At 65.7% G+C, this 56926-nt stretch carries 54 protein-coding genes, 2 tRNA genes, 1 other RNA gene and 2 pseudogenes (2 of these 59 only partly in view); 21 read left to right on the top strand and 38 right to left on the bottom strand.

Features of this window, described 5'->3' with window-relative positions:
* The 3 genes and pseudogenes from EGT50_RS16265 to EGT50_RS16255 all read right to left on the bottom strand — a co-directional run.
* Positions 1-138: pseudogene (locus EGT50_RS16265) on the bottom strand (HhH-GPD-type base excision DNA repair protein); its annotated part reaches 15 nt to the left of the window's first position; the annotation flags it as partial.
* A gap of 109 nt (positions 139-247) precedes the next feature.
* Positions 248-1876, bottom strand: a complete 1629-nt coding sequence (locus EGT50_RS16260) for an ABC transporter permease (protein ID WP_127955698.1) — start codon at positions 1874-1876, stop codon at positions 248-250.
* Complete coding sequence (locus EGT50_RS16255) at positions 1876-2808, bottom strand: ABC transporter ATP-binding protein (protein WP_127955697.1); 933 nt, start codon at positions 2806-2808, stop codon at positions 1876-1878. Before EGT50_RS16255 ends, EGT50_RS16260 begins: the two co-directional genes overlap by 1 nt.
* Before the next feature lie 471 nt (positions 2809-3279).
* On the opposite strand from EGT50_RS16255, the gene EGT50_RS16250 reads away from it, so the two are divergent.
* Positions 3280-3528 carry a type II toxin-antitoxin system Phd/YefM family antitoxin gene (locus tag EGT50_RS16250; RefSeq protein WP_127955696.1) on the top strand — a complete coding sequence of 83 codons (249 nt, stop codon included), beginning with the start codon at positions 3280-3282 and terminating at the stop codon, positions 3526-3528.
* A gap of 130 nt (positions 3529-3658) precedes the next feature.
* The gene (locus EGT50_RS17115; RefSeq protein ID WP_164873430.1) at positions 3659-3799 is read left to right on the top strand and encodes a type II toxin-antitoxin system Phd/YefM family antitoxin; all 141 of its coding nucleotides are present in this window, start codon (positions 3659-3661) and stop codon (positions 3797-3799) included.
* 1 nt (position 3800) lies between these two features.
* On the opposite strand, the gene EGT50_RS16245 is transcribed toward EGT50_RS17115, so the two are convergent.
* The 4 genes from EGT50_RS16245 to ffs form a co-directional block, all read right to left on the bottom strand.
* Complete coding sequence (locus tag EGT50_RS16245; protein WP_127955695.1) at positions 3801-4382, bottom strand: HhH-GPD-type base excision DNA repair protein; 582 nt, start codon at positions 4380-4382, stop codon at positions 3801-3803.
* 101 nt (positions 4383-4483) lie between these two features.
* A complete protein-coding gene (locus tag EGT50_RS16240; protein ID WP_127955694.1) occupies positions 4484-6760 on the bottom strand; it encodes an arylsulfatase in 2277 nt (758 codons plus the stop codon).
* Positions 6761-6972: 212 nt separating this feature from the next.
* A complete protein-coding gene (locus EGT50_RS16235; RefSeq protein WP_127955693.1) occupies positions 6973-8268 on the bottom strand; it encodes an aminotransferase class I/II-fold pyridoxal phosphate-dependent enzyme in 1296 nt (431 codons plus the stop codon).
* Between the two features lie 44 nt (positions 8269-8312).
* Positions 8313-8407: signal recognition particle sRNA small type (gene ffs / locus EGT50_RS16230), an RNA gene on the bottom strand.
* Between the two features lie 93 nt (positions 8408-8500).
* Here ffs and EGT50_RS16225 point away from each other — a divergent pair.
* Positions 8501-8588 (top strand) — tRNA-Ser (locus EGT50_RS16225).
* A 54-nt stretch (positions 8589-8642) separates the two neighbouring features.
* Here EGT50_RS16225 and EGT50_RS16220 read toward each other — a convergent pair.
* Positions 8643-9155, bottom strand: coding sequence for a COG4315 family predicted lipoprotein (locus EGT50_RS16220; RefSeq protein ID WP_127955692.1), 513 nt, complete (start codon positions 9153-9155; stop codon positions 8643-8645).
* 68 nt (positions 9156-9223) lie between these two features.
* Positions 9224-11017, bottom strand: a complete 1794-nt coding sequence (ctaD, locus tag EGT50_RS16215; protein ID WP_127955691.1) for an aa3-type cytochrome oxidase subunit I — start codon at positions 11015-11017, stop codon at positions 9224-9226.
* A gap of 206 nt (positions 11018-11223) precedes the next feature.
* Here ctaD and gluQRS point away from each other — a divergent pair, with 206 nt between their 5' ends.
* The 3 genes from gluQRS (at position 11224) to EGT50_RS16200 (ending at position 13942) form a co-directional block, all read left to right on the top strand.
* Entirely contained in the window at positions 11224-12138 is a 915-nt protein-coding gene (gene gluQRS, locus EGT50_RS16210; RefSeq protein ID WP_127955690.1) for a tRNA glutamyl-Q(34) synthetase GluQRS, read from the top strand.
* A 93-nt stretch (positions 12139-12231) separates the two neighbouring features.
* Complete coding sequence (locus EGT50_RS17110) at positions 12232-13074, top strand: DUF2189 domain-containing protein (RefSeq protein ID WP_164873440.1); 843 nt, start codon at positions 12232-12234, stop codon at positions 13072-13074.
* Positions 13075-13198: 124 nt separating this feature from the next.
* Complete coding sequence (locus EGT50_RS16200; RefSeq protein ID WP_127955689.1) at positions 13199-13942, top strand: queuosine precursor transporter; 744 nt, start codon at positions 13199-13201, stop codon at positions 13940-13942.
* On the opposite strand, the gene tgt is transcribed toward EGT50_RS16200, so the two are convergent.
* The 3 genes from tgt to EGT50_RS16185 all read right to left on the bottom strand — a co-directional run bounded on the left by tgt (position 13939) and on the right by EGT50_RS16185 (position 16610).
* Complete coding sequence (gene tgt, locus EGT50_RS16195) at positions 13939-15183, bottom strand: tRNA guanosine(34) transglycosylase Tgt (RefSeq protein ID WP_127955688.1); 1245 nt, start codon at positions 15181-15183, stop codon at positions 13939-13941. The two genes, EGT50_RS16200 and tgt, sit on opposite strands and share 4 nt — an antisense overlap.
* Before the next feature lie 45 nt (positions 15184-15228).
* Complete coding sequence (locus tag EGT50_RS16190; protein WP_127955687.1) at positions 15229-16083, bottom strand: class I SAM-dependent methyltransferase; 855 nt, start codon at positions 16081-16083, stop codon at positions 15229-15231.
* A 65-nt stretch (positions 16084-16148) separates the two neighbouring features.
* Positions 16149-16610: a PPOX class F420-dependent oxidoreductase gene (locus EGT50_RS16185; protein WP_127955686.1), complete on the bottom strand. Its 462-nt coding sequence runs from the start codon at positions 16608-16610 to the stop codon at positions 16149-16151.
* A 139-nt stretch (positions 16611-16749) separates the two neighbouring features.
* On the opposite strand from EGT50_RS16185, the gene EGT50_RS16180 reads away from it, so the two are divergent.
* The gene (locus EGT50_RS16180) at positions 16750-17670 is read left to right on the top strand and encodes an SMP-30/gluconolactonase/LRE family protein (protein WP_127955685.1); all 921 of its coding nucleotides are present in this window, start codon (positions 16750-16752) and stop codon (positions 17668-17670) included.
* A gap of 85 nt (positions 17671-17755) precedes the next feature.
* Here EGT50_RS16180 and EGT50_RS16175 read toward each other — a convergent pair whose 3' ends face one another.
* Positions 17756-18739 carry an AraC family transcriptional regulator gene (locus EGT50_RS16175; protein ID WP_164873439.1) on the bottom strand — a complete coding sequence of 328 codons (984 nt, stop codon included), beginning with the start codon at positions 18737-18739 and terminating at the stop codon, positions 17756-17758.
* 482 nt (positions 18740-19221) lie between these two features.
* Between EGT50_RS16175 and EGT50_RS16170 the strand changes: the two genes are divergently transcribed.
* On the top strand, positions 19222-20040 hold the full coding sequence (locus EGT50_RS16170) for an oxidoreductase (RefSeq protein ID WP_127955683.1): 819 nt from the start codon (positions 19222-19224) through the stop codon (positions 20038-20040).
* Positions 20041-20077: 37 nt separating this feature from the next.
* Here EGT50_RS16170 and EGT50_RS16165 read toward each other — a convergent pair whose 3' ends face one another.
* The 11 genes from EGT50_RS16165 to EGT50_RS16115 all read right to left on the bottom strand — a co-directional run bounded on the left by EGT50_RS16165 (position 20078) and on the right by EGT50_RS16115 (position 34023).
* Positions 20078-21241, bottom strand: coding sequence for an acyl-CoA dehydrogenase family protein (locus EGT50_RS16165; RefSeq protein WP_127955682.1), 1164 nt, complete (start codon positions 21239-21241; stop codon positions 20078-20080).
* Positions 21242-23086 (bottom strand): ABC transporter ATP-binding protein, encoded by a 1845-nt coding sequence (locus EGT50_RS16160; RefSeq protein ID WP_235870797.1) that lies wholly within the window; start codon positions 23084-23086, stop codon positions 21242-21244.
* A gap of 65 nt (positions 23087-23151) precedes the next feature.
* The gene (locus EGT50_RS16155; protein WP_127955680.1) at positions 23152-24885 is read right to left on the bottom strand and encodes an ABC transporter ATP-binding protein; all 1734 of its coding nucleotides are present in this window, start codon (positions 24883-24885) and stop codon (positions 23152-23154) included.
* 110 nt (positions 24886-24995) lie between these two features.
* The gene (locus tag EGT50_RS16150) at positions 24996-27323 is read right to left on the bottom strand and encodes an MMPL family transporter (RefSeq protein ID WP_127955679.1); all 2328 of its coding nucleotides are present in this window, start codon (positions 27321-27323) and stop codon (positions 24996-24998) included.
* Positions 27324-27351: 28 nt separating this feature from the next.
* Positions 27352-27951: a TetR/AcrR family transcriptional regulator gene (locus tag EGT50_RS16145; RefSeq protein WP_127955678.1), complete on the bottom strand. Its 600-nt coding sequence runs from the start codon at positions 27949-27951 to the stop codon at positions 27352-27354.
* A 109-nt stretch (positions 27952-28060) separates the two neighbouring features.
* Entirely contained in the window at positions 28061-28516 is a 456-nt protein-coding gene (locus EGT50_RS16140; RefSeq protein WP_127955677.1) for an RrF2 family transcriptional regulator, read from the bottom strand.
* 112 nt (positions 28517-28628) lie between these two features.
* The gene (locus tag EGT50_RS16135) at positions 28629-29579 is read right to left on the bottom strand and encodes a DMT family transporter (protein WP_127955676.1); all 951 of its coding nucleotides are present in this window, start codon (positions 29577-29579) and stop codon (positions 28629-28631) included.
* Positions 29576-30577, bottom strand: coding sequence for an N-acetylglucosamine kinase (locus EGT50_RS16130; protein WP_127955675.1), 1002 nt, complete (start codon positions 30575-30577; stop codon positions 29576-29578). Before EGT50_RS16130 ends, EGT50_RS16135 begins: the two co-directional genes overlap by 4 nt.
* Positions 30574-31626 carry an SIS domain-containing protein gene (locus tag EGT50_RS16125; protein ID WP_235870784.1) on the bottom strand — a complete coding sequence of 351 codons (1053 nt, stop codon included), beginning with the start codon at positions 31624-31626 and terminating at the stop codon, positions 30574-30576. Before EGT50_RS16125 ends, EGT50_RS16130 begins: the two co-directional genes overlap by 4 nt.
* 115 nt (positions 31627-31741) lie before the next feature.
* Entirely contained in the window at positions 31742-33073 is a 1332-nt protein-coding gene (locus EGT50_RS16120; RefSeq protein ID WP_127955673.1) for a D-tagatose-bisphosphate aldolase, class II, non-catalytic subunit, read from the bottom strand.
* Positions 33074-33144: 71 nt separating this feature from the next.
* Entirely contained in the window at positions 33145-34023 is an 879-nt protein-coding gene (locus EGT50_RS16115; RefSeq protein WP_127955672.1) for a class II fructose-bisphosphate aldolase, read from the bottom strand.
* A 229-nt stretch (positions 34024-34252) separates the two neighbouring features.
* Here EGT50_RS16115 and EGT50_RS16110 point away from each other — a divergent pair, with 229 nt between their 5' ends.
* Complete coding sequence (locus tag EGT50_RS16110) at positions 34253-35014, top strand: DeoR/GlpR family DNA-binding transcription regulator (protein ID WP_235870783.1); 762 nt, start codon at positions 34253-34255, stop codon at positions 35012-35014.
* Between the two features lie 59 nt (positions 35015-35073).
* Here EGT50_RS16110 and EGT50_RS16105 read toward each other — a convergent pair whose 3' ends face one another.
* From EGT50_RS16105 to EGT50_RS16085, 6 genes and pseudogenes are all read right to left on the bottom strand, one after another.
* Positions 35074-35757: a YceI family protein gene (locus EGT50_RS16105; RefSeq protein WP_127955671.1), complete on the bottom strand. Its 684-nt coding sequence runs from the start codon at positions 35755-35757 to the stop codon at positions 35074-35076.
* 136 nt (positions 35758-35893) lie between these two features.
* On the bottom strand, positions 35894-37225 hold the full coding sequence (locus tag EGT50_RS16100; protein WP_127955670.1) for an MFS transporter: 1332 nt from the start codon (positions 37223-37225) through the stop codon (positions 35894-35896).
* A complete protein-coding gene (locus EGT50_RS16095; protein WP_235870782.1) occupies positions 37222-37680 on the bottom strand; it encodes a MarR family winged helix-turn-helix transcriptional regulator in 459 nt (152 codons plus the stop codon). Before EGT50_RS16095 ends, EGT50_RS16100 begins: the two co-directional genes overlap by 4 nt.
* Positions 37681-37823: 143 nt before the next feature.
* Positions 37824-38666, bottom strand: a complete 843-nt coding sequence (locus EGT50_RS16090; RefSeq protein ID WP_235870781.1) for a hypothetical protein — start codon at positions 38664-38666, stop codon at positions 37824-37826.
* 11 nt (positions 38667-38677) lie between these two features.
* Entirely contained in the window at positions 38678-38824 is a 147-nt protein-coding gene (locus EGT50_RS17105) for a hypothetical protein (RefSeq protein WP_164873438.1), read from the bottom strand.
* 164 nt (positions 38825-38988) lie between these two features.
* Positions 38989-39528: pseudogene (locus EGT50_RS16085) on the bottom strand (LLM class flavin-dependent oxidoreductase); the annotation flags it as partial.
* On the opposite strand from EGT50_RS16085, the gene EGT50_RS16080 reads away from it, so the two are divergent.
* Entirely contained in the window at positions 39515-41035 is a 1521-nt protein-coding gene (locus EGT50_RS16080; RefSeq protein ID WP_127955667.1) for a flavin monoamine oxidase family protein, read from the top strand. The pseudogene EGT50_RS16085 and the gene EGT50_RS16080 sit on opposite strands and share 14 nt — an antisense overlap.
* Before the next feature lie 171 nt (positions 41036-41206).
* Here the strand turns inward: EGT50_RS16080 and EGT50_RS16075 are convergent, their stop codons facing one another.
* Positions 41207-42172 (bottom strand): TIGR03557 family F420-dependent LLM class oxidoreductase, encoded by a 966-nt coding sequence (locus tag EGT50_RS16075; protein WP_127955666.1) that lies wholly within the window; start codon positions 42170-42172, stop codon positions 41207-41209.
* 434 nt (positions 42173-42606) lie between these two features.
* Here EGT50_RS16075 and EGT50_RS16070 point away from each other — a divergent pair, with 434 nt between their 5' ends.
* Positions 42607-43056, top strand: coding sequence for a hypothetical protein (locus EGT50_RS16070; RefSeq protein ID WP_127955665.1), 450 nt, complete (start codon positions 42607-42609; stop codon positions 43054-43056).
* A 351-nt stretch (positions 43057-43407) separates the two neighbouring features.
* Here EGT50_RS16070 and EGT50_RS16065 read toward each other — a convergent pair whose 3' ends face one another.
* The 6 genes from EGT50_RS16065 to EGT50_RS16045 form a co-directional block, all read right to left on the bottom strand.
* Complete coding sequence (locus EGT50_RS16065; RefSeq protein ID WP_127955664.1) at positions 43408-43695, bottom strand: hypothetical protein; 288 nt, start codon at positions 43693-43695, stop codon at positions 43408-43410.
* Positions 43696-43760: 65 nt separating this feature from the next.
* Positions 43761-44003 carry a hypothetical protein gene (locus EGT50_RS16060; RefSeq protein WP_127955663.1) on the bottom strand — a complete coding sequence of 81 codons (243 nt, stop codon included), beginning with the start codon at positions 44001-44003 and terminating at the stop codon, positions 43761-43763.
* On the bottom strand, positions 43996-44151 hold the full coding sequence (locus EGT50_RS17100; protein ID WP_164873436.1) for a hypothetical protein: 156 nt from the start codon (positions 44149-44151) through the stop codon (positions 43996-43998). The genes EGT50_RS16060 and EGT50_RS17100 overlap by 8 nt, the downstream gene beginning before the upstream one ends.
* 268 nt (positions 44152-44419) lie before the next feature.
* Positions 44420-44510, bottom strand: a tRNA-Ser gene (locus tag EGT50_RS16055).
* A 73-nt stretch (positions 44511-44583) separates the two neighbouring features.
* Positions 44584-45042: a nucleoside deaminase gene (locus EGT50_RS16050; protein WP_127955662.1), complete on the bottom strand. Its 459-nt coding sequence runs from the start codon at positions 45040-45042 to the stop codon at positions 44584-44586.
* 32 nt (positions 45043-45074) lie between these two features.
* The gene (locus EGT50_RS16045) at positions 45075-45614 is read right to left on the bottom strand and encodes a tRNA adenosine deaminase-associated protein (protein WP_127955661.1); all 540 of its coding nucleotides are present in this window, start codon (positions 45612-45614) and stop codon (positions 45075-45077) included.
* Positions 45615-45663: 49 nt separating this feature from the next.
* Here EGT50_RS16045 and EGT50_RS16040 point away from each other — a divergent pair, with 49 nt between their 5' ends.
* Together EGT50_RS16040 and EGT50_RS16035 are read left to right on the top strand one after the other, a co-directional pair.
* The gene (locus tag EGT50_RS16040) at positions 45664-46629 is read left to right on the top strand and encodes a prephenate dehydrogenase (protein ID WP_127955660.1); all 966 of its coding nucleotides are present in this window, start codon (positions 45664-45666) and stop codon (positions 46627-46629) included.
* A complete protein-coding gene (locus EGT50_RS16035) occupies positions 46617-47963 on the top strand; it encodes an amidase (protein WP_127955659.1) in 1347 nt (448 codons plus the stop codon). Before EGT50_RS16040 ends, EGT50_RS16035 begins: the two co-directional genes overlap by 13 nt.
* A 73-nt stretch (positions 47964-48036) precedes the next feature.
* On the opposite strand, the gene EGT50_RS16030 is transcribed toward EGT50_RS16035, so the two are convergent.
* Positions 48037-48621: a putative glycolipid-binding domain-containing protein gene (locus tag EGT50_RS16030; protein WP_127955658.1), complete on the bottom strand. Its 585-nt coding sequence runs from the start codon at positions 48619-48621 to the stop codon at positions 48037-48039.
* A gap of 265 nt (positions 48622-48886) precedes the next feature.
* On the opposite strand from EGT50_RS16030, the gene EGT50_RS16025 reads away from it, so the two are divergent.
* The 8 genes from EGT50_RS16025 to EGT50_RS15990 all read left to right on the top strand — a co-directional run.
* On the top strand, positions 48887-51349 hold the full coding sequence (locus tag EGT50_RS16025; RefSeq protein ID WP_127955657.1) for an ATP-dependent Clp protease ATP-binding subunit: 2463 nt from the start codon (positions 48887-48889) through the stop codon (positions 51347-51349).
* Positions 51350-51476: 127 nt separating this feature from the next.
* Positions 51477-52640 carry a DNA cytosine methyltransferase gene (locus tag EGT50_RS16020; protein ID WP_127955656.1) on the top strand — a complete coding sequence of 388 codons (1164 nt, stop codon included), beginning with the start codon at positions 51477-51479 and terminating at the stop codon, positions 52638-52640.
* A 22-nt stretch (positions 52641-52662) separates the two neighbouring features.
* Positions 52663-53067, top strand: coding sequence for a very short patch repair endonuclease (locus tag EGT50_RS16015; RefSeq protein ID WP_127955655.1), 405 nt, complete (start codon positions 52663-52665; stop codon positions 53065-53067).
* A gap of 60 nt (positions 53068-53127) precedes the next feature.
* Positions 53128-53958, top strand: coding sequence for an NAD-dependent epimerase/dehydratase family protein (locus EGT50_RS16010; RefSeq protein ID WP_127955654.1), 831 nt, complete (start codon positions 53128-53130; stop codon positions 53956-53958).
* A 122-nt stretch (positions 53959-54080) separates the two neighbouring features.
* Positions 54081-54899, top strand: coding sequence for a class I SAM-dependent methyltransferase (locus EGT50_RS16005; RefSeq protein WP_164873435.1), 819 nt, complete (start codon positions 54081-54083; stop codon positions 54897-54899).
* Complete coding sequence (locus EGT50_RS16000; RefSeq protein ID WP_127955652.1) at positions 54899-55669, top strand: class I SAM-dependent methyltransferase; 771 nt, start codon at positions 54899-54901, stop codon at positions 55667-55669. Before EGT50_RS16005 ends, EGT50_RS16000 begins: the two co-directional genes overlap by 1 nt.
* Positions 55670-55674: 5 nt before the next feature.
* Complete coding sequence (locus EGT50_RS15995; RefSeq protein ID WP_206615854.1) at positions 55675-56622, top strand: mycobacterial-type methylenetetrahydrofolate reductase; 948 nt, start codon at positions 55675-55677, stop codon at positions 56620-56622.
* Positions 56619-56926, top strand: the 5' portion of a protein-coding gene (locus EGT50_RS15990; RefSeq protein ID WP_127955651.1) for a PaaI family thioesterase. It continues 127 nt past the right edge of the window; only the first 308 of its 435 coding nucleotides appear in the window; its start codon is at positions 56619-56621; its stop codon lies beyond the right edge, outside the window. The genes EGT50_RS15995 and EGT50_RS15990 overlap by 4 nt, the downstream gene beginning before the upstream one ends.

Raw genomic sequence — 56926 nt, 5'->3', positions numbered from 1 at the left:
TGCCTTCGCCGCTGCCTTGGCCGCCTGCTTGAACTCGCGAACTTCGAGGAGCGTCTGCCCGTCGACGACGTCGGCAATCGACCGGCGGGCGCCCTCGTCGCCGTACGCGCCGGACGCGTCGCGCCAGCCGGGCACCTGCATGCCGATCTCCTCGAATACAGCGACAGCCGGATGCCAGGGCGCGTCCGGGAAGAACCGATGCCGTTCCGGCGGAATACATCTCACCGGACAGTGGGTACCGAGACACCTAGATGGCCAGATCACGCCGCCTGAACAACGCGACTCCCCCCGCCGTCAGTACCACCGCGACCGCCACCATCCACATCAGCGGCGTGCCCGTCACGTCAGCTGCAGGAACGGGCGGGACATGACTGAACGGCGACAAGTTGCGAATGAAATCAGGCAATCCGAGCAGTGGACCGAGTAACCCGAACAGCAGGAACAACGCGAGTGCGGCCCAGGAAAGCCCTGAAGCCCACAAGGGGAGGCCGCCGAAAAGCAGAACGGCAACGGCGGCCACCACCAGGATTGCAGGCACGAAGACCAACGCCGCCGCGCTCAGATCGGCCACATTGCCCGCCACATCCGCTGTGACCAGACCATATGCGAGCCCCGTGGCGACACCGGTGAGTAGCTGCAAGGCAACCACACCGGTCACCACCACCGCTAAGTGGGCTGACAGCCAGCGGGGGCGCCCCACAGCTGTGGCCAGGACTGGCTCGAGCCGCCCCGCCGCCTCCTCTGCACGCATCCGCAGCAGTGCCTGAATCGAATAGGCGCCCACCGCAATCGCCATCGTGCCGAAGATGGTCGCGAAGTAGGCGTCCACCATGTCGGAGGTGCCTCCAAGTTTCCCCATCACCTCTGTCACCTGGTCGCCCTCACCGAGGAAGTCGTCGATTTGCTCGCCAACCCCGCCGTAGACGAGTGCGATGAATCCGATACCCACCGCCCACCAGAAAAGAACGCTTCGTTGGATCCGCCAGGCCGATCCGAGCGGTGTCGGCAGGGTTCGCGATGCGCGGGCGGGCCCTCGCCTGGTAGCGACCAATCCGGCGCCGAGATCTCGTCGTTCGGTCAAGAAGAACGCGAGCGCTACGGTTGCGAGGGTGAACAGCGCCGGCAGTACGAGTACCCACCAGTCATTGTCGTCGTAGGGGCGAATCTGCTCGGCCCAACCGATCGGCGACAGCCATGAGGCAAAGCCGCTGACCACCCGCGTGCCTCCAGCCTCGACGGTTCCGGACATGTCACCCACGGCGCGCAGCACGAAAGCCGCGGCAAGGGCGGCGCCTGCGAGCCCATTGGCCGCTCGCGCTCCCTCCGTTACCTGTGAGGTGACTGCCGCGATGCCCGCGAAAGAAATTCCCGCGCCGGCAATCGCAAGTCCGATCGCCAACGACCCACCCAGAGGCAGCCCCTGTGCCATCAGGACCACAACACTGGACACTGCCAGAATCGCGTTCGCCGCCACCGCAACCGTCAGGGCAGCGGTAAGAAACGCCTTCCGCCCTACGACCGCGGCCTCGACAAGCTCCGCCCTGCCTGTCTCCTCGTTCTGCCGGGTGTGGCGAACCACGAGCAAGATGCTCATCAGGGCGGCCCCCAGCGAGAGCGGCATGACGATCTGGCTCGCGACCACTGCACCCGCGGTGTATCCGGAGATGATTCCGTTGGTGGCCAGCGCAACAGGCGACTGCGCGGTCGCGATGGCGATGCTGAGGAGGTCAGCCTCTGTCGGGTAGAGCCCCAGGACGCTCGAGACCGAAATCGCCTCCAGCACGACAAGGGCGAACAGCCAAACCGGAAGTTGGATCCGGTCGCGCCGTAGCGCCAACCGCACGAGCCGACCGGTTCCGGCGAATTGTGTCCCCATCAGTGGACCTTCGATTCGGCTGGCCCATGGTTCTCGCCCTCGCGCGCGAGTTCGTCGCCGTAGTGTCGAAGGAACAGTTCCTCGAGGGTCGGTGGCGCCGAGGTGAGCGACCTGATCCCGAAGGTCAGCAGGTAGTGCAGCACACCGTCCAGTTCGCTGGTCTCCACCTCGCAGCGCACGTGCAGCCCGTCCACCCGCGCGTCGAATACACCTGTCACCGAATCCAGTCCAGTCACCGGCTTTTCGGTTTCTGCGGTAACTGACGTCCGGGTGAGGTGGCGAAGCTCGGCCAGCGTGCCCGACTCCACGGTCCGCCCTTCCCTGATGATGCTCACACGATCACACAATGCCTCGACCTCGGCGAGGATGTGGCTGGACAGCAAGACGGTTCTTCCCGCACCCGACACCTCGCCGATACAGTCCCGAAAAACCGAATCCATCAATGGATCCAACCCAGACGTCGGTTCGTCGAGGACATAGAGATCGGCGTTCGATGCGAATGCGGCCACGAGCGCAACCTTCTGCCGATTGCCCTTCGAGTAGGTGCGGGCCTTCTTCGTCGGATCGAGCTCGAACCGCTCGAGCAGGTCGCTTCGTCGAGACTCGTCGAGGCCGCCGCGCAAACCCGCCAGAAGGTCGATCGCCTCACCCCCCGTGAGGTTGGGCCAGAGGCTGACGTCTCCCGGCACGTAAGCGATTCTGCGGTGAAGCGAGACCGCGTCCTTCCAGGGATCACCCCCGAGCAACCGCGTACGCCCGGAATCAGCCCGCAACAGTCCCAGCAGCACCCTGATAGTCGTCGATTTACCGGAACCATTGGGTCCGAGAAATCCGTGCACCTCACCGGTACCCACTTGCAGGTCCAACCCGTCGAGAGCCCTTGTGGCCCCGAATGTCTTGACCAGCTTCTCCACCGAGATCGCAGCAGTCATGGATGGGACGGTACCCCGACAATGCGCTCGGACAGGCGGCTTCAGGTCCAGACGCCGCCTTGCGGACGCGGCTGCGCCGGCCAAGATGCTCCGAGACTCGCGTCTGCTGTACTGAAGTGGAACTGCACGGTGGTCTCCGAGACAGCTAACACATACGACCGCCTGGCTGATTCCAACGGGATCTGACCAACCATGCTGAGACCGCAGGAACTCTCGCGAACCAGAACGGACTATCAGACTGTTGTGTCGATCTCACACTCGATCGCTTCCATTGATGGAAAACCCGAGCAGCTGTCGCCGTCTGTTCCGACAGATGAACTGTCAGGAAGCCGACTTCGGCCACTTTCTGGCCGTCGCCGACAGCATCGCTGAGCTTCGACCCAGCCCATCGCCTCTGTCCGGGATGACGAGATCGCGGTGCTTTCGGGAAGTGTTAACCTATCCGGCTACCCATCGACAGGAGGGCCAACCATGGCAGTGACCGCAAACGTGGCAAAGCAGAAGCTGGAGAAGCTGATCCAGCAGGTCAACGACGACTGCCTACCCATCGAGATAGTCACCGACGAGGGCAGTGCAGTGTTGGTGCCCAAGGACCACTTCGATTCACTCGAAGAGACCGCGTACCTGTTCCGCAACCCGGTTATGGCTGAGAGGTTGATGCAGGCGTACGAACGGTTCAAGCGGGGCGAGTTCATCGAACGTGAGCTGATCGAGGAATGAGCGAGCACATGGACGAAACCGAGTACCTCCTGAGTTCACCGGCCAACGCCGACCGTCTGACGTCCGCACACGAGGCATCGCTTCGTGGTGAAGGCGTCGAACGACAGCTGATCGAGGAGTGACCGAGCTGATGGACGAAACCGCGTACCTCCTGCGTTCACCTGCTAACGAGGCATTCCTGGCGGAAAGCATCGCGGAACTCGAGCGCGGCGAAGTGGTGCACACGATCCCGGACCCGAACAGCGGCGGCTGGATTCGGCCCGAGAACTGACCTACTTCCCCTTGGCCGCCTTCGCCGCTGCCTTGGCGGCCTGCTTGAAGTCGCGCACCTCGAGGAGCGTCTGCCGGTCGACGACGTCGGCGATCGACCGGCGGGCGCCCTCGTCGCCGTAGGCGCCCGCAGCCTCACGCCACCCGGGCACCTGCACGCCGATCTGTTTTCCCAAGAGTGCCAGGAAGATCCGCGCCTTCTGGTCGCCGTATCCGGGCAGTGCCTTGAGGCGCTTCAGCACCTCCTTGCCGTCCGGCTCACCCGACGTCCAGATCGCGGCGGTGTCGCCGTCGTAGTGCTCGGCGATGTACGCACACAAGGACTGGATGCGCTGGCCCATCGACTTCGGGAACCGGTGCACAGCCGGAGGCTGCGCGCACACCGAGATGAAGTCGTCCGGGTTCATCTCCACGATGGTGTGTACGTCGAGGCCACCGAGACGGTCGTCGAGCTTCTTCGGTCCCGCGAAGGCCGTCTCCATCGGCACTTGCTGGTCTAGCAACATTCCGATCAGCAGGGCCAACGGGTCACTGGCCAGCAGTGCATCGGCCGCTGGATCACCCGTGAGGTTCAGATTCGGCATCCGGCCAGTCTAGGACCAGCAGTACGTCAGTGTCTCTCGGTCTAGTCGACAGGAGTCGAAGTCGCGCCGGAAGGAAGGTGATGCCGTCCAGGCCAGCTGTGTTACTGCCGCCGCATCTCTTCAGCCGCCTCGGCTGTGCGCAAGGCGGGGTCTTCGTCGTCGGCGAGCTGTATCTCGAGTTCGTGGAGCTTTCCGGCGAACGCGAACGGCGCTTGGTAGCGGGCCGAGACCGCCGACCCGTCGTCGTAGCCGATGCTCGAACCGGTGGACGAGATCATCCGCATGAACGCGGCCGTGTCGACCGAGCCCGCGGCCTGCCCGTTCACCTCGACGCTGATCGTGCCGGAGCGGCCGGTGCCGCGCGTCACCCGGGCGACCAGTGTGGCATCCCCTGCCGGGATGATGTTGTCCGACTCGACGATCGAATGCTCGCCGAACGCGTTGTAGTCCACCACAAGCCGGCCGGATTGGACGAACACCGAGATGCCTGAGTTCTCGTTGCCGGTGGCGAACAGGACGCCATCTTGTTCCGCGGTGCGGGTGACATAGGCGGTGACGTGAAAGCTGCGGCCACCGATGGCCGCGCTCGACCCCATTTGCAGTGGCGACATCGGTGGCCGGTACACGTAGCGTCTGTCGGCCGGGTGCGGCGAATTGTTGCGGAAGCGGACGCCGAACAGTTCGATGGTGCGGTCATCCAGTGGCAGCGCTCCGTTTCGTTCGGCCTCGCTCCACCAGAGCTTGATGAGCTCCTCGAGCCGCTCGGGCTGATCGCTTGCCAAGTCGTTGCACTCGGACCAGTCGGTCGCGAGGTGATAGAGCTCCCATCTCTCCGTGTCGAAGTCGTCGCCATGTATGTGTCGACAGACCGCTTTCCACTCACCGTCGACGATGGCGCGGCTGCCCATCTGCTCAAAGAACTGCACCGAGTTCGTCGCCGGGGCGGCAGGATCGTCGATGACACTTGCAAACGAATGCCCCGTCACCGGGAGCTGCTCGATTCCCTGATAGGTCTGCGGCGGTGTGACACCGACGAGTTCGTAGATCGTCGGCGCGATGTCGGATACGTACGAGAACTGGTCGCGTATCGACCCGCGTTGGTCGGCCGCGATCCTGCGGGGGTAGTGCACGATCAACGGCACGTGAACACCCCCCTCATGGGTGTTCTGCTTGTACCACTTGAATGGGGTGTTGCCGCACTGTGCCCAGCCCCACGGATAGTTGGTGTGGCTGTGTGGGCCCCCGATTTCGTCGATACGGCCGATCAGGTCGCTGGGCACGTCGACGGCACCGTCGAGAAGGCTGTTGAAGAATCGCATCTCGTGCAGGACCCCGAAAGGTCCCCCTTCCTGAGACGCGCCGTTGTCGGAGAGAACGAGCAGCAGCGTGTTGTCCAACTGGTCCAGGTCGCGCAGGCCCTCCACCAGGCGGCCGATCTGGTCGTCGGTGTGATCGAGGAAGGCGGCGAACGCTTCCTGCAGCCGGCAGGCAAGCTTGCGCTGGTCCTCGCCGAGCTCATCCCACGGGTCGACACCGGGATTTCTCGGGGCCAACTGCGTTCCAGGTCTAACCACGCCGGTCTCGAGCTGTCGCTCAAACCACTTCTCTCGAAACACATCCCAGCCTTCTTCGTACTTGCCTCGGTACTTGGACAAGTAGCTCGCCGGCGCCTGGTGGGGGGAGTGAGTGGCTCCGAAGGGCAGATACAGGAAGAACGGGCGGTCAGGACGGACGCCCTTGGAGTCCGTCACCATCCTGAGGGCCTGATCGACGAGATCTTCGGAGAGGTGGTAGCCGTCCTCAGGCCGCCCCGGCGGATCGATCGGATGGTTGTCACACACCAGCTGCGGGTGAAACTGGTCGGTCTCGCCGTCGAGGAACCCGTAGAAGCGGTCGAACCCGCGTGCCAGCGGCCAATGGTCGAACGGGCCCGCTGCCGAGCACTGCTCCGACGGGGTGAGATGCCATTTGCCGACGCAGAACGTCGCGTAACCCTCCTCTCGCAGCACTTCCGCGATCGTGGTGGCCGAGCTGGTGATGTGACCCAACTGGTGCGGGAATCCCGTCCGAAAGTTCGCCACGCTGCGCATGCCAACGGCGTGCTCGGAGCGGCCGGTCAACAACGCTGCGCGCGTCGGTGAACACACCGGTGCCACGTGAAAGTTGGTGAACCGCAGTCCATTTTCAGCCAATGTATCTATATTCGGGGTTTCGATGTCCGAGCCGTAGCACCCGAACTGAGCAAAGCCGGTGTCATCGAGCAACACCACCACGACATTGGGAGCCTCGGGGCTGGGGTGCGGCGGTTCGTCATACCACGGTTGGGACTCGGCAAGGGTCCGCCCGATGATTCCTTCGAAGCGAGGTGCACGCATCATTTCGTGATGCCCCATTTCTGAGTCGTGCGTCGTCGAACCGATCCCGCCGACTCGAGGTGCGCACAAGCGGGTGTTCTGACGAGGATATTTAGAGCGTAGAACTATCGGGGTGGGTGTCAACCGTGGCAGAAAGACTCGACACCAGGGATATAGACGACCGCCTGAGATGGCATGCCCGACGCCGTGCCATGAGTTCCGTTCAGGGCTTGGGGCTACTGGTTCTTGGTGAGCGCGTGCTCGGCCGCCGCCAGTAGCACACAGGTAGCGACACCATCCATCGCCTTGGCGAGCTCGTCCATGGACGGGAAGCTCGGGGCCAGGCGGATGTTCCTATCGGCGGGATCCTGCTTGTACGGGAAGGCCGAACCGGCTGCGGTGAGCGCGATGCCGGCTTCCTTCGCCAGCTGGATGACCCGCTTGGCGGTTCCGTCGACGACGTCGAGGCTGATGAAGTAGCCGCCCTTGGGGTCGGTCCACGACGCGACCTTCGACGCACCCAGCCGGTCTTCGAGGATCTTCCGGACGAGCGCGAACTTGGGGGCCAGGATCTCGCGGTGCTTGTCCATGTGCGCGCGGACCCCCGCAGCGTCCTTGAAGAAGCGCAGGTGGCGCAGCTGGTTGACCTTGTCCGGTCCGATCGTCTTCTTGCCTAGGTGCTGCAGGTACCAGGCCACGTTCTGCGCGGAGCCACCGAAGAAACTCACACCTGAGCCGGCGAAGGTGATCTTGGACGTCGACGCGAACACCAGCGGACGGTTCGGGTGACCGGCCTCCGCGGCCATGCCGAGCACATCGAGGACAGGAGCACACTGCGCAACCAGCGGATGGACCGCGTAGGCGTTGTCCCAGAAGAGGCGGAAGTCAGGGGCCGCAGCCGGCATCGACACCAGGGCGCGCGCTATGTCCTCCGTGTACACCGCCCCGGTCGGGTTCGAGTACGCCGGTACGCACCACATGCCCTTGATCTGCGGATCGGAGGAGACCAGTTCGATGACCTTCGACATGTCCGGGCCGTCGTCTCGCATCGGGATCGCGATCATCTCGACGCCGTAGGACTCGGTGATCGCGAAGTGGCGGTCGTAGCCCGGCGCCGGGCACAAGAACTTCACCACCGGCTCCTGCGACCACGGACGCGGCGAATCCGAAGTGCCGTGCAACAGCGAGAACGCGATCGTGTCGTGCATGATCTCGAGGCTCGCGTTGCCACCGGCGACCAGGTTCGCCGTCGGGATGCCCAGCAGCTCGCCGAAGATCGCGCGCAGTTCCGGCAGGCCGGCCAGGCCGCCGTAGTTTCGGCAGTCGGTGCCGTCAGCGTCGCGGAAATCGCCGTCGCCCGGCAGGGAGAGCAGATCCAACGACAGGTCCAACTGTTCCGGTGCCGGCTTGCCGCGGGTGAGATCGAGTTTCAGCTTCTCCGCCTTGAGCTGCTCGTACCTCGCTGTCTGACGCTCGAGCTCGGCGCGAAGCTCGTCGTGGCTCATCAACCCGATTTGGGTCTGGACAGGCATACGGGCGGCCTTTCACCGACGCGAGTTGGTCGGGGACGGGAGGAGATAGGGGACCCCGCGCACCCGGCAGAGCCCGTTGACCCTTGCTGCCTTCCGGCCCTGGGGGAGTTCACAGGATGCGCGCCGCGCGGGATCCACCTACGAGTGTAACTGGATGGACAGGAATGGCAGTGATGCGCCCCTCCTCACCCAATTTGGCTTTCGGCGCCCGGGTACCGGTATGCTCCCCCGTGGAGGATTCGCCTAGTGGCCTATGGCGCTCGCCTGGAACGCGGGTTGGGTTAACGCCCTCAGGGGTTCAAATCCCCTATCCTCCGCCACGGGAAGCCCCCGGTGACCATGTCATCGGGGGTTTTCCAGTTTCCGGCCTGGTCTCAGCCGCCGGGTTCGGTCATGATTTTCTCCCCTGCCGGGTTCAGCGCCCACCACAAGCCCTGGACGCCCTGACCCGCCACCGAGCCGGGCCCTGCGTCGCCGGAGAACAGATACACCGGCATTCCGTTCACGGTGACCTGATTGCCGCCCTGCGGCCCCGGGATCGTGGCGATCGTGCCCGCGACACCGGAGACCTCCGGTTGCGGGTTGTCACTCATCACGGGCGGCCATATTTCCTGGCAGGCGGCGTCGCACGCGCTGGCGTCGGTGCCGGGCGTGTCCATGTCAAACGCATAGACCGTCATGCCGTCGACATTGACCACCACCTCACCGAGGTCCGTCTGCGCCGTCGAGAGCGCGGGACCGGCGGCCGGAGCCGTGGCCGGCGCCGTGGTCGTCATCGTGGCCGTCATGGTGGCCGGCGCTTCCTCCGTAGTTTCGTTGTTGGTGCAACCGACCAATGCGGCGCCGGCTGCGAGCGCGGTGAACGAGATCGCGAGCATTCTTCCCATGTCCGGACTCCTGTTCCGATATCCGATTCGTCTATCCGATCTGTCCTGCAGCCGCCGTAGCGGCAAGGTCATGTGTCATCACCCTGCCTACCGTGGCGCTCATTCTCGGGCGGCGGCTTGCGGTCACTGTCCGCTTCGCGGTCACTACTCTCGATGACCGCGGTCAGCTGTCGTCCCGGACTGCCGGGGCCGACGTGCGCCTCCGCCCGCAGGCGTTCGACCATGTGCGGGTAGTGCAGCTCGAAAGCCGGTCGCTCCGAACGAATTCGGGGCAACTCTGTGAAGTTGTGGCGCGGCGGTGGGCAACTGGTGGCCCACTCGAGCGAGTTGCCGTAGCCCCACGGGTCGTCGACGGTCACGACCTGGCCGTAGCGGTAGCTCTTGAAGACATTCCACAGGAACGGCAGCGTCGAGGCGCCCAGGATGAACGAACCGATCGTGGAAATCTCATTGAGGGTGGTGAATCCGTCGGAGGGCAGGTAGTCGGCGTAGCGGCGCGGCATGCCCTCGGCCCCGAGCCAGTGCTGCACGAGGAACGTGGTGTGGAAGCCAAGGAACGTCAACCAGAAGTGCCACCTGCCCAGGCGCTCGTCCATCAACCGCCCGGTCATCTTCGGGAACCAGAAGTAGATGCCGGCGTAGGTCGCGAACACGATCGTGCCGAACAGGACGTAGTGGAAGTGCGCGACAACGAAATACGAGTCGGTGACGTGGAAGTCGATCGGCGGGCTCGCCAGCAGCACGCCAGACAGACCACCGAACAGGAAGGTGACGAGGAAGCCGACCGCGAACAGCATTGGGGTCTCGAACGTGAGTTGCCCTCTCCACATCGTGCCGATCCAGTTGAAGAACTTCACGCCAGTCGGGACCGCGATCAGGAACGTCATGAACGAGAAGAACGGCAGCAGGACCGCGCCGGTGGCGTACATGTGGTGCGCCCACACCGCGACGGAAAGGGCGGCGATCGCGATGGTCGCGTACACGAGCCCGGTGTAGCCGAAGACTGGCTTGCGTGAGAAGACCGGGAAGACCTCAGTGACGATGCCGAAGAACGGCAGCGCGATGATGTACACCTCGGGGTGGCCGAAGAACCAGAACAGGTGCTGCCACAGCATGACGCCACCCGTGCCGGGATCGTAGACGTTCGCACCCACCATCCGGTCGGCGAACAGACCCATCAAAGCCGCCGTGAGAATCGGGAAGGCCAGCAGGACCAGAATGCTGGTGACGAAGATGTTCCACGTGAAGATCGGCATCCGGAACATCGTCATGCCCGGGGCGCGCAGACAGATGACGGTGGTAATCATGTTGACCCCGCCCAGGATCGTTCCCAGGCCGCTGAGGGCGAGCCCCAGGATCCACAGGTTGGCGCCCAGGCCGGGCGAATGGACCGCGTCGGTCAACGGAGAATAGGCGGTCCACCCGAAGTCGGCCGCGCCGCCGGGCGTGATGAAACCGGCTGTCGCGATGATGGCACCGAACAGGTACGACCAGTAGCTGAACGCGTTCAGGCGGGGAAACGCGACGTCAGGGGCACCGATCTGCAGCGGCAGGATGTAGTTCGCGAAGCCGAACAAGATCGGTGTCGCGTACAGCAGGAGCATGATCGTGCCGTGCATAGTGAACAGCTGGTTGAACTGCTCGGTCGACAGGAACTGCAGGCCCGGCCGGGCGAGCTCCGCGCGCATCAGCAGCGCCAGCAGGCCACCGATCATGAAGAAGGCGAACGACGTTATGAGGTACATGATCCCGAGCATCTTCGGGTCGGTGGTCGTGATCACCCGATAGATGAACTCACCCTTGCGGGCCCATCGCGGCGGATAGGGCCGAACGGCAACGGGTTTGGATTCGACGGTCGCCACCGGGATCTCCTGACCGCACGCCCCATGGCCGGGACGCGCTCCCTCGAGGACGTCACCGGTCGCGATCTGCCGAAGGGCCGACGGGCAGGGCGACAACCGGCTCAGGCACAGCAATGTGCAGGCTACGCCTTCCCAGGGCCGTTGGCTACGGACTCGGATGAGACTGTCGGCTCCGAGTTCTGCGGTGGCCTCGATAGGCTGCGCCAATGGTGAACGCGGTGGACACATCGACACGCGCGGGACGATTCGCCCCCAGCCCCTCCGGCGATCTGCATCTAGGCAACCTCCGGACCGCCCTGCTCGCGTGGCTGTTCGCCCGTTCCACCGGACGCCGGTTCCTCGTTCGCGTCGAGGACCTGGACCGGGTCCGGCGCGGGGCCGAGGAACGCCAACTCGCGGACCTGGCCGCGCTCGGACTGGACTGGGACGGCGAGGTGGTCCGCCAGTCCACCCGTCTAGAGCTGTACGACACCGCGATCACACGGCTGCAGCACGCTGGGCTCACGTACGAATGTTTCTGCACGCGAAAGGAAATCCAACAGGCAGCGTCAGCGCCGCACGCACCGGAAGGTGCGTATCCGGGTACCTGCCGCAACCTGACCGACGCCGAACGTGCCGAACGCCGGGCGAGCGGACGTCCACCCGCCCTACGGCTTCGGGCGGGCACGGACAAGTTCACCGTCGAGGACGAACTGCACGGTCGCTACACCGGAATGGTCGACGATCTGGTCCTCCGCCGCGGCGACCAGATCCCCGCCTACAACCTGGCGGTGGTCGTCGACGACGCGGCCCAGGGCATCGACCAGGTGGTCCGCGGCGACGACCTGCTCTTGTCGGCACCACGCCAGGCGTACCTCGCGAGCTTGCTGGGGCTGCCCGCGCCGACGTACGCGCACGTGCCACTCGCGTTGAACACCGACGGCAAGCGCCTGGCCAAGCGCGACGGCGCCGTCACGCTCGCCGACCAAACCCGGTTGGGCCGCTCGCCCGCCGACGTGCTGACAGCACTCGCCCGGTCGCTGGGACTTGCCGACAAGGGCGAAACCGTTACTCTCGCTCAGCTTCTCGATCGGTGGGATCCCAAGATCCTTCCCACCCGTCCGTGGATCTTCGACGGCTGATTCATCCCCCCGGAGAAGCCATACCGACCGCTCGCCGCGTAGTGTTCTGAATCGCATATATTGGCCGATCGACGTGACGGGACGCAGGTGAGCATGACCACTGGTGGACAAGACCCGAACCAGAACCCCGAGGACGGCAACGGTAACGACGTGCCGCAGGCGGGGGGCACTCCACCTCCGCCCCCTGGCGCCTACCCGCCCCCGCCGGGTGGATATCCCCCGCCACCAGGCGGGTACGCTCCGCCGCCGGGTGCGTATCCCCCGCCGCCGGGCAACTACCCGCCGCCTCCCCCGGCCTTCGATTCCGGCTACGGCCAGCCGGGCCCCGGAAGCGCCCTGCGCGTCGGCGACGCGATCAAGTACGGCTGGCACAAGGTCTGGGGCAACGTCTTACCCTGGGTCGGGATCTACGCGATCTTTTTTGTCGTCCAGATCCTGCTCAACGTGGCGTTCAGCGGGGATACGTCGGCTGCCGTCGGCGTGGCCGGCTTTCTGATCACCTTGGTCGTCGGCTACCTGTTCCAGGCCGCGTTCGTTTCGGGAGCGCTGCAGGAGACGGAGGGCAACAAGCCGTCCATCGGCTCGTTCTTCCGGTTCCCTGTCGTGCCCGTCATCGTGGCCGCTTTCCTCGTGAGCGTGCTCACCGTGATCGGCTATATCTTGTTGATCATCCCGGGCCTGATCGTAACGTTCCTGACCTGGTGGACGTTGCAGTTCGTCATCGACCGGAACCAAGATCCGATAAAGGCCATCGGGTCCAGCGTCCGCGCGATCGCCTCCAACTTAGGACCACTGGTGCTGCTCGCTCTCGCGCTGGTCGGCCTGAACATCCTCGGTTTGATCGTGTTCGTCGTCGGATTGTTGATCACCCTTCCGGTGACGATCATCGCGGGCACCTACGCGTACCGCGTCACCGTCGGGGGCCCGACCGCCTAGTAGTGCGCCAACTCTCGCGAAATGACCGCTACCGGGTTCCTCCCGGTAGCGGTCATTTCGTGCAAAACAGGCAGAACGGGGTGGCGGGTCAGCGCCACAACGGCGGGAATGCTTGGATGTCGCGGTGACCCAGTCAGTACAGTCTCCGCCCCACGCGTCCGATCCGGCGTCCTTCGCACACGTCAGTCGCAGCTACTACCCCACGCTGGTGGCGCTGTTCACGGCGACGCTGCTGATCTCCAATATCGCCGCGACCAAGGGGGTCGCATTCCTCGGCGATCAGGATCTCTCTCTCGGACCGATCCAGATCCTGCCGCTCTACCTCGACGGGGCCTTCTTCCTCTTCCCCCTTGCCTACATCATCGGGGACATCCTCAGCGAGGTCTACGGCTTCAAGGCCACCCGACGCGCGATCTACGTCGGTTTCAGCGCACTGCTGCTGGCGGCGCTGAGCTTTTGGATTGCCGGGCAGCTACCAGCGGCCGACTTCTACGAGAACGAGGCCGCGTTCGACGCCGTCACCGGGGTCGTTCCGCGTCTGCTGCTCGCCGGCGTGGCCGGCTACCTCGTCGGCCAGCTCCTCAACTCCGCGGTGCTGGTCCGCATCAAGGAACGCACCCGTGAGAAGCACCTGTGGGCTCGCCTCATCGGCTCGACCGTGGTCGGCGAGTTCGCCGACACCCTGATCTTCTGCTCCATCGCCGCCGGCGCGATCGGGATCTCCACCTGGGACGACTTCATCAACTTCGTGATCGTCGGCTTCCTGTGGAAGACGCTCGTCGAGATCCTGGTCCTGCCGGTGACCTATCGGGTGATCGCCTTCGTAAAGAAGCGCGAGCCCAGCTACGCGCCGGTAGAGAACGGCTAGCTGCCGTAGAACCTGCCGAGGGTCTCGAGCTTGTACTCGTCGAAGTAGCCGCCCTCGATGCTCTCGCGGATCCGATCGACGAGACGGATGGTGAACCGCTCGTTGTGGATCGTGCAGAGCGTCGAGGCGAGCATCTCCTTCGCCTTGAACAGGTGGTGGATGTAGGCGCGACTGTAGTTGGCGCACGTGTAGCAGTCGCACTCGCCGTCGATCGGATCGAAGTCCCGTCGGAACCTCGAGGTGTTGATGTTGAACCGACCGTCCGGGTGGTAGATCGCCGCGTTGCGGGCCACCCGTGAGGGGTTGACGCAGTCGAACGTGTCCGCACCGTTCTCGATCGCGACGAACAAGTCGTCAGGCTCGCTTATGCCGAGCATGTGGCGCGGCTTGTTCTCGGGCAACTCCTCGTTGACCCAACGGACGATGGTCCCGAGGTTCTGCTTCTCGAGCGCGCCGCCGATCCCGTAGCCGTCGAAGCCGCGGCCGCTGACCCCACGGATGGACTCGAGGCCCCGCGCCGCCTGCCGCCGTAGGTCTTCGTATTGCGCGCCCTGCACCACCCCGAACAGCGCCTGGTACGGCCGATGCGCACGCTCGGCGGTCAGCTTCTCGTGCTCGGCGATGCACCGCACCGCCCATGCGTGTGTCCGCTCGACGGACTGCTCCTGATATGCGCGGGTGTTGAGAAGGGTGGTCAGCTCGTCGAACGCAAACATGATGTCGGCACCCAACTGGTGCTGGATCTGCATCGACACCTCCGGCGTGAACCGGTGCGGCGAGCCGTCGAGATGCGACTTGAAAGTGACACCGTCGCCGTCGACGTGGGCAAGACGCTGTTTGCCGTCGGCGATGACGTCGTCGGACTGGACGCCGACGGCGTCCATCGCGAGAACCTTCTTGAATCCGACGCCGAGCGACATGACCTGAAAGCCACCGCTGTCGGTGAAGGTGGGGCCGTCCCAGTTCATGAACTCGCCCAGTCCGCCGGCCTCGTCGACGATCTCCGGTCCCGGCTGCAGGTACAGGTGGTACGCGTTGGCGAGCACGGCCTGCGCGCCGAGCTCCTTCATCGACTCGGGCAGCACCGCCTTGACGGTCGCCTTGGTGCCGACAGCGATAAACGCCGGAGTCCGGATGTCACCGTGCGCGGTGTGGATGATGCCGGTGCGACCCAACCGGTCGGGCATGCGGGTGCCCACCGTGAAGAACGGGGCGGGCGGGGTCGGTACAACATCACTCACGTGGCCATCGTGTCACACGGGAGAGTCGGCGACCCTGACGCAGGCCTACGCTCGCTTGCGCGCGGTGAGCAGTAGATACTCCCAGTCCATCGCGAACGAACCCTCTCCGACATCGTGCTGCCGGGCCAGATCTGCGAGTTCCGCGTCGAGCGCTGCGACCTTGTCCGCGGCGTCGGCTGTGCCCTCGGCGCCGATGGCCTTGTACACCGCGAGCGTCGGCCCGAAGTTGGCCTTGAAGTAGTCGCGGAACTCCCTCGGGCCGTCGAAGCGGTCCACCCGGACCACCTCACGGCGCACGACGACATCGGTGACACGGTCTCCCAGCAGGTCACGCACATGTGCTTCCTCGCCCCACAGCGGCGGCGGCTGCGCACCGGGTGGCAGCTGCCGACCGTACGGTCTCATCGCCGCGAACATTCGGCCGATGAACCCGGTCGGCGTCCAGCTGATCAAACCGATCGTGCCGTTCGGTGCGCAGACCCGCACTATCTCATCGGCGCTGTCCTGGTGGTGCGGCGCGAACATGACACCGACGCACGAGGTCACGACGTCGAACTCGCCGTCGGCGAACGGCAGCGACTCGGCGTCCGCTTCCCGCCATTCGAGTTCGACGCCACGCGCGGAGGCGATCTGGCGGCCGGCGTCGAACAGCTCGGGAGTGAGGTCGGAGGCGACGACGTGGGCGCCGGTCAGTGCGGCAGGAATCGCGACGTTGCCGCTGCCGGCGCCCACGTCGAGGACCCGTTGGCCGGCGTGAATCCCGCAGGCTTCGATCAGGACCTCCCCCAGATTCGGGAAGACTTCGGCGGCGACGGCCGGGTAATCACCCGACGCCCACATGGCACGCTGTCTGGCCTTGAGTGCGCGATCGGCTTCGGTTGGTGGCTCTGATTCGTTCATGGTTCGAGGGTCCGCCCGAGCGGAAGCCGGATCAAGGCCCCCAAGGTGGCCCTCGACGCCCCCTCCTAGTCGCGGGCCAGGTTGGGCGGAAAGCCACCGGTCGCGATCGGCCCCCAGGCATCGATGGTGACCCGGATGAGGCTCTTGTTCTGCCGGCGCATGGCGTCGCGGTACTCGTCCCAGTCGGGGTGCTCACCCGATATGCACCGGAAGTATTCGACGAGCGGTTCGAGTGCGTCGGGCATGTCCAGGACCTCTGCCGTGCCGTCGACCTGCACATAGGCCCCACCGAAGTCGTCGGAGAGCACGCAGACGCTGGCATGGGGATCGCGGCGCGCGTTGACGGCCTTGGCCCGCTCCGGATACGTGGAGACGACGATTCGCCCGTCCACGTCGAGTCCCGACGTGACCGGCGACATCTGCAGCCCACCGGATTGTTTTCGGGTAACGAGAACGCTGTGATGGCGCGGCCGGATGAAGTCGAGCAAGCGCTCGCGGGCCACGTGTTCGGCGGTGGCGACAGCCATGGCGCACTCCCATGATCGACTCGGTGCGTGTGCGCCACCAGCCTATAGATCCGACGAACAGAAGAGACCCGCCCAACCAGGAGACCCCTGGGTTTGAGAATTTTGGGACAAACACCGCAATTGCTCTTAGGTTGTTCGGGTGAAGACGCTGAGCAACCGAACCCGAACCCTGTTGGTCGCCATTGCGATTGCAGTAGGAACCACCACTGCAGCAACGCCGGCGCAGGCCACATCATCCCTGGCCCCAGCAGAATGCGGCGACTGGCAGGTCGAGACCGTAGCGCAAGGGTTGGAACAGCTCGAGAACCTCGAACCCGACGGTGAGGGCGGGTTCTATCTGTCCGGGGACACGAAGGTCTATCACGTCGACGCCGCAGGACAGGTCCGCACGGTGCTCGACGGAATGTTCGCCCCGGGTGGCCTGCAGCTGGACGGCTCGAGCCTGTACTTCCTCACCCGGCAGGACGGGATGTTGCATCAACTCGACACCACAACAGGTAAGTCGGAAGAGCTGGGTTCTTTCCCGGGCAATGGATTGCTGCGTCTGCCCGACGGTGATCTGCTGACGACGTGGGTGGGAACGGAGGGTTTCTCGTCGAAGGGGATTTCCCGCTACTTCCCCGAATCCGGAGACTTCACGGAGAACTGGGCGACGGTGCCGCGTTCGGAAGGGCTGGCACTCAGCCCGGATCACCGCGCTGTGTACACCGATGATCTGTTCACCGGCCAGATTGTGCGTGTCCCCCTGGACAGTCCGAACGAATGGACGGTGGTCGGCAGGCTGCCCGGCTTCCTCCCGGGACCGGACGACCTGACCATGTCGCAGGAGGGAATGCTCTACGTCACCGCTCACATCGAGGGTGCGGTCTACCGCGTCGACCCGAATACCGGGGCAACGTGCATCGTCGCTTCAGGTCTGTCGGGCGGGTGGACCGGGCCGAGTTCGGTGCGCATCGGCCCGAACGGCGATGACTGGGCTCTCTACGTCACCGCCTTCGACGGCACCCTGCGTCGCCTGGTACCTCCCGCCGACGTCGACCTTGCTCCTGTGGAGGGTTGACATCGAAGGATCGCCAGTACGGAAGAACCTGCGTGACTCTCAGAAGTAGAGGCTGAGTTGGTGGTTGATCCCGTTGCGCAGTTGCCTACGAGGCTGTTCCTCTTTGGGCTCCGATGGTTTGCCCTGTCCATGAGCGGAACGCGCGATGCAGCGAGGTGAGTTCGTCGTATCCGAGCAGCAACGCGATCTCGGTGTCGCTGAGGGCGCTGCGGGAGAGGTAGTGACGCGCTAGGCGCTCGCGGGTTCGGCCGAGGACACCGCGAAAACTGGTCCCTTCAGCGGTGAGGTAACGCTGAAGAGTGCGGGCACTGATGTTCAGGTCGCTCGCCAAGTCGGCGAGCGTCCCGCGCCCGGCCGGAAGCGCTTCCAGGAGAACGCTTTGGACCCGGTCGGTCCATGTCGCGTTCGTCTCGAGATCCTGAAGCCGACGTCGAAGTTGGGGTTCGAAGACCTTCCATATCGACTCGTTCGACGTGACGAAAGGACGTCGAGCGTCCGACTCAGAGAACTGGATCTGCGCCCGACGTCCTCGGGTCAATTGGCAGCCGTCGAGGAATGCCGTGCACTCGGTTTGATCATCTGGGACAACTGGGACGATCATGCGCACGGGCTTGATGCGCTCGCGGGTCGCGAGTCGGGCGAATGAAACCCAGAAGAGCAACTCGAACCGGGCAAGAACCGGCGGTGGTTCGAACGCTCCGCGGGGCTGCAATTGCAGCGTCAGCCCCGAGGAGTCATCAATCTCGAACGTCACGGGATAGAGCAGTCGCTTGTAGTCGGCGATACGGTGTGCGGCCGCCGTGAGATTTGGGCTGCACAACCCCGCGAACAGCACGGGGTCAAAAGCTTCTGCGCTCAGCGATCGGGCGGCACCGACGGCGACGTCGCCCTCTTGGTATTCGGCTTCCAGGGCCAGCCACAGCGCGAAGTAGTCCTCCGCGACGACGCGGAAACCTTGGCGACTCAACGCGTCCCGTGGCAGGTCGGCCCGTCGAGTGATGGCCGCGGCATCAATTCCGAGGTCGTGCAGCAAGACACCTACACCGGAGGGCAGAGCGTAGGTTTGCATTGAGCATCTCCCCTTGAACCATCGCGAGTTCGCATGTAGCGCGCGTTCGGCGGCAGCCCCGGCCATCGTCCCCTGGAAGATTCTGGCGGGATCCACGCTACGCAACGACACTGCCGACCCGTTGTCCTTTCGCGTCATTGTCTTGGCAGAACACGACAGCGCGACCTACCCGCCCGAGCCGTGGTTGGCGTGTTCGGACAACGAAGTGGCGTGAACCGACAAACTATTCGGTGGCGTCATTGCCTAACGTGGATCGCGTCCAGAAGCTTCGACGTCGGCACCCTCTTCGGATGCCCATCCCCCGGAGGCTCCCACCTCGAGCGAGGCGCTGCGATGCACTTCGCACGAAGTGTCGTCTGGGGCACAATGAGCTGCAGGGACTGTGCGTCATGGCTTGCAGGACAGGCACTTTGCGGATCAACGCATTCAACACATCGAGTCGCGTCAGTAAGTGAAACTTCAGACCAGCAAGGGTGTTGACCATGAACAAAGTCATATTAATCAGCGGCGCGTCGTCCGGGATTGGGTTTGCCACGCTCGAGAAGCTCATCTCTGAGGGGCACACAGTCTATGGTTCCGGGCGTGCCGAAAAAGATCTGGAAAAGATCAAGAACGCTGGTGGCAGACCGCTGGAAATGGAGATGACTGATTATCCGACGCTCGAGAAGGCGGTGGATTCAGTCATCGAGAATGAAGGCCGCATCGACGTGCTCTTCAACAATGCGGGCTATGGCCTGTACGGAACTGTCGAAGAGACCTCGATTGACAGGGCCAAACATCAGTTCGATGTGAATCTCTTCGGCCTCGCCCGGCTTACGCAACTGGTTCTGCCCCACATGCGACGACAGCAATCTGGAACGATCATCAATACATCCTCGATGGGCGGGAAGGTGTACACGCCGCTCGGCGCTTGGTATCACGCCACCAAGCACGCCGTTGAGGGCTGGTCGGACTGCTTACGTCTGGAACTGAAGGAGTTCGGCATCAATGTCGTCGTTGTCGAACCGGGAGGCATCCAGACGGCGTGGGGGACGATCGCCGCAGACAATCTTCAGGAGATATCGAGCAGGGGGCCGTACAAGGACTTTGGGAAGAAGGTCGCTGACGGCATGCGAAGCAGGTATGAACGACGAGGAGCGCTGTCCCCGCCATCCGTTATTGCAGACGTCGTGTCGAAGGCCATATCTTCCAGTCGGCCAAGAACAAGATACGTAGCGGGCAAGTACGCAAGGCCCTTGCTGCTTATTCGCAAGTACCTCGGCGACAGGGTCTACGACCGCGTAGCCATGTCGGCAGCCTGAAATCGGTGCCAACCTGTACCGGCCAACCGGCGCGCCATCAGCGGAAGGCCGCGTGCCCCGTCAACGCACGACCGATCGACAGCAGGTGCATCTCGCTGGTGCCCTCGTAGGTGAGCACCGACTCGAGGTTGTTGGCGTGCCTCAGCGGTGAGTACTCGAGCGTGATGCCGTTGGCGCCGAGGATCGTTCGGCACTCCCGCGCGATCGCGATGGCCTCACGCACATTGTTGAGCTTGCCGACGCTGACCTGGTCTGGGGTGATCTCGCCCCGGTCCTTCATCCGGCCCAGCTGGATCGCCAGCAGCATGCCCTTGCCGAGCTCGAGGGTCATGTCGGCGAGCTTCTCCTGAGTAAGCTGGTAGCCGGCGAGCGGGCGGTCGAACACCTCGCGGGTCCCGGCGTACTCGATCGCCGTCTCGAGGCTGTCGCGGGCCGCGCCGAGCGCACCGAACACGATGCCGAATCGAGCCTCGTTGAGGCACGACAGCGGCGCACCGAGCCCACGCGCCTCAGGAAGTTGCGCCGAGGCCGGCAGCCGGACGCCGTCGAGCACGAGTTCCGACGTCACCGACGCCCGCATCGACAGCTTCCCATGGACATTGTTGGCGGTGAATCCCGTTGTGTTCGTGGGGACGAGGAAGCCGCGGATCCCGTCGTCCGTCTGCGCCCACACGGTCGCGACGTCCGCTGTGCTGCCGTTCGTGATCCACATCTTGGTGCCGTCGAGGATCCAGTCGGATCCGTCGCGGCGGGCGCGGGTGCGCATCCCTGCAGGGTTGGAACCGAAGTCCGGTTCGGTGAGTCCGAAGCAGCCGAGCGCCTCACCGGTCGCCAGGCGCGGCAGCCACTCCTGCTTCTGTTCCTCCGACCCATACCGGTAGATCGAGAACATCGACAGCGACCCCTGCACTGAGACGAAGCTGCGCAAGCCGCTGTCACCGGCCTCGAGTTCGAGGCACGCGAGCCCGTAGCTGACGGCGTTGGTGCCCGCGCAACCGTAGCCGTGCAGGTGCATACCGAACAGGCCGAGGTCGCCGAGTTCCCGGGCGATCTCGCGGGGCAACGTCGCCGACTCGAACCATTCGGGCAGACGGGGTCGCAGCCGCTGGTCCACCAGCCGCCGGACCGTCCCCTGGATGTCGCGTTCCTGCTCGTCGAGGAGAGCGTCGATCCCGAACAGGTCCAACGGATGCATGGTCATCTACTCCACCGCTCCTGCGAATTGGCTGTTGTACAGCTCGAAGTATGCGCCACGCCGCTCGAGCAGTTCGTGGTGGTCGCCCTGTTCGACGATCCGGCCGTCCTCCATGACGACGATCAGGTCGGCGTCGCGGATCGTGGACAGCCGGTGTGCGATCACGAAACTCGTGCGGTCACTGCGCAGCACCGCCGTCGCGTGCTGCACCAGCGACTCGGTGCGGGTGTCGACGGAGCTGGTGGCCTCGTCGAGGATGAGGATCGACGGCTGCGCGATGAAGGCGCGTGCGATCGTGATCAGCTGCTTCTCGCCTGCACTGACGTTGCTGCCCTCTTCGTCGATGACCGTGTCGTAGCCGTCGGGCAGCATGTGCACGAAGCGGTCGACGTAACTCATCCGGGCGGCCTCGAGCACCTGCTCGTCAGTGGCGTTCGGGTGACCGTAGGCGATGTTGTCGCGGATAGTGCCGCCGAACAGCCAGGTGTCCTGCAGGACCATGCCGATGCGCGAGCGGAGATCGTCGCGCGTCATCTGGGAGATGTCGGTGCCGTCGAGGGTGATCCGGCCGCCGTCGACCTCGTAGAAACGCATGATGAGGTTCACCAGCGTGGTCTTGCCGGCGCCCGTCGGGCCGACGATCGCAACCATCTGCCCCGGCTCGGCAGTCAGCGAGAGCCCCTCGATGAGCGGGGTCTCCTTGTCGTAGCTGAACCGGACGTCCTCGAACTCGACCCGGCCGCGTACCTGCGACGGGGTGGCGGCAGGCTCGGGGTCCGGCGACTGCTCCTCCTCGTCGAGAACCGCGAACACGCGTTCGGCCGAGGCGATGCCGGACTGCAGCAGGTTCACCATCGAACCGATCTGCGTCAGGGGCTGCGTGAACTGCCGCGAGTACTGGATGAAAGCCTGCACGTCGCCGAGGGTCATCGTGCCCGACGCGACCCGCATGCCACCGATGACGGCGATCGCGACGTAGTTGAGGTTGCCGAGGAACATGATCGTCGGCATCACTGTGCCGGAGATGAACTGGGCCTTGAACCCGGACCGGTACAGCTGCTCGTTCTTCTCCTCGAACGCGGCCTCGACCTCACGGTGACGGCCGTAGGCGGTGACCAGCTGGTGGCCGGTGAGGGATTCCTCGACCTGCCCGTTGAGCTCGCCGGTGGTCTTCCACACCATCACGAAGTGCGGCTTGGACCGCTTCGCGATCATCGCGCCGACGAACGCCGACAGCGGCACCGTGAGCACCGCGATGAGCGCCAACAGCGGTGAGATGGAGATCATCATCGCCAGGATGCCGATCACGCTCAGTACCGCTATCACCAATTGGCTCAGAGTCTGCTGCAGGCTCTGCGAGACGTTGTCGATGTCGTTGGTGACCCGGCTGAGCAGGTCGCCTCGCGAATTGGAGTCGAAGTAGCGCAGCGGGAGGCGGTGAATCTTGCGTTCGACGTCGTTTCGGAGCCGGCGCACGACCCCCTGCACGATGATGTTGAGCATGTAGGCGGCCGCCCACGACACCAGCGACGAAGTGATGTACAGCGCCAGCACCAGCGCGAGCACCTGCCCGACCGCTGTGAAGTCGATCCCCACGCCGGGCACGACGTTCATGCCCGAGACCATGTCGGCGAACTGATTCTGCCCGTCCGCCCGAAGCGCAGCGACCGCCTCGTCCTTCGTGAGCCCCGCCGGCAACTGACGCCCGATGGCGCCGTCGAAAATGATGTTGGTGGCGTGACCGAGCAGCCGCGGACCGATCACCGAGAGCACCACGCTGGTCGCGGCGAGCAGCAGGACAAACGTGACGGCCGCTCGGTGCGGACGCAGGCGTCCGAGCAGACGCTTCATCGATGCGCCGAAATTCTCCGCCTTGGCGGCAGGCGCCGCGGGACCGCCTGGGATCCGGGGCGCGGTCACTGCGCCTCCTGAACCGAACGCTGGGACTCGACGATCTCGACGTACGTCGGGCACGTCTCGAGGAGCTGTTCGTGTGTTCCGATCCCGACGGTCCGGCCCTCCTCGAGGACCACGATCTGGTCTGCGTCGACGATCGTCGACACACGCTGCGCCACGATGATCACGCAGGCATCCTCGGTTTCGGGGCGCAGCGCCGCGCGCAGCCGGGCGTCGGTGCTCAGGTCGAGCGCCGAGAAGGAGTCATCGAACAGGTAGATCGAGGGCTGACGCACGAGCGCCCGCGCGATCGCCAACCGCTGCCGCTGACCGCCGGACACCGTCGTACCGCCCTGGGAGACGGGGGTGGCGAGACCCTGGGGCATCGCGCGGACGAAGTCGTCGGCCTGAGCGATCTCGAGTGCCCGCCACAGCTCCTCTTCGGTGGCATCCGGGTTGCCGTAGCGGAGGTTGCTCGCGACGGTTCCGGAGAACAGGAAGGGCGTCTGCGGGACCAGACCGATGTGCGAGCGCAGCAATTCGGGGTCGAGAGTGCGGACGTCGACGCCGGACACCCTGACGCTGCCGGCGGTGACATCGATCAGCCGGGGGATGAGTCCGAGCAGAGTGGTCTTGCCGGAACCGGTGGCGCCGATGATCGCGGTGGTCTGACCTGGTTCCGCGGTGAAGCTGATGCCCCGCAGGACGGGTTCCTCGGCCCCGGGATACTTGAACTCCGCCTGGCGCAGCTCGACGAGCGCGGGACGGTCCATGACTGTGGCCGGCAAGAGCGGGCGAAGCACCGACGGCTCGGTGTCGAGAACCTCGGTGATGCGCTCTGCGGACACCGCGGCGCGGGGTGCGAGCATCGCGATCACCGACGCCATCATCACCGACATGAGGATCTGCATGATGTAGCTCAAGATCGCGGTCAGCGAGCCGACGCCCATGTTGCCGGCGTCGATCTGCTTGCCGCCGAACCAGATCACCGCGACGCTGGTGAGGTTCGCGATCCCCATGACAACCGGGATCATCAGGGCCGCCGTGCGGCCGACACGCAACGCGGTGTCGGTGAGGGCACCGTTGACGGAGTCGAATCGCTGGGCCTCCGAACGCTCCCGGACGAACGCGCGGACCACCCGGATGCCGGTGATCTGCTCACGCAGGACCCGGTTGACGGCGTCAATTCGGGTCTGCATCGCCCGGAAGAGGGGCACGAGCTTCGTGATGATCACGACCATCGCGAGCGCGAGCAGCGGGACGCTCACCGCGAGAACCCACGACAACCCGGCGTCCTGACGGATTGCCATGATGACGCCGCCCACGCACATGATCGGCGCCATCACCAGGATGGTGGCACTGAGCACCACCATCATCTGCACCTGTTGGACGTCGTTCGTGCTGCGGGTGATCAGCGACGGCGCGCCGAAGCGGCCGACCTCCCGGGACGAGAACGAGCGCGCGCGGCCGACGACGGCGCTGCGCACGTCCCTACCGAAGCCCATCGCGGCGCGTGCGCCGAAGTACACCGAGCCGACGGAGCAGGCGATCTGCACCAACGTCACGAGCAGCATCTTGGCGCCCGCGGCCACGATGTAGCTGGTGTCGCCGACCGCCACGCCGTTGTCGATCAGATCGGCATTGACGCTCGGCAGATACAGCGCTGCGCCGGTGGCCACGAACTGGAGGAGGACAACGCCGGCGAGTTCACGCTTGTATGGCCCCAGATAGGTGCCGAGGAGTCTAATGAGCATCGTTTGCGAAGGTTACCAATCCGAAGAGAGGAAGGGAGTGGTCGAGGCCACGTACTGGGCCTCGACCACTCCCTTTTCACTGGGTGTTCACTGTCGCGTTCGGGCAGGCGTCACGACACGGGCGCGGGTTCGGCTTCGCGCCGCTCCCGCGGCAGCGCCTTGGCCAGCTTGTCGCCCTCGATGTCGACGTTCGGCAGGATCTTGTCGAGCCACTTCGGCAGCCACCACGCCTTGTCCCCCATCAGCGCCATCACCGACGGGATGATCACCATGCGGACGATGAAGGCGTCGAAGAAGACAGCGGCCGCGAGCGCGAAGCCCATCGACTTGATGAACGAGTTCGGTTCCGCGATGAAGGCCGCGAAGACGGAGATCATGATGATCGCCGCCGCGGTCACGACGCGGGCACCGTGACGGAACCCGATCGCTACCGCGTCATTGGCCGATGCCCCGTGGACATACTCCTCGCGCATGCGGGTCACCAGGAACACCTGGTAGTCCATCGCGAGACCGAACACCACGCCGATGAGGAAGATCGGCATGAAGCTGACGATCGGCTGCGTGTTGGAGATCAGCCCGCCCCAGCCCTCCTGGAACACTGCAACGGTCGCACCGAACGTGGCGGCGACGCTGAGCAGGAAGCCGAGGGTAGCGGTCAGCGGCACCAGCACCGAGCGGAACACCAGCATCAGCAGCAAGAACGCGAGCCCGACGACCACCGCGAGATACGGGACGAGCGCCTCCAGCAGACGCTCGGAGACATCGCCCTCCAGCGCGGTCTGGCCGGTCACGCCGTAGTTGACGCCGATCTGGTCGTGCAGTTCCGTCTCCGCTCCGCGGATGTCGGCGACGAGGTCCATCGTCGACGGGTCGCTGGGGCCGCTGCGCGGGGTCACCAGGATTTGCGCGGTGTCGCCCGCCTCATTGGTCCCGATGACCTGCGCGTTGAGGACGTCCGGCTGTTCGGAGATCTTCTCGACCACAGCACCGAACGCCTCGCCCTCGGGAACCGTCGCGTCCCGCGCGTCGGCGACGACGAGCAGCGGCCCGTTCTTACCCGGCCCGAAGCCCTCTCCCACCAGGTCGTACGCCTGGCGGGCGCTGGTCGACGGATCTCCGCTGCCCTCGTTGGGCAGCGCCAGCTCCAGCTTCGCCGCGGGAATCGCAAGCACGCCGAGCAGCAGTATGCCGGCGATCAGGCCGACCGCGGGACGGCGAACAACCCCGCCCACGTACCGGCCGGCGAACGTCACCTTGCCGTCCTCGCCTTCGGCGTCGCGCTGGCTCAGGCCTGGAACACGACCGGCGAAGGCCTTGCGCCCGAACAGCCCCAGAATGGCGGGCAGCAGGGTGAGCGCGATGAGGACGGCGATGAATACCGTCGACGCGGCAGCCGCGCCCATGTCGGACAGGAACGGGATGCCGACGATGCGAAGTGCAGCGAGGGCGATGATGACCGTCAGACCGGCGAACACCACCGCCGAACCCGCGGTCCCGACTGCGCGGCCCGCGGCCTCCGAACGATCGTCGGTGAGCGTCAGTTCGTGCTTGAAGCGGGAGACGATGAATAGTGAGTAGTCGATCGCGACGGCGAGGCCGATCATGATCGCAAGCGTCGGGGTCATCGAACTGAGGTCGACGAAGCCGGTGGCGAGGGTGATGCCGAGGCTGCCGATCATGATGCCGATGATCGCGGTGATGAGTGGCAGGCCGGCGGCAACGAGCGAACCGAAAGTAATCACGAGGACGAGTGCGGCGACGCCGATGCCGATGAGTTCGGTGACACCGCCCGGCATCTCGGCCTCAGCCGCGGCCGATCCGCTGATCTGGACGTTCAGACCGGCGTCGCGGCCGACGTCGGCGGCGGCCTTGATCTGGTCGCGCAGAGCTTGGTCGACGTCGCTGAACTCACCGTCGAAGGGGACCTCGACATAGCCGACGGTGTGGTCCGCGCTGAGCGGTGACAGCGCCCTCGCGTTCTCGAGCGCGGCATCCACCGGGATGCCCTGCTGCGCCGCGGACTCGGTCGCCATTTGCTGCAGACCCGCGTCGGCGGCGACGGGATCGGCCAGCGCACCCGGCGTGCCCGGTTCACCCTTGGCGCTTTCGCTGACCTTGTCGATGCCGCGGATCTGCGCGATGACCGCATCCATCGCGGCACGGTTCTCGGGAGCGTCGAGCGTCTGCCCCGGCGGTGCGGCGAACACGAACCGCGCGGACAGCGAATCCATCGCGCTCTTCTGATCACCGAAACGCTCAGCCAGCAGGTCCTGCGCCTGCTGCGCGGGCGTGCCCGGAATGGAGAAGGTGTCCTTCGTCGGCCCCGACAGGGTGGCCGCGCCGACGCCCATCAGGACCAAGATGGCCAACCAGATGGACAGGACCGTGCCTTTTCGCCGGTAGGCGAATCGACCGATCCGGTAGAGATAGGTGGCCATGGTGGCTCCTTCGTGATCGGGTGGGGGTCTAGCGCTTGGGGACGGCGAGGCCGGACCGCAAGTGGTCGAAGGCCTCGTGAACGAGTTGTTCGGGGTTGGCGGCCGTCGACCGGCCGCTCATCCACAGGTCGAGCGACGCCTTGCAGGCCGCACCGACCACCATTTGCAGCAGGCTCGGATAGAGCCCGGTGGCACCGGTCCGCTCGGCGATCACCTCGTCGAGCAGCGGTGTGAGCCGTAGGTGCATCTCGATCTTCTTCGCCAGCAGGGTGGGGCTCGATTCGATGAGATCGGCGAGCGCCTGCATTTCCTCGAGTTGCTGCTCGGAGCCGGTGAGGGCGCGCACAACGACGTGTTCGAGCGAATCGAGGATGGGTTCGTCGGCGGGACGCTCACGCAACCAGTCGGCCCACTCGACGACCTGCGCCTCGAGATGGTGCAGGACCGCTTCTTCCTTGCTGGAGAAGTAGTTGTGGAAGGTGCGCGTCGAGACCCCCGCCGCGGAGGCGATCAGGTCTGCGGTGACGGACTCGATTCCTCGCTCCTTGGCGAGGCGGGCGGCGGCCGCGCTGAGCGCGATGCGCGTCGCTGCCTTCTTTCGGTCCCGCAGACCGAGCGTTTCACTCACTTCATCGACGGTACCGAAATTGCACAGCTCTGCAATCTTGCAGTCGAGCGCATTTTTGTGGCCTTTGCCACACGGCGCGAGGGACGTGATGTGCGCCACCCGAACACCGTCAGCGCCGACGCCACGCTCCCGGATCGGCGGTCAGTTCCGAGACGAACTCCGGCAGCGCACCGGCGGCGATATCGGACACGGTGACGCCCTCGAGGACGGATCGTAGGTTGACGCGAACCGCGATCCACACCCGCTGCAACGACGCGGCAGGGCCGCCGTAGCTGACGTCCTCCGGCCGCTCGCCGCGCACGGACGCGAGCGGTCCCTCGACGGTGCGGATGACATCGGCGACGGTGATCTCATCGGCCGGTCGTGTCAGCCAGTAGCCTCCGTCCGGACCACGCCGGCTGCTCACGAGGCCTCCCCGGCGCAGATCGGCGAGGACCGACTCGAGGAACTTGTAGGGGATGGACTGCGCGGTCGAGAGCGCCTCCGCCTTGACAAGGTCGGGACCGGCGGCCGCCAGCTCGACGAGGGCACGCACTGCGCAGTCCACACGCGCCGTGATGTGCATCCCACCCCCTCACCGATCCATTGCCGTCGCCGAAGACGTTACCGACAGCCGATCGGTGAGTCGCCGAGGTCAGGCCTCCCGACGCGGCGAGGGCGCGGCGGGCAGTGAGTCCTCAGCGGCGCTGGTCCGCTCCTTTGGCTGAGCCCTGGCGAGCCGGGATTCCTGCGAGCTCGTCCGAGCGCAATTCGCCGCGCCGCTCGTCGCTGTAGACCATGAGCGTCGAACCGACGAGGGCCAGCACCATGCCGATGGCTCCGTAGATGTTGGGAAGGGTCTGATAGACGAGCAGGGAGACGACGATGGTCAGCGCCGGTGCCAGGGCATTCGTCGTCGGCGCGACGATCGAGGCCTTGCCCCTGCTGAGCGCCATCACGAGAAACAGTGCACCGCAGGCATTGAGCACCTGAGTGGCGGCCGTCAAAGCTGGTGCCTGCCAGGGGAATCCGGACGGGATCCCTCCCATGAACGCGATCGCGACCGGGACCAGAAGCAACCCGGTGATCGCCATCCACCCGAAGGTTGTGGCGTCGTTGACACCGATGGTCGCGGCCTTACGCATGAAGAATGCCTGCACACCCCAGGCCACGCAGATCAGGATGGCGAGGATGAGCCACGGCCCCGATTCGGCCTCTCCGTTACCACCGGTGATGCTGAAGAGCACGATGGCCGTCAACGCCGCCACGAGGCCGACAACCGCGAGCCCCGCGATGCGCTCCCGAAGGAACACCATGGCCATCAAGACGGTGACGGCAGGCGAGATGGCGATGATCGGGAAAATCAAGTACGCCGGACCGTACGAGAGGGCCTTGAACAACACGAGCTGGCCCCCCGCACCGGTCAGGCCGATGAGCAATCCGTACATGGCCGCCGTCCGGCTTGGATCGAACCGTTGACTGCGTAACGCGAAGGCGGCCGGAATGATCATGGTGAAGGCCCAGACGACATAGATCATCTCGTCCGGATAGCCATACCTGTTTACCGGGAGCTCGGCGAAGCCGCCCCACAGTCCCCAGAACAGGACGAGAAGTGCAGCGTAGAAGATCCAGCTCCGTTGTTTCGTCATCTCGAATTCTTCTCGAAGTAGTTCGCTCGGTTCGAGCGCAGGCGCGCGAGTGCATGCTCCGATAGCGGGGCGCCTGCCTGCTTTGCCGCGTACAGAGCCGCACCGACACCCGGACCGAACAGCGGCTCACGGAGGTCGTACTTCGGGTGCAGCTCGTCCAGCGCGTACTGGAATTCGTCACGGATGGCCTCGGCGGTGAACATGCCCCCCGAGTAGGACACGGGTACCGGATCGTCCACGTCGAAGCCGAGCTCGACGCGTGTGGCATCGACGAGAAGTGCCAGCTCGTCGCAGGCATCCAGCAGAATCTCGCGGGCGTCCCGATCTCCCATGGCGCCCGCTTCGACGACCGTCTTCGAGAGGTCGGCAATCGCACCCCGCCGTCCTTGCCAGCGGTTGACCACCACATCGACCAGATCGAGATCGCTGTCGATGCCGATCCGCGCCTTCATCACGTCATAGAGTGGTCCGCGCGGGAGCCGCCCGTCGCTCATTCGGGTGAAGGCGTTCAGTCCGCGGACCGCGATCCAGTAGGCCGATCCCTCATCCCCGAAGAGTTCCCCCCAGCCACCGACCCGGTATCCGCGACCGCGCCGTTCTCCGTAGGTCATCGAGCCGGTTCCGCTGATGACGTTGATGCCGTCGGCGCAGGCCAGTGAGCCGGCCCAACCACAGATCATGTCGTTGTGGCACGAGAAGCGATCGTGTCCGAGGATCTCTCCCGGCAACGTGTCGAGCCGTTTGATATCGGCACTGACTTCCCCGTAACTGGGCAACCCGAAGAAGGCCCGGGTGATGTCGTGGGTTTCGATGCCCGCCCTCCGGCAGGCTTCGGTGATCCCGTCTTCGAGGACCCGGGAGACGAGCTCGATGCCTTCGGTGAAGTAATAGCATGCGGAGCTTTGTGTTTCGGCCAGCAGCAGACCCGATTCGTCGAGCACGACGAAGGCGGTCTTGGAGCCACCGCCGTCGACGCCCAGATAGATGGACTCCATCATCGCTTCGCTTTCGTTGAGGCTTCGACAATGACGGGCAACGGGTGGATGGTCACACCCTTGACGACCCGATTGACGTCCCCGGCGGGGAAGGGGTTGTCGGGAGTTGTTCCGGCGTGCAGGGCGAACGACAGTCCCAGGAGTTGGGCGACGACCACATACCCGGCGGCCAGGAGGGAGTCCCCGACTCCCGCGACGCCGCCCAGGACCCAGGCGTCGCCGAGTGCGGGCGAAATAGGCTCGGCAGCAACGGCGATCACGCTGTCGGGGTTGCTGCCGGCGCGCAGTTCGGCGACGATATCGAGGTCGTACTGCCGGGTGTACGGGTCTGACGAGATGTAGACCACGACGAGGGTGTGGTCGTCGATGACGGCCTTGGGGCCGTGACGGAATCCGAGTGCGGAGTCGTGGTATGTCACGATCTTTCCGGCGGTGAGCTCGAGCATCTTGAGGGCCGATTCACGGGCGAGCCCGGTCAGCGCGCCGCTACCCAGGTAGACAACGCGCTCGTATCCGCGCTGCGCGAGCACGCCGATCCTCTCCTGCCATGTTGCGAGGATCTTCTCTGCTGCGCCGACAAGTGCCTCGACGGCCGACTGGTCGCCCGGTCCCAGAATCAACAAGCACGACAACAACATCGAAGAAAAACTCGATGTCATCGCGAAGCCCTCGTCATTGGCACGGGCGGGCATCAGCACGACCATCGACCCATCCCGCCTCTGATGTTCCTGGTAGAGGTCTCCGGTTGGATCGCACGTCACGACCAGATGTCGTACCTCACTGAGACATTCGTCGGCGAGCCGCGTCGCGGCTACGCTCTCCGGGCTCCTACCGGATCTGGCGACCGAGACCAACAGTGTCGGAACGTCTTCTGCAAGCTGCGCCTGCGGATTCGAGACGATGTCCGTGGTCGCCAGGGCCTCGACGCGACGATTGAGTGCCTGGGCGAGAGCTGGTGCGGCGATCTGACCGACGAAGGAGGATGTGCCTGCACCGGTGAGAATGACGCGAAGATCGGCACGCGCGAGGAGGGGGCCGATGAAGCCGGCCACGGCTCCACGAAGCTCCGCAGCGTCGGCCGATACCTGCCGCCAAACCTCCGGTTGTTGGGCGATTTCGCGGACTGTCGCTTCCGAGCCAGGGGCGACAGTGGTTGAGATCGGTGAACTAGACAAGGACTTCTCCGGTCGTTGCGAGTTGGGCGCGTTCATCGACCGTGGTCGGGAAGCATGCGGCGGCGTAGGGCCGCAACGCGTCGCGGATCTTGTCGCGAACGAGTTCGCGAGGCTGCGGTGCCAGGACACCGGCGTGCACTCGGGCGTACTGATCGGGGAGGAACTGACTGATCAGCGGGAGCGGGATGGGAACGCGCGCGAGGTTCTCATACAGGCGGTCCACTGCGGCTTCGATTTCCGGATCTGGCCAGTAGTAGCGCAGCCGGTCGCTGAAACTGAATCGGCGCGCGATCCGCTGCTCGTCCGGATCGCCTTCGTAGTAGCGCTCCCAGTACTCGGGTCGGGCAAGCATCCGGCGTTCGACAACGTCGATGAGGTGTGATCGGTGGTCGGCGGGGACCAGCTCGTCCTCGATAAGGGCCAACGCGAAGAGCGCTTCTCTCATCGCGAAGGTCAAGCCCGGGCCTACCTTGAGAATGGCCCAGTGGTCTTCGACGAGTTCGTTGAGCCGTTCGCTGCTTTGGTAGTCGGTCGAGTGTGCTTCGAAGACCAGGGTGGGGTGGTCGTCGAGTACGGTGCGCAGCTCGGTGGTCCCGTCATGGCGGTAGTCGACGACCTGCAGATGATCGAATTCCACACCTGGCTGAACGACCATGCCGATTACTCGCGGCCACACGTGGTCGAGTCCGAGTTCACCGAAGGCCGCCCGGTGCCGATCGAGCGTACGACGAGCCGCCTGCGGGCAGGTGGAGGTCAACTGTCCGAGGGTTTCGGTCGCACCGCCGGGGACGGGGACCTCGGTCCCGATGACGTAGAGGATGTCGTCGGTGATCCCTTCCCGCACCGCGACGTCCTCGGCGACCCGGAGCAACCGGGCCGTCCGCTCGGCCACCAGGTCGTCGCCTACGGGCATCGGGTCTCCCGCGCAGGACATGCTGCAGTCGAGATGGATCTTCGTGTAGCCGGCCGCCACGTATGCCTCGACAAGATCTTCCGCCTTGGCCATGGCCTCCGCCGCCGGCTCCTTCTGCCAACGGTTCGGCCCGAGATGGTCGCCCCCCAGCACGATTCGATCACGTGGCAACCCGTTCGCGTCCGCGATCGCGAACACCATCTCCCGAAAGTCGGTGGGCCGCATTCCGGTGTAGCCACCGAACTGGTCGACCTGGTTCGACGTGGCCTCGATCAGAACGTAGGTGTCGTCGTCGATCGACTGTCGAATCGCCGCTTCCAGGACCATCGGGTGCGCCGAGCACACCGAGTAGACGCCGACCGCCTCTCCAGATTTGTGGCGGCGAACGGTATTCCACAGATGATCAACCATCATTCCTCCGTGTCCGGGCCGACTTGACTGGGCTGCGCCAGGGCGCCCACGGACGACCGACCTCCGGTAACTCACCGTGCGAACGCCTGCGGGCTCGAGGTCGCTTCAGCCACGACGGCGCACAGGTGTGCGACGGAGTCGCTGATGCTCGACCGGGCGCCGTCCAGATACCTACGCGGGTCCGTGGTTTCGGGGTTGCCCCCCAGGAACTCCCGAATCTGTTGCGTGAAGCCAATATTCAGCGCCGTTCCGACATTGACTTTGCGTATTCCCGCGCGTACGGCCTCGGCGAGTCGGCTGTCGTCGACCCCAGAGGAACCGTGCAGGACCAGAGGAACGGGGACGGACTCGCGCAGTTTCTCGATCAGACCGGTGTCGATCTGCGCGTCCTTGGTCGTCATCGCGTGTGAACTCCCGACGGCGACCGCCAGTCCGTCCACGCAGGTTCTCTCAACGAACTCACGGGCTTCGATCGGATCGGTGCGAACGCCGGGCGCGTGGGCGCCGTCCTTCCCGCCGATCTCGCCCAGTTCGGCTTCTACCCAGAGCCCGTGGAGATGGGCATGCTTCGCCAGTTCCCGGGTCTGCGCGACGTTTTGATCATGGTCGAGACGTGCCGCATCGACCATGATCGAACTGGCACCGAGGTCGCGGGCGACGCAGATGACGCGTTCGGTGAGCGCGAGGTCCTCGAAGTGATCCAGGTGGATCGCCAGTCGGGCCGAGGACTGTGCCGCGACCTGTGCGCAGCCCGCCAGGATCGGCTCGATCCGCCCACGGTGGAACCTGACCGCGTTCTCGCTGATCTGCAAGACGGCCCGGGCACCGGCTCGTTCGACTCCCTCGGCAATCCCCTCCGCGTGTTCGAGGGTGATCACGTTGAACGCGACCACCGCGCCACCCGCAGAGACCGCCGATCGGACCAATTCGCTGGTCTTCGCGAGGGTCATCGTCGATCCGACGTGGACATACGGCTTCCGCTCATTTCCGTGGAAGTGAGATGGGACATGCCACGATGATCGGCTCGCCGCGCGTACTGCGCAATAATTCGGGCTCATTCCGCTCTAAATGTGCAAAAATAGTGAGCGTTTTATGATCACCCAAACTGGAGGGCGAATGTCCACGCGCAACTACGCCCAGGCGGACCCCCGCGCCGTGTCGGCGAAACGGTCCGACCGCATGAGAGCAGTCCTGTCGATCGTTCACGACAGCGATCGGGTGTCTCTGGCTGCTCTCGCCCGGGATCTGGGAGTGTCCGCCGCGACGCTGCGCCGCGACCTAGCCGCACTGGAAGCGCAGGGCTTGCTCGTCCGGACCCACGGTGGCGCCCGCGCCCTGGACACAGAAAGCGAACTTCCGGTCCGGCTTCGTGACACTCAGTTTCAATACGCGAAGCGCGGCATCGGCCGACGAGCCGCCGCCATGGTCCCCGCCGGGCCGTACGCGATAGCGCTGAGCGGTGGCACCACCACGGCCGAGGTGGCACGGGCCCTCCGCGGCCGAGCGGAGCTGACGATCGTGACGAATGCGCTCACCATCGCCATGGAATGCGCCACGAGCCCGCAGAGCAAAGTAATCATGGCCGGCGGCCTCGTCCGGTCGAAGTCGTTCGAGGCCGTCGGCCCCATGGCAGAAGGCATCTTCCACTCGATCACCGTCGGCACCGTGTTCACCGGTGTGGACGGGATCAGCGCGGACGGCGGCACCACCACCCATGACGAGACCGAGGCACGAACGAACAATGCGATGGTCACCAACGCACGCCGAGTCGTCGTCGTAGCCGACGGTTCCAAAATCGGGCAGGTGAGGTTCGCGAAGATGGCGGACCTCGACCTCGTCGACGACCTGATCACCGACCCGAGCGCCGACGCTGTGGAGCTCGAGCGCATCGAACGGGCAGGGGTCAAGATCCACGTCGTCGAGCCCGTCTCGGAACAATGACGGCCCTGGAATCAGGTACCGGCTCGGCGCCCGGACCCCACCCGGGCCGGGGCTCGCCCTCAGTCGCGGGCCATGTTCACCAGGAAATCGACCGTGCCGCTACTGTCGACGGTCACGAATCCCAATGACGGTGGCGTGATTCCGTAGTCGGTCCAAGTAACGGGAATACTGCCGGACGCGATCAGCGAGTCACCGGAGTGCAGCACCGTCATCTCCACACTTGCCGGACGTGTCTGCCCCTTGAGGGTCAGCGATCCGGTGGCCGTCACGGTCGTGGCGGTGCCGTCGACGGGCAGCGCCGCGAGGTCGACCGGGCTGTCGAGGGCGAACGACGCCGTCGGGAACGTGGCCGCATCCATGATGTTGCCGCGGAACTGACTGTCACGGAGCCCGTTGTCGGTGGCGATGCCGGCGACTTGCACGACGACCTCGGCCGACGTCATCTTCTGATCGGAGATGCTCGCGGACCCGGTGACTTGGTCGGTGCTGCCGGTGACATGGACCCGGGCGCCGTTGAGGACCTCGGAAACTCGGTATCCGGCGGCGGTCACGTTGGCCTCGGAACCCGGTGTGACCGTCCACTGTCCATCCACTGGCCCCGACGCGGCCTGCGCGCCCTCGGTCGAGACGGTTGCGGCCGGGGCGTCGTCCTTGGCGATGAATGTGCCCCAGGCCCAGGGACCCGCGAGCACACCCACAAGTATCACGACGACCGCGCCACCGATGATCCACCATTTTTTCATCAGCACAGGGTATGAGCACGCATCCGAAGGCGCCACAATTCACACGATTCGTACAGCAAAGACACAGCGGGCAGCAGTGCGCCCGGTAGCCCAGACGGCGGTGCGCCCGGTAGTGGAACCTAGCCCTGGTCGAAGGTCACGCCGCCCTGCTGCGCGCGTAGGCCTCGGTCATCGCGGGGTCCTCGGAGATCGCCGGGTCCTCGACCATGAGCTCCTCCGGGTCCTCGGTGATCGGATGGGTATGCGCGGTGACCTTCTTCCCACGACCGAGCACGAGCACGGCGGCCAGGGCCACGACCAGACAGGTGATCGCGCCGAGCAGCAGGCCGGCCCGTCCACCCCACTCCTGGCTGACCCAACCGGCGATGGGGCCTCCGACCGCCGTCGAGCCCAGAAACGCGGTGGACCACAGCGCCATGACGCGGCCACGCATATGGGGTGCGGCCTCGAGCTGGAGTGTGCTGTTTGAGGTCGAGTTGAAGGCAATGCTCACCACTCCGACCACAACGAGGGCGATCATTTCGAGCCCCAGTGTGGGAGCGGCGGCAGCCGCGACGAGCGCGAGACCGAACGCGGCCGCGGTCACGATCAGCGCCCGCGTGCCGGTTCTTCCCCACGTTGCGACGAGCAGTCCGCCGCACACCGCACCGACGCCCATCGCCGCGGTCATGAAGCCGTAGGCCTCGGATCCGGCATTGAAGGTTTGCTCAGCGACAATCGGCAGCACCACCTGGAACTCGAAAGCCAGGCAGCCGATGAAGGCCATCATCAGCAGCGGCACGGCGAGGTTCCGATTTCCTCGCACGTAGCGCAGCCCTTCCCGCAACTGCCCACGGGTCCGTTCCGTCGGCACGGTTCGATGCAGCGCCGTGACGTCCAGCCGGAGCAGTGACACCACCACCGCTACGAAGCTCGCGGCGTTGAGCAGGAAGCAAAGCCCCAGGCCGCCGGCCGCGATCGTCATGCCCGCCACCGCGGGTCCGATGATGCGGGATGCGCTCACCAGGGTGGACTGCAGGCTGACGGCGTTGCGCAGATCGTTCGGGCCGACCATCTCGAGCAGGAACGATTGCCGAGCAGGGTTTTCGAAGCACTGGTTGAGGCCGAGCAGCAGCGCCAGCACATACACCTGCCACAACTCGACGGTGCCGGTGATCGTCAGCACACCGAGGACCAGCGCCTGGACACCCATGATCGATTGCAGCCCGATCATCAAGCGGCGCTTGTCCGATCGGTCGGCGATCACGCCGCCGTAGGGGCCGAGAAGCAGGATCGGCAGGGTCTGCAGAGCGACGACGATACCGATATCGGTGCCCGACCCAGTCAACTCGAGGACGAGCCACGACTGGGCGACTATCTGCATCCAGGTGCCGATAAGCGAGACCGCCTGGCCGCCGATGAATCTCCGGAAGTTGCGATTGGCCAGCGCGGCAAACGTCTGGCGTCCGAGAGCAGTCACCGCCATCACGAACGGGCCATGGCCCCGGCCTGACACATCCGATCGGCGAGAGACTCGAGGGCCGGGAGGGCGTCGAGCAGAGCCTGCGTCTTCGTTTCGGGGAGCTGGGTGAGGTACTCGGCAAACAGGCGCGTTCGCTTCTCCCTCAATTCCGCGTGTAGCGCGATTCCCTCGGAAGTCGCCGAAACGACGACTGCGCGACGGTCCTCAGGATCCTCGGAACGCTGCAGCAGTCCCGCACCCTCCATCTTGCCGATCGCCCGCGACAGCATCGTCGGGTTGACCGTCTCGATCTCGGCCATCTCGCTGGCCCGAATCGGCCCGCGCCGCACTGCCGTCGTGAGGATCGAGAACTGGGTCTTGGTGAGCTCACGGTCGGAGGTCTGCCTGTCGACCTGGCGGGAGATACGGCCGAGCGTGACCCGCAGCCGGGACACCTCGTCGTCGTTGAACAGGCTCGTCACATCCACCTCCATCGAAATTACTTGCTTATCGGCAAGCATATACTTGGAGGCGGAGAGAGTACAGCCGCCTCCGAAGAGACCCGTCGAAGGCGGAGGGCCTCCCCGATCGAGCCCGTCAGCGTTCGCCCAGCGAGGCGCGCGTATCAGGTCAGCTTGCCGGACTTCGAAATCGGCAGCACGCGCTGTTGGTTGTCCACCCATTCACGCATGACGACCATTTCCTCTCGGCGCTGCACCGAATCCCAAGTAGCCATCTCGATGTTGCCTACGAGGTTCTGGCTCTCCCGTACCACCCGTTGACGCTTGGCCCGCACCACGCGATCGCGGTACCGCTTGACGGAGATCCGCAGATCCTGGACGGCGTCGATCTCGCTCTTGATGACCTCGATCGGCCGGGACACATCTTCGTCGAGCTCGGCAGGGTCCTCGACGCCGGCCGCGACGAGCCGCTGTTTGAACAAGTGGATTCGGTAGAGGTCGTCGTGGATCCTGCGAGCCACGTCGTCGAGCCTGTCGGGCGTGATCCGGATCGCGCCGACGTCCTTCCCCGCCCATTCGAGGAACGCTTTGAACAGCGCCACCTCGGTTGCCAGGTACACCAAGAGCGCCACCTCGGTGAGCACCTTCGGGTCGTCCGGGTACGGCCGGCTCTTCACACTGAGGAGCTCCCCCTTGATCAGCACCTCGTGCCTGGGGAAGACCCGATACAGCATGTCCAGGTAGACCCAGGGGCTCACCTTCTTGGCCCGGATGCGTCTGATCCCGGACTCGTAGTGGGCGGTCCACTCGCCGTCCTTCGGGATGTCGTACAGGAATACCCGGATTGAATCGCCATGGGAGAAGGAGACTTCGGAACCCTGTTCGTGGTCGGCGGCCTCGGCCGCGCCGCTATGGGCGAGCTCGCCGACGGCGTCGTCCGCCTCGCGCTCGGACAGCTCCAACTCCGCCGATGCCGGCACGATCTCGTCCCCTGTGCGCTTGCTCACGGTCGTCATGGCTAGTGCGCTGCCACGGATGCCTTGACGAGGTCAACCCCGACGCGGCCACACGTCAGATCGACCTCGAGAATGCTCGTTCGGACGCCGAAGTCGATACGCCCGCGATCAAGATCATCGATGATTTCGACAACTACCTTCTGCGCCACGTCTTACTCCCGAGGGTCGCCATCCAAGCTGTAGCGGAAGCCTACGGGACAACCCTGCACACAATCCGCTACGGATCGTCGTTGCCGCGTCGTGGGTCCTCCAGCCGGCGCCCGGGGGACGCGCGTCGCCCAGGTTCGGGCCGGGCGGCTGCCGGCACCGGAAATCCCAACGTGTCCCGCAGTGTTCGGCCCGGATAGGCCGTGCGGAACAGGCTCCGTCGCTGCAGGTCCGGCACAACGAGGTCGACGAAGTCGTCCAGCGAATCCGGATACGCCGGGCACATCAGGTTGAATCCGTCGCAGGCGCCCGCGACGAACCACTCTTCTACCCGGTCGGCGATCGATTCGGGTGTGCCGATCATGGTGGCGTGGCCACCTCCGGCGGCCAGGTAGCCGAGCAACTCCCGCAAAGTAGGTCGTCGAGTTTCGATGATCCGCTGCACTGTGGTGTAGCGGCCCTGCGGACCGGTGAACTGCTCGACGGGCGGCAGGTCGGCGACGGGCACGTCGAGGTCGTGCGAGGTGTAGTCCTGGCCGGTGAAGACGCCGAGTTGAGCGATCGCGGCGTCGGTATCGAGCAGGGAGTCGAGCTCCGCCTTCTTTGCGCGTGCTTCTTCTTCGGTGGGGCCGACGTAGGTGACCAGGCCCGGCAGGATCGCGACCGATCCCGGCTCTCGCCCGGCCGCGCCGATGCGGCCGCGCAGGCGGTGGCACCGTCGTCGACACTCACTGCAACGGTCTGCAACACCATCAAACCCGGGCGCGTCACACGGCTTACTCTCGGGGTTAGGTGTTCGATTGTTGGGAGTTGACGTGGGTACTGGGGGAAATGCTCGCGGAGGCAGACGTCCGCAACGAGTCATCGTTGTTGGGGCCGGGGCAGCGGGGCTTACTGCTGCCAATGCACTGACGACTGCGGGTGTGGAGACAGTTGTCCTCGAAGCGCGTGATCGTCTGGGAGGACGCGTGTGGCCAGAGGAGGTGGGCGGTGTTCCCGTCGACCTCGGTGGGGCGTGGATCGTAGGACCCAGCGGCAATCCGGTGGCCTGTGTGCTGAACCGCGAGGGGATCGGGTGGCAATCGGCGGAATCTCTCGGCGGCATCGTGCGCGGGTACGACGGGGTGCTTCATCGTGAGATGCCCGAATCCGATCTGTGGAGCGCGCTGGCAGCAGTCGGACAATTCGAGGAAGCGTGTCCCGAACTTGTGGCGGCACTTGGACCCAACGCATCGTTGGAGGAGGGGTTCGACGCATTCCTCACCAAGGCGGGGCTGAGCGAGCCTGCCCGGCGGTACGCAGCGTTCGCATTGCACGCTACATTCGAGGGCAACGAAGCCGAGTCCGCAGATCGGATCGCCTTGACCCCCACCACTTCCGAAGCGTTTGATGAAGGTGGTTCACACTTCCCCGATGGAAGTTTTCGAGGTCTGATCACCGCCTTGGCGCGCGGCGTCGACGTGCGGCTCGAAACAATCGTGTCGCGCGTCGAGTACTCCGAGGGCGGTGTGAGCATCGAAACTTCGAACGGCACCGAACACGGGTCGCATGTCATCGTCACGGTCCCGCTCGGTGTCTTGAAGGCAGGGCGGATCGAATTCTCGCCGGCACTTCCGGCCGACAAGATCGAGGCGATCGAGCGGCTCGGGATGGGAGACCTCGAGAAGGTCGTCCTCCGATACGAACAACCGTTCTGGCCGGACCCTGGGGCCAACTTCCTCTTCTACCTCGGCGCCCAGCCGGGGGAATTTCCTCTCATTGTGGACTACACGTCGTTTGCAGGCGGGAAGCCGACCCTGATAGCGCTGTACTGTGGCGCCTATCGCCGCGCCATTGCCGACATGCCTGATGCGGCCATCGCGGCCCGATTTGCCGAAGTCGTCGCTGAGATCGCCGGTCATGAGGGCGCAGCCCCATCATCGACTCATGTCACACGGTGGACATCGGATCCTTTTGCCATGGGTTCGTACAGCTACTACCGCGCCGGGGCCGGCGCTACCGCCGCAGAGCGTGACACGCTCGGGGCGCCGGTGGGCGATCAACTCTTATTCGCGGGAGAGGCGACCAGCGGCGAACACTACGGCTACATCCATGGCGCGATGCTGTCGGGCGCTCGCGAAGCCGAACGGCTGCTCGACGAGCGGCCGGGTCAAGGGGTCGTATTGGAGTCGGGCCTACTGGTCAAAGAGGGCTGCAACGAAGCCGCCTCATAGCGGGTAGAACACACACCCAACATCGTTGACCCACCAGCCGATCTGCGACGCACTGGGCAAGCCCAGCAACGCGATCGTGTCGTCCACCGATGCTCAGCATCAGCAGTACTTCGCCAGCTGATCCCGCAGCATCGGGCTACCATGCGTCGCTACTTGCGCGTTCCGAAATGGTCACGGGCGCGCCAATGCCCGCAGGGGTGCACTCATCTCGTTGGAGAAGAACTCGAAGAACCCGTCCACGTCCGGACCAGCGTTCATCAGTGTCAGATGATCTATTCCGGCATCCACGTACGCACGCGCCGGCTCGAGGTGTTGCTGGACGTCCGGCCCGCAGGTTATCGCCTCACGGACATCCTCGGGACGAACGGAGGACAACACCGCCTCGTAGTCAGCCGTGTTCTTCAGTTCCGTCAGTGTCTTCCACCCCAACAGGCCAAACCTGAGCATGCGGTGCGCCAATTCGACGGCGGTGTGCTCGTCGCGTGCCCAAGATATTGGCAGTGCTGCATACTTCGGCCCCGATCCACCGGCTTTCACGTAGGCCCTCAGCAGTTCGGGTTTCGATGCGGTCGCGAAGATCCCGTCGCCGAGTTCTGCAGCGAGCGCGACGGAGGCCGGACCGCCGGCCGCCACCGCGATCGTCGGAAGCACATCGGGAAGGTCGAAGACGCGCGCGTCGTCGAGAGTGAGGTACCTGCCCTCGTAAGACTGATTGCCACCAGACCACAGCAGGCGGATGATCTCGATCGATTCGCGCAACATCTGATGCCGGACGCGCACAGGCGGCCAGTCTCCACCGACCACGTGCTCGTTGAGCCGCTCTCCCGACCCGACTCCCAGAGTGAAGCGGCCCTCACTGAGAATGGCCGTGGTCGCCGCGGCCTGCGCGATGATCGCAGGGTGGATTCGAATGGAAGGGCAGGTGACGCCCGTGACCAGCCCGATCGTGTTGGTTTTGGCCGCTGCGGCACCAAGCATCGACCACGCGAACCCCGCATGTCCCTGGCTGTACAACCACGGGTGATAGTGGTCGCTCATATCCACAAAGTCGAAACCGGCTCGCTCGGCCTCCACGGCCTGACGCACAATCTCCTTCGGATCGAACGCCTCGGTCACCAACTTGAAGCCCACTTGCATGTCGTCACCCCCATCGCTGCATGAGTCGATCGAGTAGCCCACGATCCGTCCGCGTCGACATCCGCGACCGCGCACAGGTACACCCCGATTATCGGCGCGGTCTTAGGCCTGCGTTTGGTCCACGTTGCTGGAACCCACCGTTCAGTTGAATGACAGGAAGGCGTCGGTTTGAGCCAATCAGAGATTTCAACTCCAGTACTCGGCATCGCGGCCAAGTGAGAATGCTGGCCAAGTCTTCAAACCCAGCGTGGCCGGCGGTGCCGCCGGGTGCCGCCCTCGGGCGCGGGTGCCGCCACAGCTGCATGGCCATCTTGACCACCCAGGCCCCCTGAGCGGCGCGCCTTTGTATCCGTATTGCGCGGTTGGGGCGCAATGTTCGTTTATTGTGCCGTGAGCAAATCTAAGGGAAAGACTGCAAACGTTTAGGGGAACGAATGAAGAAGCGGCTAATGGCGGTCGGAATGGCTGCCGCTCTGTCGGTGGCTGGTTGCGCCAGCGGGGGCGACGGTTCAGGGACAGAGACAACCGCAGAAGCCAAGGCGTCGGCTACACAGACTGACGCCACCACTTGGAAGTATCTCCAGAGCGAGTACTCAAAGTTCCTCGGAATGGAGTGCTTTGATGAGTCAGACCTCTGCCTGAGCATGCGAAACGCATTGATCGATTCGTTCGTCCGTGACGCCACCGATCTTCCGCGCAGCAAAGCTCGCGCCGACGTGCTTGATGCGGCTGAAGGGCTCAAGGAGGACTACGCCGCCTATCAGGATGGTCAGTGCGGGGCGCCTAACGCGGATGTATTTGACTGCGCACTCCCGTCTGTGGGAATGACGGGCAAGTACTCGATCATCGTGACCAATGTCGATCGCGAGGCCGCTGCAGAGTAATACCGCCGTTCCTGTGCCCCTGTCGTGTGTTCGAAGACAGGGGCACAGTGGTATTTCTGGTGGGCCGCGAGAACCCGCACGCTAGGGCTTGATGTTGGGACGATTGAGGCGATGGCGTTGGTGCACCGGCGTGGGGTCGAGAGGAGGCATCAGCGGGCTCACGAGACAGTAGGCAGCACTTCGTATTTCGTTTCGCACTTGATGGGCGTCCACTAGAAGAGTTCATACCTCATCGTCAACATTGCGAGATGAGGATGGGTGGTCGACGTCCAACCGTCCCGTCTACACTCTGAAGGCCTGGCAATGGGTAGACGGGTTCGCGGAGGGCAACTTCTTGGAGGGACCCTGTGCTCAGTAGACGACGTCATCCTTCGGCGGATAGTCCAGCGCCGGATGATGCGGAACTTCCCCGGCGGTCTTCGTTGCGCCCGGGATGACGACGAGGGCAGCGGCGTACAGGGCGGGCTCGTCCGGGATGCCGTGCTGCCACGGCCCGGTGGGAGTGACCGGGAACCCGAAGTTCGGGGCTTCGAGGCGCATCGTGGATTCTTCGTCGGCGGCCCAGCCTTGATCGTCGGTGTGGTTGAGCCAACGCAGCTTGCCGGTGCCGTCGCGTCCCCAAACTGTCCAGTCGCCCATGGTCATGGAAGCTACCAAGCAGCGGTGCACCATCTTGGGACCCAAGCGCACGTGCCGGGTGCTCCTCAACCATCCGAAGGTGACGCCAAGTCCGTTCGGGCGCCACGGCCGGGCCGGTGGGCGTTCCACTCGTCGATGGTTTCGGGTAGCCAGCCGCGGAACGAGCCGCTCGGCACTCTCCCGTCGTCGTTGAGCGTGCCGATCACGACGTCGGGGTCTGGCAGCTTGTACCGAGACAACGCATCAGGTTTCACGCCGATCCGTCCGGCCAGCCGCGTGAGCCCGAGGCAGACGGCTGGCCTACCCACGACGTGCTCGCACGAGCTCGATGAGGATCCCAGCGGCTACCACGGCGTAAGCGAGCCAGAACGGCCATGCCGCTCCGGTGACCGCCAGGATCACGGCAACGGCCGCCAGGATCACGACGGCGGCTGCCGACCGTTGTGCTGTGGCCACGGTTGTCCTTCCCGGAAGCTGTGGGACCCTGCCGGTGGCGGGGACTCTGGTAGGTGATCGCGGTTGCTGTGCAGCGGATGCTCGGGCAAGAATCCACCGCTCCACACTCGGCATCTAAGCAGATCTCCTTGACGACGATCTCGACAATGTGTCAGACGCTCTCGACGCGGCGCGACGAAGAGTTTCCGCTGTCGGCGCTGTCTGAAAACTGTCAGGCGCCATCGAGAGCATGAAAAAAGCTCCCCAGCTGCGTGCAGGTGGGGAGCTTTGGCGGTGGCGGAGGGATTCGAACCCTCGGACGGGGGTTACCCGTCACACGCTTTCGAGGCGTGCTCCTTAGGCCGCTCGGACACGCCACCGCCAAAGACTGTACCGAACACGCGACTGAGACCGAAATCGGCAGGTAGGAGCGTTTTTTCCGGTTCGGGATCGTCAGCGCTGGTCTTGGAAGAAGCTCTCCAGAAGTCCCGCGCACTCGTCCTCGAGCACCCCGCCGCGCACCTCGGGACGGTGCGTCAGACGCCGGTCGCGGACCACGTCCCACAGCGAACCGACGGCGCCGGTCTTGGGTTCCCACGCCCCGAACACCACACGCTTGACGCGGGCGAGCACCAGCGCGCCGGCGCACATAGTGCACGGCTCGAGCGTCACTGCGAGGGTGGTGCCCTCGAGCCGCCAGCCGTCGCCGTGGATGCGAGCCGCCGCACGCAGGGCCAGGATCTCCGCGTGTGCGGTGGGGTCACCGGAGGCCTCGCGAGCGTTCGCGGCACGCGCCAACTCCACTCCGTCCGCATCGAACAAGACCGCGCCGACGGGCACGTCGGCGTCCGAGGCGGCGGCCGCGGCATCCAGAGCGGCGCGGATCATCCGCTCGTCGTCCTGCGGGGTCATGTGTGGCTACCTGGCTGTGCCATCGGGGCAGGTCATCGGGGCAGCTTGTCGACGGTGGCCGCGAGCTCCGATTCGAAGCCGCAGCGCTGCGCGATCATCGTCAGCTGCTCGTCGGGGTAGAGGTCGGTCTCGGCCACGATGACCCCGAGCACGGCCTCGGGCAGCCCCAGGTCGGCTAGCACGCCGAGGTCGCCCTCCTCCCACGGCTCGATGTCGTCGAGTTCGTCCGGGTCGATGTCGGGGATCTCGATGTTCAGGGCTTCGAGGACGTCGGCGGCGATGTCGTAGTCGACGGCGGCGGTCGCGTCGGAGATCAGCAGATGGGTGCCCGTCGGCGCAGGTCGGACGATGACGAAGAACTCGTCGTCGACGTCGAGCAGACCGAACACGGCACCGGAGCTACGCAGCTCGAGGAGTTCCTTCTCGGCGGTCCGCAGGCTCGTGAGCGCCCCGTCGGTCAGCGGCGAGCACTTCCAGCGACCGTCCTCGCGGACGACGGCGACACCGAAGCCGTCGAGCTTCTCCATCGAACCTGCGGAAGCGCTGTTGTTGTTCGCGCGCTGTGAACCCATGGGCGCAACGGTAGCCCGCTCAGTGCCACTAAAAGAAGTCCCGCGGTCAATGTGCCAAGCTGTTCAGGTGGCTGCCTCCGTTTCCACACCTGACGTCTGCGTTCTCGGCCTGGGCCTGATCGGCGGGTCGCTGCTCCGCGCGGCCGTCGCTGCCGGGCGAAAGACGTGGGGCTGGAACCGCTCCGCGCCGACAGTCGACGCCGCCCGCGCCGACGGATTCGACGCCGACACCGACCTTTCCGCCGTGCTGCGGCGCGCCGCCGAATCGGAGGCGCTGATCGTCGTTGCGGTGCCGATGCCGGCCGTCGACGCGACGCTCGCCGCGATCGCCGAGCACGCGCCCGGCTGCCCGATCACCGACGTGGTCAGCGTCAAGGCCGAGATGGTCGCGGCCGCTACCCGGCACGGCCTCCGAGACCGGTTCGTGGGTGGCCATCCGATGGCGGGGACGTCGGAGTCCGGCTGGCAGGCCGGGGACGCCGATCTGTTCCGGGACGCGGTGTGGGTGGTGAGCGCGGACGACGGCGTCGACCCGCGGATCTGGTCGCAGGTGGCGCAACTTGCGCTGGACTGCGGTTCGCTGGTGGTACCCGCCGAGTCTGTCGAGCACGATGCCGCCGTCGCCCGCATCTCGCATCTGCCTCACGTGCTCGCCGAGGCGCTCGCCCTGTCCGGGGCTGCTGGAGGCGACCTGGCACTTGGCCTCGCGGCCGGCTCGTTCCGCGACGGCACCCGCGTCGCGGGCAGCGCGCCGGGCCTGGTGCGGGCGATGTGCGAGGGCAACCGCGACGCCCTGCTGTCGACCCTGAACGAGACCCTCGAGGTGCTGAGCCAGGCCGGTACCGAGCTGGCCGAGAAGGGCACCCTGGCCGACCTCGTCGAGCCCGGCCACCAGGCTCGATTGCGCTACGAGAACCGTGAGCGCCGGACGATCACCGGTATCGAGCCCGGCTCGGAGAACTGGCTCGAACGGCTGCGGGACGCCGGACGACGCGGAGGGGTGTGGCGACCGTGAACCTGCGCGACATCGCCCGTCAACTGGCCAAGCGGGAGACGACCGCCACCGAGCACGTGCGCGCGACGCTCGATGCTCTCGATGGGCTACTCGGAACTCCGTGGGAGAACCTGGTTGCCGCTCGTGACGATTCAGCTGCGCTGGAGGCGGCTGCCCGCGCGGACGAGGCGATTGCCGCCGGTGACTGGATCGGCCCGCTGCACGGGGTCGCGGTGGCGGTGAAGGACAACATCGACGTGGCCGGGATGCCTACGCGCTGCGGCAGCGCAGTCCTCGCCGACGCCCCGCCTGCCACTGACGATGCCGGCATCGTTACGCAATTGCGGCAGGCCGGTGCGATCGTCGTCGCCAAGACCCACATGCACGAGTTCGGCTACGGGCCAACGGGTGCGGTCAATGCGTGGGGGCCCGCAGCCCATCCACATGACCCGACCCTGATCCCCGGCGGCTCGTCCTCCGGGTCGGCGGCACTGGTCGCAAAGGGCGTCGTACCGTTCGCGTTGGGCACCGACACCGGCTGCAGCGTAAGGACTCCCGCGTCCCTGTGCGGCGTCGTCGGCATGAAGCCGAGCTTCGGCGCACTGCCAACGTCGGGCGTGTTCCCGGGGTCGACGACGTACGACCACGTGGGTCTGCTGGCCGCCGACGTCCTCGACGTGTCGTTGGCGTGGGGTGCGATCCCCGGTATCGCGCATGTGAATACACCCGTTGCGGGTCTGCGGGTGGGGCGACTCCGCGGCAGCAACTGGGACATCGCCGATGCGGGTATCGCGGCGGCCGTCGACGCCGGGTGTCGGTCACTGACCGACGCCGGCGCCGAGGTGATCGACGTCGAACTTCCGGAGACGGAGCAGCTGCTCGCGGCCTACCCGATCATCACCGGGTCGGAGGCGTACGAGACGCATCAGCGGTGGTTCGAGACCGAACCCGATCAGTACCAGCCATTGACCGCCGCGTTGCTGGCGGCCCAGAAAGACCGTCTCGCCGTCGTTTATGTGCACTCTGCCCGCGAACTCGAACGTCTCCGCCATCGAGCACTTTCGCGCCTGCGCGGCGAGCTGGGTTTGGACGCGCTGGTCACCGCGACCACACCCGTGCGCTCGATGACCCAGGAACGGGCGCTCTCGACGGACCCGGCGGTGGCCCGTACCCCGCTGCTCCGGATGTGCAGTCCCTTCAACGGGCTCCGCATCCCGGCGATCTCGGTCCCCGTCGCCGTCCACGACGGCGCCCCAGCGGGGGTCCAGGTGGTCGGGCTGCCGACCACTGCCGGCGGACACGGATCGCATCCGGCCGAATCCGTGGCACTCGCGTGCGCGCTCGCGGTGAGCTGACCCGGCGCCGCACTCGACACGTGTGCGATGACCTGGGCGCTCGGTCGTGCGGCCGGGACCAGCCCGGCCACCCTCAGATCCGCTCCGCCAACCCCGGGTAGTCGAGCACGAAGCCATCCTCGTCGACGGTGATGGACGACGACGACACCGGAGAGAGCACGTGGACACCGTCGGCGCCGCTGCTGTAGGTCAGCGACGCCTCCTGCACCGCGAGGTTGGGCAGGTTCACGTAGACGACGGGCACCTGGAAGTCCTCGGACTCGTTCTGCATGCCGAACCGCCGGATCGGCAGGGTGTTGAAGAACGGGCTCAACACGACATCGACATCCTTCGCGCCCGCGAACCCGGAGCGCAGGTGGGTGGTGCCGGTCTCGACCATCCAGACGCCGTCCTCGTCTCGACTGATCGACATGTGCCGCTCCCCCGCCGCCAGTGCGGTCCGCAACGACAACCGCCGGGTCACCCCGGCCTCGTCGGTGACGAGGTCATAGGACGCACTGAACGCGGGATGGTCGGAGCACTGGCCACCGATGATGCGTCCGGCCGCCTTGATGCGGTTTCCGCTCAGCTGGACGCGCACGGACTCCATACGCGGCGCGGAATGGGCCCGCCACGTCAGCACGGCAGGCCAGGACGACGCGGTGCTCGGGATGGTCACGGTCTCTACGGTAGGCGACGAACGACGGTGAAGCGTGTGCGGGCGGGCGGGACCTGCACTCGGGACATGTTCGAACATTTCGGCAGGCTCCGCCCCATGATGGGTCCCAGACCGGTGGGTTCGAGAGTATGGGTCCGAGGACTCTTTACTTCCCCCTACTGCCGTCGCAAGGTTGAGTCGTCCCACTCGAGCGGCGTCGCCCAACTCGAGCAGCGCGGACCAGTCCGAACCAGATTGCTGGAACCAGACATTTGGAGGTCGGGACATGACCGAAGGCTGGGGTCGTATCGACAGCCCCTTCGATGACATTTTCGCAAGGTTCTTCGGGTCGGGGCTGTCGTCCCAGCCCCCGGTGCAGCGGGTCGACCTCGGACGGCTCCTCGACGACGGCGCGCGGAAGCTGATCGCCACCGCCCGCGACGAAGCCGTCGAGTGGGGAAACAGCGAGATCACCCCCGAGCACCTGCTGTATGCCGCGGCGCAGAACGATCCCACCCGCGGCGTGCTCAGCGGCATCAACCTGGATCCGGACGAGATCGCCGCGAAGATGGCTGCACACCTGGACAAGCACGGGACCCCGAAGACCACTCCGGGGGCGCCGAGCCTGAGTCCGGCCGCGAAGCTGGCGCTGCGGACCGCGCAGCAGCAGGCCAGCGAGTCGGGCCGCAGCTACATCGGCCCGGAACACATCCTCATCGGCATCGCCGCGAACCCCGAGAGCCCGGCCGGCAAGGCCCTGTTGGGCGCAACCCTCGAGGGCGAGAAGGTGCCGACGACGCCGAGTTCGACGCCGACGCTCGACGAGTACGGGCGCGATCTGACGGCGGAGGCCCGCGCCGGCAATGTCGACCCGGTCGTCGGCCGCGCGCAGGAGGTGGAGCAAACCATCGAGATCCTGTCGCGCCGCCGCAAGAACAACCCGGTGTTGATCGGCGACCCGGGTGTCGGCAAGACAGCGATCGTCGAGGGCCTCGCGCAGCGCATCGTCAACAAGGACGTCCCGTCGACGCTGGCCGATCGCCGTGTCGTCGCGCTCGACCTCGGCTCACTCGTGGCGGGCACGAAGTACCGCGGCGAATTCGAGGAACGGCTGACGAAGATCCTCGACGAGATCAAGGCCCACTCCGACGAGCTGATCCTGTTCATCGACGAATTGCACACCATCGTCGGTGCCGGAGCTGGCGGCGAGGGCGCGATGGACGCCGGGAACCTGCTCAAGCCGGCTCTCGCGCGCGGCGACCTGCACGCGATCGGTGCGACCACGATCGACGAGTACCGCAAGCACATCGAGAAGGACGCCGCCCTCGAGCGGCGCTTCCAGCCGGTGCTGGTCGCGGAACCGTCCGTGGACGAGACCATCGAGATCCTGCGCGGCCTGGTCGACAGCTACGAGGCGCACCACCAGGTCCACTACACCGACGAGGCGCTCGTCGCCGCCGCCGAGCTGTCGGACCGCTACATCACCGACAGGTTCATGCCCGACAAGGCGATCGATCTCGTCGACCAGGCCGGCGCCCGGGTGCGGCTGCGGACCCACACGCCCGACGTCGACACCCGAACCGCCGAGGAGCAGCTCGCACGACTCAAGCGTGAGAAGGACTCTGCTGTCGAGCAGGAGGACTACGAGCGCGCCAACGAGCTCAAACGTAAGATCACCGAGGCCGAGGATCGTCTCGGCGAGGCTCCCGACGAGAGCACTCCCGAGGTGACCGTCCTCGACATCGCGCACATCGTTTCGCGCCAGACCGGAATTCCGGTGGCGGAGTTGACGTCCGAGGAACGCGAACGGCTCATGCGACTCGAGGACGTGCTGCACGCCCGCGTCATCGGACAGGACGAGGCCGTCACCGCGGTGGCCGAGGCGGTGCGCCGTTCGCGGGCCGGGCTCTCGGATCCGAACCGTCCCATCGGATCGTTCCTGTTCCTCGGTCCCACCGGCGTCGGCAAGACCGAGACCGCGAAAGCGTTGGCGGAGGCCGTGTTCGGTGACGAGGACCGGATGATCCGGTTCGACATGAGCGAGTTCCAGGAGAAGCACACCGTCTCCAGGCTCGTCGGGGCCCCGCCCGGCTACGTCGGGTACGAGGAGGCCGGGCAGCTCACCGACAAGGTGCGGCGGCAGCCGTACTCGGTGGTGCTGTTCGACGAGGTCGAGAAGGCACACCCGGACGTGTTCAACGTGCTCCTCCAGTTGCTCGACGACGGCCGGGTCACCGACGCGCAGGGGCGCACCGTCGACTTCAAGAACACCATCGTGATCCTCACCAGCAACATCGGCTCCGACCTGATCCTCGGTTCCAAGGCCGAGGACATCGACGAGCTGGTGCCGACGCTCATGGAACGGCTGCGGGTACATTTCCGGCCAGAGTTTCTCAACCGGATCGACGAGACCATCGTGTTCCACCGGCTGGACCAGACGGAGCTCCGGCAGATCATCGAGCTCATCCTCGACGGCACCCGCCGCCAGCTGCGCGCCCAGCACGTCGAGCTTGACATCACCGACGACGCCGTCGATTGGCTCGCCGAGAAGGGCTACCAGCCGGAGTTCGGCGCGCGGCCGCTGCGCCGAACCATCCAGAAGGAACTCGACAATCGGCTCGCCGGGCTATTGCTGTCCGGTGAGCTCGAGCCCGAGGACACAGTGCGGGTGGCAGCGGACGATGCGGGACTCGAACTCGGCGTGGTGCACCACAACGGCGCCGAGGGGTCGCTACCCAGCGAGCCGTAAGCCAAGCCGACACGACGGAGACACGAACACCCCGTGGCCACGGCCCGGGGTGTTCGCTCGTGCCGGAACGCCGACTTCGCGGAGGACTCGAGTAACGTGCTCGTGTATCTGCGTGAGGAAGGGTGCCGTGACTTCGACCGGGAACATGGTGGGGCTGTTCGCCGGTATCGGCGGGGTGGAGTTGGGCCTGCGCAGCCACGGTTGGGAAACCGAACTGCTGTGCGAGATCGACCCCGGCGCCCAGCAGGTGCTGCGCACTCGGTTCCCCGGCGTCGAACTGCATGGTGACGTCACCCAGCTGCGCTCGTTGCCGCAACGCATCGAACTCGTCGCGGCCGGCTTCCCGTGCCAGGACCTGTCGCAGGCGGGCCGCACCGAGGGGATCACCGGCGCCCGCTCGGGCCTGGTCGACGAGGTGTTTCGTCTGGTCAAACGCAAGAAGGGCCCGCGCTGGCTGCTGATCGAGAACGTCCCCTTCATGCTGCAACTCGGCCGTGGGGCGGCGATGCGGCACATCACGCACGCGCTCGAGGATCTCGGTTACACGTGGGCATACCGCGTGGTGGACGCGCGCGCTTTCGGCCTGCCGCAGCGCCGCCAGCGGGTGCTGATGCTCGCCTCGCGTAGCGACGACCCCCGCGAGGTGCTCTTCGGTCAGGACGCCGGCGCACCCGACGAGGGTGACCCGTCGCAGTATCCGTGCGGCTTCTATTGGACCGAGGGCGTGCGTGGGCTCGGGTGGGCCGTCAACGCGGTGCCGACGCTCAAGGGCGGATCGACAGTCGGGATCGCATCGCCGCCAGCGGTGCGGCTGCCCTCGGGTGAGATCGTCACCCCCGGCCTGATCGACGCCGAACGCCTACAGGGCTTCGACCCCGACTGGACCGCCTCCGCCACCGAGGTCAGCGGGGTCCGCAACGGCCATCGCTGGCGACTGGTCGGCAACGCGGTGAGCGTTCGCATGGCCGAGTGGGTGGGCGGGCGCCTCGTCGACCGGATCCCTTACAGCCCGGACCATGAGACCCCACTCGAGCCGGGCGACGCCTGGCCCAGCGCCGCGTGGGGGCGTAACCGGCAGGCGTTCCGAGTGCACGAGTCCCACTGGCCGGTGCAGGAGGAATACGAGGACCTCGGCGGCTTCCTCGAGCACTCCCAACTGCTGTCCGCCCGCGCCACCGCCGGGTTCCTCAGGCGCGCCCGCACCGGCAGCCTGCGCTTCGTCCCCGGCTTCCTCGACGACGTCGAAAACCACCTGGACCGGATGGGCGGTCACCCGGAAGCGGTCGCCTGAGGCCGGTGCGAGGATGGGGTGGATGCCGTCCACCGATCCTCTGACCAGCGCCCGCATGCGGGCGCAGCGCCGCCGCGACACTGCACCGGAGGTCGCACTGCGCCGCGAGCTACACCGGCGCGGGGTGCGGTTCTTCGTCGACCGCGCACCCCTGCCCGGATTGCGGCGCCGCGCCGACCTCGTCTTCCCGCGACGGCGGGTCGCCGTGTACGTCGACGGCTGCTTCTGGCACAGCTGCCCACAGCACGCGACGTTCCCCCGGAACAATGCGCAATGGTGGGCGGACAAATTGGCGGCCAACGTCGCCCGTGACCGCGACACCGACTCCAGGCTGGCCGCCGCGGACTGGCGCGTGGTCCGGGTATGGGAGCACGAGGATCCGGCGGAAGCGGCGGGTCGGGTACAGGCGGCGCTGGACGCGACCTGAACGGTCTCGAATCGGCTGCTTCGCAGGCGGCGCCCGTGCGCGTTCCCTAGGCTCAGTCGCATGAGAGTCCTCGTCGCGGGAGCCGGGGGTCTCGTCGGGTTGCCGCTCACCCGAGAACTGATCGCCCGGGGGCACGAGGTGGTCGGGACCTCGCGCAACCCCGACACGCGCCCCGAACTACGCCACGCGGGTGCCACCGTCCTGCGCATGGACGCCTTCGACCTCGCGTCGGTCGAACACGCCGTCGTCGAGGCTCGACCGGACGCGGTAATCCATCAACTGACGGATCTGTCGGTGATCGACTTCGAGGCCAACGCAGAACTGCGCATCGTCGGCACTCGCAACCTCGTCGACGCGATGCGCCGCTACGGTGTGCAGCGTCTCATCACCCAGAGCGTCGCATGGCTCTATGCCGACGGGGTGGGTCCCGCCGACGAGACGGTGCCGCTGCGGGAGCCCACGGGTCCGGGTGCCCGGACTGTCGAGGGCGTCGTCGCGATGGAGCACGCTTCGGCCCAGATCCCGAACCACGTGATTCTCCGCTACGGGAAGCTGTACGGCCCCGGCACGTGGTACTCCCCGGATGGCGACTTCGGTCGTGCTGCCCGCGACGGGGTCCTCGCCGGTAACGGGATCGAAAGTTTCCTGCATGTCGAGGACGCCGTTGCGCCCACAGTCGCCGCTCTCGACTGGCCCACCGGCATCGTCAATGTCGTCGACGACGAGCCCGCGAGCCCCGCCGACTGGCTCCCGGTGTTCTGTCGGTGGGTCGGCGCCCCGCAGCCGAAAGGTCTCGGTCCTGGAAGGGGTCGCGGGGCGTCGAACGCGAAGGCCCGGGGGCTCGGATGGGTGCCGAGGTACCCGTCCTGGCGGGCGGGCATGTCGGGTTAGCCCGACTGCTCGGGCGGGCGAGGTCCGAGCCGCACTCGCCGCACGCGCTCCGACCGTGCCGCGTTTGTGGCTACCATTGGAGAGAACCTTGCGCATTTGTGTCGTCCAGGGAGATGGTCGCCGTGGATCGATCGTCGGAGCCGGAAGAGATCTCGACGCGCGCCAGCGTGGAGCGGCTGGAGCAGCTGCTGCGACCTGAGGTGACGTGGGTGCCGACGTCGAGCGGATATCTCGACACCATGGCCGGTGAAACCGTTCCTCCGCCGGGGCGGGCTCAGGCCGCGTGGCAGTCCTCTCTCGGTGCAGCCATGTACCAGCGGGCACAACGGGTGATGGCGTCGGTGCAGGGCTTCGGCGTGGTCTCCGACCTGTTGCAACTGCGGCCGGGGCAAACGGTCGTCGACGTGGGCTGTGGGCCCGGCAACGTCACCACTGGCCTGGCTGACGCGGTCGGCCCGCACGGGCTCGCCGTCGGGGTGGATCTCTCGGCGCCCATGTTGACGCGAGCAGCCCAGCAGGCTCGCCCGAACATGGGGCTCCTCCGCGGCAACGCGACAAACCTGCCCCTACGCGACCACTGCGCCGACGCCGTCTGCGCCACGCTCGTGATCATGCTCGTGCCCGAACCGGTCGACGCCCTGAGGGAAATGATCCGGATCGTGGCACCCGGTGGACGGCTACTGGTGATGGTCCCGGCCCGCCCTGTCGGGTCGGGCAATGCGGTCACCGGCCCGATCATGGACCGATTCGTGAGGTTCGCCGGAGCACGGCCATTCACCCCGGACGGGTTGTCCCTCCTGCTCGACCGCCTGGGGTGCGATCACATCCACAGCCACCAGCAGTGCAATATGCTCACCGTGCGGGCCCGGACGGCGGCCTCGGTTCGTGATTCGAAGTCCTCATCTTCGGGCAAGTCCTCATCTTCGGGGAAGAGCAGCTAGTGAACGCGAATGCGCCCCAACCGACTACGCCTCCGAGTCCCGACGACTTCGATGCGCTCTATCGTGGCGACTACGACGCTTTCAACCTCGCCGTCCAAGCGTCCGACGTGCCGCATCCCGAGTTTCGGATCGATCGGGTTCCGTGGGACATCAGCGAGGTCCAACCGGTCGTGCGTGACCTCGAGGCCGACGGTCAGATCACCGACGAGGTCCTCGACATCGGCTGCGGGGCAGGTGAGAACGCGATGTTCCTCGCAGGGCGCGGATATCGGGTGTGCGGACTCGACGCCGCGCCCGCGGCCATCGACATCGCCCGTGAGCGCGCCCGGCAGCGAGGACTGGACAAGGTCGTCGAATTCGACGTGGCTGATGCCACCGACCTGACCGAATACGCCGACCGGTTCGCGACCGTCATCGACAGCGCTCTCTACCACTGTTTCCCTGAGGAACAGCGCCCCCACTACGTGGCCGAGTTGCATCGGGCCGGCCGCCCCCACGCTCGACTTCACGTCGTGTGCCTCTCGGACCAGGTACCCGATGAGTTCCCCGGCCCATACCGCATCAGCGAAGACAACCTCCGGGACACGCTCACCGACGGAGGGTGGGCCATCACACGCCTGGAACTCACCACCTACACCACCGCGACTACCAGACGCGACATCGAACGCCAGCCCGGCACGGGACTGTCGGCCATCGCGGACCGACTCGATTTCGACTCCCACGACCGCCTGCTCGCCTCGGTCTGGCTTACGACGGCCGAACGTCGTTGAACGCCATGAACACGGTGGCCCTGGAATTGGTGCCGCCGGAACTGGCAGAGGGCACGGAACGTGCTCTCGAGGAGGGAAGCTCGGCGGCCGAGTTGTGCCGCCGACATGGATTGGTCGAGCACGTGGGGCACGTGATGGTTCCGGGGATCATCGCCGAAGACGCGGACCGGCCCGTGCCCATAAACCCCCGAATGGACGTGCTGGACTTCTGGAAAGCGGTCCGATCGTCGTTCGGCGCCGTCTCGGGCTTGTGCACGCAGGTGACCGTCTTCCACGACGAACAGCGGCTCGACGATCGGGTGCACCGCCTCCGGGACGCCGGCATGGACGGCGTCACGTTCATCGGTAAGCCGCACGGGATGCCGGCCGCCGACGCCCCGGGGGTCACGCCCCAGGAAGCAACAGCACGCTACCGGGAGCTCTTCCCGCACCGAGGGGTGGTGTTGATCCCCACACGCCGGGGCGAACTCAACAGGTTCGACGCCAAATGCGAAAGCGGCGCGAACTTCGCTCTGACCCAGTTGCTGTACTCCGACCGGATCGTGGGCTTCCTGCGTGAGTTCGCCGCCCGCACCGAGCAGCGACCGGAGATCCTGCTCTCGTTCGGTTTCGTACCCGGCATGGAGCAGCGCGTGCACCTGATCGACTGGCTGATCCACGACCACGGGAACGATCTGGTGCGGCGGGAGCAGGAATTCGTCGCCCGGATCGCTGCCAGGTCCTTCCAGCAGCGCCGCGATGCCTTGGTCGACATGTACAGACGCGTCATCGACGGCGTCCACGATCTCGGGTTCCCGCTGAGCGTTCACCTCGAGGCTCCCTACGGAGTCTCGCGCGCCGCGTGCGAGACCTTCGCCGCAATGCTCGACTACTGGTCGCCGCGTACCGACGGCAGCGGCGTGCGACCATCGAGCGGAACCCGCCCGCACGCCCCCATCGAGGAGATTCCGTGAGCAGCACCAACGCGCCGCTCGACGTCGAGTTCGCACGCACCCATCTCGCGTCCCAGCCCTTCAGCGTCCTGCTGGGCGCCCGCCTGGTCACGTTCGACGTAACCTCCGGTGCCGTCCTCGAGATCGACGCGCGCCCGGACCTGCTGCAACAGAACGGCTTCCTGCACGGTGGCGTACTCGCCTACGCCGCCGACAATGCGCTCACCTACGCGGCCGGAACCGTCCTTGGTCCAGCGGTCCTCACTGGCGGAATGAGCATCGAGTACCTACGGCCCGCGCAGGGCCGCACATTGCGCGCCATCGC

Origin of the sequence: Rhodococcus xishaensis (assembly GCF_004011825.1) — a bacterium.
In the GTDB taxonomy this organism is placed as follows: domain Bacteria; phylum Actinomycetota; class Actinomycetes; order Mycobacteriales; family Mycobacteriaceae; genus Prescottella; species Prescottella xishaensis.
Note: the sequence above shows the minus strand (reverse complement) of the source record. Positions and strands in the feature narration are given on the sequence as shown.

Bases quoted from the DNA above. Each gene is read 5' to 3' on its own strand.
- EGT50_RS16260 (WP_127955698.1), bottom strand. From the start codon at position 1,876: ATGGGGACACAATTCGCCGGAACCGGTCGGCTCGTGCGGTTGGCGCTA.
- EGT50_RS16255 (WP_127955697.1), bottom strand. From the start codon at position 2,808: ATGACTGCTGCGATCTCGGTGGAGAAGCTGGTCAAGACATTCGGGGCC.
- EGT50_RS16250 (WP_127955696.1), top strand. From the start codon at position 3,280: ATGGCAGTGACCGCAAACGTGGCAAAGCAGAAGCTGGAGAAGCTGATC.
- EGT50_RS17115 (WP_164873430.1), top strand. From the start codon at position 3,659: ATGGACGAAACCGCGTACCTCCTGCGTTCACCTGCTAACGAGGCATTC.
- EGT50_RS16245 (WP_127955695.1), bottom strand. From the start codon at position 4,382: ATGCCGAATCTGAACCTCACGGGTGATCCAGCGGCCGATGCACTGCTG.
- EGT50_RS16240 (WP_127955694.1), bottom strand. From the start codon at position 6,760: ATGATGCGTGCACCTCGCTTCGAAGGAATCATCGGGCGGACCCTTGCC.
- EGT50_RS16235 (WP_127955693.1), bottom strand. From the start codon at position 8,268: ATGCCTGTCCAGACCCAAATCGGGTTGATGAGCCACGACGAGCTTCGC.
- EGT50_RS16220 (WP_127955692.1), bottom strand. From the start codon at position 9,155: ATGGGAAGAATGCTCGCGATCTCGTTCACCGCGCTCGCAGCCGGCGCC.
- gluQRS (WP_127955690.1), top strand. From the start codon at position 11,224: ATGGTGAACGCGGTGGACACATCGACACGCGCGGGACGATTCGCCCCC.
- EGT50_RS17110 (WP_164873440.1), top strand. From the start codon at position 12,232: ATGACCACTGGTGGACAAGACCCGAACCAGAACCCCGAGGACGGCAAC.
- EGT50_RS16190 (WP_127955687.1), bottom strand. From the start codon at position 16,083: ATGAACGAATCAGAGCCACCAACCGAAGCCGATCGCGCACTCAAGGCC.
- EGT50_RS16185 (WP_127955686.1), bottom strand. From the start codon at position 16,610: ATGGCTGTCGCCACCGCCGAACACGTGGCCCGCGAGCGCTTGCTCGAC.
- EGT50_RS16175 (WP_164873439.1), bottom strand. From the start codon at position 18,739: ATGCAAACCTACGCTCTGCCCTCCGGTGTAGGTGTCTTGCTGCACGAC.
- EGT50_RS16170 (WP_127955683.1), top strand. From the start codon at position 19,222: ATGAACAAAGTCATATTAATCAGCGGCGCGTCGTCCGGGATTGGGTTT.
- EGT50_RS16165 (WP_127955682.1), bottom strand. From the start codon at position 21,241: ATGACCATGCATCCGTTGGACCTGTTCGGGATCGACGCTCTCCTCGAC.
- EGT50_RS16160 (WP_235870797.1), bottom strand. From the start codon at position 23,086: ATGAAGCGTCTGCTCGGACGCCTGCGTCCGCACCGAGCGGCCGTCACG.
- EGT50_RS16155 (WP_127955680.1), bottom strand. From the start codon at position 24,885: ATGCTCATTAGACTCCTCGGCACCTATCTGGGGCCATACAAGCGTGAA.
- EGT50_RS16150 (WP_127955679.1), bottom strand. From the start codon at position 27,323: ATGGCCACCTATCTCTACCGGATCGGTCGATTCGCCTACCGGCGAAAA.
- EGT50_RS16140 (WP_127955677.1), bottom strand. From the start codon at position 28,516: ATGCACATCACGGCGCGTGTGGACTGCGCAGTGCGTGCCCTCGTCGAG.
- EGT50_RS16135 (WP_127955676.1), bottom strand. From the start codon at position 29,579: ATGACGAAACAACGGAGCTGGATCTTCTACGCTGCACTTCTCGTCCTG.
- EGT50_RS16130 (WP_127955675.1), bottom strand. From the start codon at position 30,577: ATGATGGAGTCCATCTATCTGGGCGTCGACGGCGGTGGCTCCAAGACC.
- EGT50_RS16120 (WP_127955673.1), bottom strand. From the start codon at position 33,073: ATGGTTGATCATCTGTGGAATACCGTTCGCCGCCACAAATCTGGAGAG.
- EGT50_RS16115 (WP_127955672.1), bottom strand. From the start codon at position 34,023: ATGACCCTCGCGAAGACCAGCGAATTGGTCCGATCGGCGGTCTCTGCG.
- EGT50_RS16110 (WP_235870783.1), top strand. From the start codon at position 34,253: ATGAGAGCAGTCCTGTCGATCGTTCACGACAGCGATCGGGTGTCTCTG.
- EGT50_RS16105 (WP_127955671.1), bottom strand. From the start codon at position 35,757: ATGAAAAAATGGTGGATCATCGGTGGCGCGGTCGTCGTGATACTTGTG.
- EGT50_RS16080 (WP_127955667.1), top strand. From the start codon at position 39,515: ATGCGGCCGCGCAGGCGGTGGCACCGTCGTCGACACTCACTGCAACGG.
- EGT50_RS16075 (WP_127955666.1), bottom strand. From the start codon at position 42,172: ATGCAAGTGGGCTTCAAGTTGGTGACCGAGGCGTTCGATCCGAAGGAG.
- EGT50_RS16070 (WP_127955665.1), top strand. From the start codon at position 42,607: ATGAAGAAGCGGCTAATGGCGGTCGGAATGGCTGCCGCTCTGTCGGTG.
- EGT50_RS16065 (WP_127955664.1), bottom strand. From the start codon at position 43,695: ATGGGCGACTGGACAGTTTGGGGACGCGACGGCACCGGCAAGCTGCGT.
- EGT50_RS16050 (WP_127955662.1), bottom strand. From the start codon at position 45,042: ATGACCCCGCAGGACGACGAGCGGATGATCCGCGCCGCTCTGGATGCC.
- EGT50_RS16045 (WP_127955661.1), bottom strand. From the start codon at position 45,614: ATGGGTTCACAGCGCGCGAACAACAACAGCGCTTCCGCAGGTTCGATG.
- EGT50_RS16040 (WP_127955660.1), top strand. From the start codon at position 45,664: ATGTGCCAAGCTGTTCAGGTGGCTGCCTCCGTTTCCACACCTGACGTC.
- EGT50_RS16025 (WP_127955657.1), top strand. From the start codon at position 48,887: ATGACCGAAGGCTGGGGTCGTATCGACAGCCCCTTCGATGACATTTTC.
- EGT50_RS16015 (WP_127955655.1), top strand. From the start codon at position 52,663: ATGCCGTCCACCGATCCTCTGACCAGCGCCCGCATGCGGGCGCAGCGC.
- EGT50_RS16010 (WP_127955654.1), top strand. From the start codon at position 53,128: ATGAGAGTCCTCGTCGCGGGAGCCGGGGGTCTCGTCGGGTTGCCGCTC.
- EGT50_RS15995 (WP_206615854.1), top strand. From the start codon at position 55,675: ATGAACACGGTGGCCCTGGAATTGGTGCCGCCGGAACTGGCAGAGGGC.